The sequence below is a fragment of the Streptomyces sp. NPDC043680 genome (genome assembly GCF_056436685.1).
In genome coordinates this window covers 262,906-318,906 of sequence record NZ_JBWKCE010000006.1, presented here as the reverse complement: position 1 = coordinate 318,906, position 56,001 = coordinate 262,906, and the positions used below count along the sequence as shown (strand labels likewise).

At 71.4% G+C, this 56,001-nt stretch carries 53 protein-coding genes, 1 tRNA gene and 3 pseudogenes (2 of these 57 cut by a window edge); 25 read left to right on the top strand and 32 right to left on the bottom strand.

Annotation, left to right across the window (positions count from 1 at the left end; genetic code table 11):
* The 7 genes in view from AC0666_RS16470 to AC0666_RS16440 are tightly spaced (at most 2 nt apart) and all read right to left on the bottom strand, a layout consistent with a single transcriptional unit that may run on beyond the window.
* On the bottom strand, positions 1-948 hold the 5' portion of the coding sequence (locus AC0666_RS16470) for a glycosyltransferase (protein WP_478707800.1). The gene continues 363 nt to the left of window position 1, outside the view; 948 of the gene's 1,311 nt are visible here — the first part of the coding sequence; its start codon is at positions 946-948; its stop codon lies off the left edge, out of view.
* Complete coding sequence (locus tag AC0666_RS16465) at positions 945-1,724, bottom strand: polysaccharide deacetylase family protein (RefSeq protein WP_468969908.1); 780 nt, start codon at positions 1,722-1,724, stop codon at positions 945-947. The genes AC0666_RS16470 and AC0666_RS16465 overlap by 4 nt, the downstream gene beginning before the upstream one ends.
* Positions 1,714-3,609 carry a murein biosynthesis integral membrane protein MurJ gene (murJ, locus tag AC0666_RS16460; RefSeq protein ID WP_478707799.1) on the bottom strand — a complete coding sequence of 632 codons (1,896 nt, stop codon included), beginning with the start codon at positions 3,607-3,609 and terminating at the stop codon, positions 1,714-1,716. Before murJ ends, AC0666_RS16465 begins: the two co-directional genes overlap by 11 nt.
* Positions 3,606-5,021: an O-antigen ligase family protein gene (locus AC0666_RS16455; protein ID WP_478707798.1), complete on the bottom strand. Its 1,416-nt coding sequence runs from the start codon at positions 5,019-5,021 to the stop codon at positions 3,606-3,608. Before AC0666_RS16455 ends, murJ begins: the two co-directional genes overlap by 4 nt.
* A 2-nt stretch (positions 5,022-5,023) precedes the next feature.
* Positions 5,024-6,535, bottom strand: a complete 1,512-nt coding sequence (locus AC0666_RS16450; protein WP_468969913.1) for an exopolysaccharide biosynthesis polyprenyl glycosylphosphotransferase — start codon at positions 6,533-6,535, stop codon at positions 5,024-5,026.
* Entirely contained in the window at positions 6,532-7,743 is a 1,212-nt protein-coding gene (locus tag AC0666_RS16445; RefSeq protein WP_468969916.1) for a glycosyltransferase, read from the bottom strand. The genes AC0666_RS16450 and AC0666_RS16445 overlap by 4 nt, the downstream gene beginning before the upstream one ends.
* Positions 7,730-8,830, bottom strand: a complete 1,101-nt coding sequence (locus AC0666_RS16440; protein ID WP_468969919.1) for a DUF3344 domain-containing protein — start codon at positions 8,828-8,830, stop codon at positions 7,730-7,732. The genes AC0666_RS16445 and AC0666_RS16440 overlap by 14 nt, the downstream gene beginning before the upstream one ends.
* Before the next feature lie 175 nt (positions 8,831-9,005).
* Here AC0666_RS16440 and AC0666_RS16435 point away from each other — a divergent pair.
* The 5 genes and pseudogenes from AC0666_RS16435 to AC0666_RS16415 all read left to right on the top strand — a co-directional run bounded on the left by AC0666_RS16435 (position 9,006) and on the right by AC0666_RS16415 (position 12,046).
* Positions 9,006-9,259 (top strand): annotated as a pseudogene (locus AC0666_RS16435) (chaplin).
* 130 nt (positions 9,260-9,389) lie between these two features.
* Entirely contained in the window at positions 9,390-9,800 is a 411-nt protein-coding gene (locus AC0666_RS16430) for a rodlin (protein ID WP_468969922.1), read from the top strand.
* 217 nt (positions 9,801-10,017) lie between these two features.
* Positions 10,018-10,251 carry a chaplin gene (locus tag AC0666_RS16425; RefSeq protein ID WP_468969924.1) on the top strand — a complete coding sequence of 78 codons (234 nt, stop codon included), beginning with the start codon at positions 10,018-10,020 and terminating at the stop codon, positions 10,249-10,251.
* A gap of 120 nt (positions 10,252-10,371) precedes the next feature.
* Complete coding sequence (locus tag AC0666_RS16420) at positions 10,372-11,541, top strand: chaplin (protein ID WP_478707797.1); 1,170 nt, start codon at positions 10,372-10,374, stop codon at positions 11,539-11,541.
* 163 nt (positions 11,542-11,704) lie between these two features.
* Positions 11,705-12,046: a hypothetical protein gene (locus tag AC0666_RS16415; protein ID WP_468969930.1), complete on the top strand. Its 342-nt coding sequence runs from the start codon at positions 11,705-11,707 to the stop codon at positions 12,044-12,046.
* 76 nt (positions 12,047-12,122) lie between these two features.
* Here AC0666_RS16415 and AC0666_RS16410 read toward each other — a convergent pair whose 3' ends face one another.
* Entirely contained in the window at positions 12,123-12,365 is a 243-nt protein-coding gene (locus AC0666_RS16410; protein WP_468969933.1) for a chaplin, read from the bottom strand.
* 168 nt (positions 12,366-12,533) lie between these two features.
* Positions 12,534-12,998, bottom strand: coding sequence for a hypothetical protein (locus AC0666_RS16405; RefSeq protein ID WP_468969935.1), 465 nt, complete (start codon positions 12,996-12,998; stop codon positions 12,534-12,536).
* Positions 12,999-13,277: 279 nt separating this feature from the next.
* On the opposite strand from AC0666_RS16405, the gene AC0666_RS16400 reads away from it, so the two are divergent.
* Positions 13,278-13,688, top strand: a complete 411-nt coding sequence (locus AC0666_RS16400) for a rodlin (RefSeq protein WP_468970505.1) — start codon at positions 13,278-13,280, stop codon at positions 13,686-13,688.
* Positions 13,689-13,811: 123 nt separating this feature from the next.
* Here AC0666_RS16400 and AC0666_RS16395 read toward each other — a convergent pair whose 3' ends face one another.
* Entirely contained in the window at positions 13,812-14,453 is a 642-nt protein-coding gene (locus AC0666_RS16395) for a vitamin K epoxide reductase family protein (protein ID WP_468969937.1), read from the bottom strand.
* A 192-nt stretch (positions 14,454-14,645) separates the two neighbouring features.
* On the opposite strand from AC0666_RS16395, the gene AC0666_RS16390 reads away from it, so the two are divergent.
* On the top strand, positions 14,646-15,407 hold the full coding sequence (locus AC0666_RS16390; protein WP_468581854.1) for a DUF6227 family protein: 762 nt from the start codon (positions 14,646-14,648) through the stop codon (positions 15,405-15,407).
* A 67-nt stretch (positions 15,408-15,474) separates the two neighbouring features.
* Here the strand turns inward: AC0666_RS16390 and AC0666_RS16385 are convergent, their stop codons facing one another.
* A complete protein-coding gene (locus AC0666_RS16385; protein ID WP_468969940.1) occupies positions 15,475-17,061 on the bottom strand; it encodes an MFS transporter in 1,587 nt (528 codons plus the stop codon).
* A gap of 61 nt (positions 17,062-17,122) precedes the next feature.
* Here AC0666_RS16385 and AC0666_RS16380 point away from each other — a divergent pair, with 61 nt between their 5' ends.
* Entirely contained in the window at positions 17,123-18,067 is a 945-nt protein-coding gene (locus AC0666_RS16380; RefSeq protein ID WP_478707796.1) for a helix-turn-helix transcriptional regulator, read from the top strand.
* A gap of 132 nt (positions 18,068-18,199) precedes the next feature.
* On the opposite strand, the gene AC0666_RS16375 is transcribed toward AC0666_RS16380, so the two are convergent.
* The 4 genes from AC0666_RS16375 to AC0666_RS16360 form a co-directional block, all read right to left on the bottom strand.
* Positions 18,200-19,177 carry a sigma-70 family RNA polymerase sigma factor gene (locus AC0666_RS16375; protein ID WP_361712996.1) on the bottom strand — a complete coding sequence of 326 codons (978 nt, stop codon included), beginning with the start codon at positions 19,175-19,177 and terminating at the stop codon, positions 18,200-18,202.
* A gap of 328 nt (positions 19,178-19,505) precedes the next feature.
* The gene (locus AC0666_RS16370) at positions 19,506-20,273 is read right to left on the bottom strand and encodes a dioxygenase family protein (RefSeq protein ID WP_468970508.1); all 768 of its coding nucleotides are present in this window, start codon (positions 20,271-20,273) and stop codon (positions 19,506-19,508) included.
* 202 nt (positions 20,274-20,475) lie between these two features.
* Positions 20,476-22,020 carry an MFS transporter gene (locus AC0666_RS16365; RefSeq protein WP_468581851.1) on the bottom strand — a complete coding sequence of 515 codons (1,545 nt, stop codon included), beginning with the start codon at positions 22,018-22,020 and terminating at the stop codon, positions 20,476-20,478.
* An 86-nt stretch (positions 22,021-22,106) separates the two neighbouring features.
* Positions 22,107-22,907, bottom strand: coding sequence for a TetR/AcrR family transcriptional regulator (locus tag AC0666_RS16360; protein ID WP_478707795.1), 801 nt, complete (start codon positions 22,905-22,907; stop codon positions 22,107-22,109).
* Positions 22,908-23,177: 270 nt separating this feature from the next.
* Here AC0666_RS16360 and AC0666_RS16355 point away from each other — a divergent pair, with 270 nt between their 5' ends.
* The gene (locus tag AC0666_RS16355) at positions 23,178-24,455 is read left to right on the top strand and encodes a M6 family metalloprotease domain-containing protein (protein WP_468969950.1); all 1,278 of its coding nucleotides are present in this window, start codon (positions 23,178-23,180) and stop codon (positions 24,453-24,455) included.
* A gap of 54 nt (positions 24,456-24,509) precedes the next feature.
* Positions 24,510-24,989 carry a RidA family protein gene (locus tag AC0666_RS16350; RefSeq protein ID WP_468969953.1) on the top strand — a complete coding sequence of 160 codons (480 nt, stop codon included), beginning with the start codon at positions 24,510-24,512 and terminating at the stop codon, positions 24,987-24,989.
* Here AC0666_RS16350 and AC0666_RS16345 read toward each other — a convergent pair.
* Positions 24,955-25,857 carry an FAD binding domain-containing protein gene (locus AC0666_RS16345; RefSeq protein ID WP_468969956.1) on the bottom strand — a complete coding sequence of 301 codons (903 nt, stop codon included), beginning with the start codon at positions 25,855-25,857 and terminating at the stop codon, positions 24,955-24,957. The two genes, AC0666_RS16350 and AC0666_RS16345, sit on opposite strands and share 35 nt — an antisense overlap.
* A gap of 218 nt (positions 25,858-26,075) precedes the next feature.
* Here AC0666_RS16345 and AC0666_RS16340 point away from each other — a divergent pair.
* A pseudogene (locus AC0666_RS16340) lies at positions 26,076-26,282 on the top strand (NUDIX domain-containing protein); the annotation flags it as partial.
* A gap of 248 nt (positions 26,283-26,530) precedes the next feature.
* Positions 26,531-28,096: a hypothetical protein gene (locus tag AC0666_RS16335; protein ID WP_468969959.1), complete on the top strand. Its 1,566-nt coding sequence runs from the start codon at positions 26,531-26,533 to the stop codon at positions 28,094-28,096.
* Between the two features lie 217 nt (positions 28,097-28,313).
* On the opposite strand, the gene AC0666_RS16330 is transcribed toward AC0666_RS16335, so the two are convergent.
* Genes AC0666_RS16330 through AC0666_RS16320 form a run of 3 tightly spaced genes read right to left on the bottom strand, consistent with a single transcriptional unit; the run spans position 28,314 to position 30,617 of the window.
* Positions 28,314-28,970, bottom strand: a complete 657-nt coding sequence (locus tag AC0666_RS16330; RefSeq protein ID WP_478707794.1) for a contact-dependent growth inhibition system immunity protein — start codon at positions 28,968-28,970, stop codon at positions 28,314-28,316.
* 22 nt (positions 28,971-28,992) lie between these two features.
* Positions 28,993-30,255, bottom strand: a complete 1,263-nt coding sequence (locus tag AC0666_RS16325; protein WP_478707793.1) for an RNase A-like domain-containing protein — start codon at positions 30,253-30,255, stop codon at positions 28,993-28,995.
* Positions 30,252-30,617: a WXG100 family type VII secretion target gene (locus tag AC0666_RS16320; RefSeq protein WP_478707792.1), complete on the bottom strand. Its 366-nt coding sequence runs from the start codon at positions 30,615-30,617 to the stop codon at positions 30,252-30,254. The genes AC0666_RS16325 and AC0666_RS16320 overlap by 4 nt, the downstream gene beginning before the upstream one ends.
* A gap of 114 nt (positions 30,618-30,731) precedes the next feature.
* On the opposite strand from AC0666_RS16320, the gene AC0666_RS16315 reads away from it, so the two are divergent.
* Positions 30,732-31,268, top strand: coding sequence for a hypothetical protein (locus AC0666_RS16315; RefSeq protein ID WP_478707791.1), 537 nt, complete (start codon positions 30,732-30,734; stop codon positions 31,266-31,268).
* Between the two features lie 522 nt (positions 31,269-31,790).
* Positions 31,791-31,863, top strand: a tRNA-Arg gene (locus tag AC0666_RS16310).
* A 106-nt stretch (positions 31,864-31,969) separates the two neighbouring features.
* Here AC0666_RS16310 and AC0666_RS16305 read toward each other — a convergent pair.
* The 3 genes from AC0666_RS16305 to AC0666_RS16295 all read right to left on the bottom strand — a co-directional run bounded on the left by AC0666_RS16305 (position 31,970) and on the right by AC0666_RS16295 (position 37,098).
* On the bottom strand, positions 31,970-32,176 hold the full coding sequence (locus tag AC0666_RS16305; protein ID WP_361712940.1) for a hypothetical protein: 207 nt from the start codon (positions 32,174-32,176) through the stop codon (positions 31,970-31,972).
* Between the two features lie 97 nt (positions 32,177-32,273).
* Positions 32,274-34,151: an MFS transporter gene (locus tag AC0666_RS16300; RefSeq protein WP_468969960.1), complete on the bottom strand. Its 1,878-nt coding sequence runs from the start codon at positions 34,149-34,151 to the stop codon at positions 32,274-32,276.
* 133 nt (positions 34,152-34,284) lie between these two features.
* Positions 34,285-37,098: a D-alanyl-D-alanine carboxypeptidase family protein gene (locus AC0666_RS16295; protein ID WP_478707790.1), complete on the bottom strand. Its 2,814-nt coding sequence runs from the start codon at positions 37,096-37,098 to the stop codon at positions 34,285-34,287.
* Positions 37,099-37,261: 163 nt separating this feature from the next.
* Here AC0666_RS16295 and AC0666_RS16290 point away from each other — a divergent pair, with 163 nt between their 5' ends.
* The 3 genes and pseudogenes from AC0666_RS16290 (at position 37,262) to AC0666_RS16280 (ending at position 39,633) form a co-directional block, all read left to right on the top strand.
* The gene (locus tag AC0666_RS16290; RefSeq protein ID WP_468581835.1) at positions 37,262-37,999 is read left to right on the top strand and encodes a GOLPH3/VPS74 family protein; all 738 of its coding nucleotides are present in this window, start codon (positions 37,262-37,264) and stop codon (positions 37,997-37,999) included.
* A 340-nt stretch (positions 38,000-38,339) separates the two neighbouring features.
* Positions 38,340-39,213 (top strand): annotated as a pseudogene (locus AC0666_RS16285) (helix-turn-helix domain-containing protein).
* A 207-nt stretch (positions 39,214-39,420) separates the two neighbouring features.
* Positions 39,421-39,633 (top strand): DUF397 domain-containing protein, encoded by a 213-nt coding sequence (locus tag AC0666_RS16280; RefSeq protein WP_468969966.1) that lies wholly within the window; start codon positions 39,421-39,423, stop codon positions 39,631-39,633.
* Between the two features lie 196 nt (positions 39,634-39,829).
* Here the strand turns inward: AC0666_RS16280 and AC0666_RS16275 are convergent, their stop codons facing one another.
* A complete protein-coding gene (locus AC0666_RS16275; protein WP_468969967.1) occupies positions 39,830-40,687 on the bottom strand; it encodes a hypothetical protein in 858 nt (285 codons plus the stop codon).
* A 197-nt stretch (positions 40,688-40,884) separates the two neighbouring features.
* On the opposite strand from AC0666_RS16275, the gene AC0666_RS16270 reads away from it, so the two are divergent.
* From AC0666_RS16270 to AC0666_RS16250, 5 genes are all read left to right on the top strand, one after another.
* A complete protein-coding gene (locus AC0666_RS16270) occupies positions 40,885-41,688 on the top strand; it encodes an SDR family oxidoreductase (protein ID WP_468969969.1) in 804 nt (267 codons plus the stop codon).
* A 49-nt stretch (positions 41,689-41,737) separates the two neighbouring features.
* Positions 41,738-44,314 carry a bifunctional FO biosynthesis protein CofGH gene (locus AC0666_RS16265; RefSeq protein ID WP_478707789.1) on the top strand — a complete coding sequence of 859 codons (2,577 nt, stop codon included), beginning with the start codon at positions 41,738-41,740 and terminating at the stop codon, positions 44,312-44,314.
* Positions 44,315-44,748: 434 nt separating this feature from the next.
* The gene (locus AC0666_RS16260) at positions 44,749-45,861 is read left to right on the top strand and encodes an ADP-ribosylglycohydrolase family protein (protein WP_478707826.1); all 1,113 of its coding nucleotides are present in this window, start codon (positions 44,749-44,751) and stop codon (positions 45,859-45,861) included.
* An 87-nt stretch (positions 45,862-45,948) separates the two neighbouring features.
* Positions 45,949-46,809, top strand: coding sequence for an LLM class F420-dependent oxidoreductase (locus tag AC0666_RS16255; RefSeq protein WP_468969974.1), 861 nt, complete (start codon positions 45,949-45,951; stop codon positions 46,807-46,809).
* 63 nt (positions 46,810-46,872) lie between these two features.
* Entirely contained in the window at positions 46,873-47,133 is a 261-nt protein-coding gene (locus AC0666_RS16250; protein WP_468969975.1) for a hypothetical protein, read from the top strand.
* A gap of 13 nt (positions 47,134-47,146) precedes the next feature.
* Here AC0666_RS16250 and AC0666_RS16245 read toward each other — a convergent pair whose 3' ends face one another.
* From AC0666_RS16245 to AC0666_RS16235, 3 genes are read right to left on the bottom strand one after another with little or no spacing between them, the layout of a single operon-like run.
* Entirely contained in the window at positions 47,147-47,551 is a 405-nt protein-coding gene (locus AC0666_RS16245; protein ID WP_468581827.1) for a PIN domain-containing protein, read from the bottom strand.
* Positions 47,548-47,790, bottom strand: a complete 243-nt coding sequence (locus tag AC0666_RS16240; RefSeq protein WP_468969978.1) for a type II toxin-antitoxin system VapB family antitoxin — start codon at positions 47,788-47,790, stop codon at positions 47,548-47,550. The genes AC0666_RS16245 and AC0666_RS16240 overlap by 4 nt, the downstream gene beginning before the upstream one ends.
* A 44-nt stretch (positions 47,791-47,834) precedes the next feature.
* Positions 47,835-48,266, bottom strand: a complete 432-nt coding sequence (locus AC0666_RS16235; protein ID WP_468969981.1) for an ATP-binding protein — start codon at positions 48,264-48,266, stop codon at positions 47,835-47,837.
* Between the two features lie 126 nt (positions 48,267-48,392).
* Between AC0666_RS16235 and AC0666_RS16230 the strand changes: the two genes are divergently transcribed.
* Together AC0666_RS16230 and AC0666_RS16225 are read left to right on the top strand one after the other, a co-directional pair.
* Positions 48,393-49,229 carry a helix-turn-helix domain-containing protein gene (locus tag AC0666_RS16230; protein ID WP_468970514.1) on the top strand — a complete coding sequence of 279 codons (837 nt, stop codon included), beginning with the start codon at positions 48,393-48,395 and terminating at the stop codon, positions 49,227-49,229.
* Complete coding sequence (locus AC0666_RS16225) at positions 49,226-49,471, top strand: DUF397 domain-containing protein (RefSeq protein ID WP_468969982.1); 246 nt, start codon at positions 49,226-49,228, stop codon at positions 49,469-49,471. The genes AC0666_RS16230 and AC0666_RS16225 overlap by 4 nt, the downstream gene beginning before the upstream one ends.
* Before the next feature lie 621 nt (positions 49,472-50,092).
* Here the strand turns inward: AC0666_RS16225 and AC0666_RS16220 are convergent.
* The 5 genes from AC0666_RS16220 to AC0666_RS16200 form a co-directional block, all read right to left on the bottom strand.
* Entirely contained in the window at positions 50,093-50,833 is a 741-nt protein-coding gene (locus AC0666_RS16220) for an ASCH domain-containing protein (RefSeq protein ID WP_478707788.1), read from the bottom strand.
* A gap of 64 nt (positions 50,834-50,897) precedes the next feature.
* Positions 50,898-51,401 carry an FBP domain-containing protein gene (locus AC0666_RS16215; protein WP_468581823.1) on the bottom strand — a complete coding sequence of 168 codons (504 nt, stop codon included), beginning with the start codon at positions 51,399-51,401 and terminating at the stop codon, positions 50,898-50,900.
* 507 nt (positions 51,402-51,908) lie between these two features.
* On the bottom strand, positions 51,909-52,706 hold the full coding sequence (locus tag AC0666_RS16210) for a bestrophin-like domain (protein ID WP_468969986.1): 798 nt from the start codon (positions 52,704-52,706) through the stop codon (positions 51,909-51,911).
* A 208-nt stretch (positions 52,707-52,914) separates the two neighbouring features.
* Positions 52,915-53,247 carry a hypothetical protein gene (locus AC0666_RS16205; RefSeq protein ID WP_478707787.1) on the bottom strand — a complete coding sequence of 111 codons (333 nt, stop codon included), beginning with the start codon at positions 53,245-53,247 and terminating at the stop codon, positions 52,915-52,917.
* Between the two features lie 88 nt (positions 53,248-53,335).
* On the bottom strand, positions 53,336-54,913 hold the full coding sequence (locus AC0666_RS16200; protein ID WP_468969991.1) for an APC family permease: 1,578 nt from the start codon (positions 54,911-54,913) through the stop codon (positions 53,336-53,338).
* A 291-nt stretch (positions 54,914-55,204) separates the two neighbouring features.
* Between AC0666_RS16200 and AC0666_RS16195 the strand changes: the two genes are divergently transcribed.
* Positions 55,205-55,849, top strand: coding sequence for a hypothetical protein (locus AC0666_RS16195; RefSeq protein ID WP_468581819.1), 645 nt, complete (start codon positions 55,205-55,207; stop codon positions 55,847-55,849).
* Between the two features lie 52 nt (positions 55,850-55,901).
* Here AC0666_RS16195 and AC0666_RS16190 read toward each other — a convergent pair whose 3' ends face one another.
* Positions 55,902-56,001 carry the 3' end of an aldehyde dehydrogenase family protein gene (locus AC0666_RS16190; RefSeq protein WP_478707786.1) on the bottom strand. 1,370 nt of this gene lie beyond the right edge of the window, so only the last 100 of its 1,470 coding nucleotides appear in the window; its start codon lies beyond the right edge, outside the window; the stop codon is at positions 55,902-55,904.

The window sequence follows — 56,001 nt, the reverse complement described above, 5'->3', positions numbered from 1 at the left end:
CGCCGGCAGGTCGTCGATCGCCGGACAGGTGACGTGCAACACCGGCAGCCCCGCCGCCAGCGCCTCGACCACCGCCAGCCCGAAGGCCTCCTCCCGCGAGGCGGAGACGAACACGTCCATCGCCGCGAGCAGCGCCGGGATCCCGGGCGTGCGCCCGTCCGCGCTGTCGCCCAGCGGGTCCCGCTCCCCCAGCAGGTGGATCCGGCCCTGCGCGCCCAACTCGGCGGCCAGCCCCCGCAGCGCGGGCCGCTCGGGGCCCTCCCCGGCGAGCAGCAGGTGCGCCCCCGGCAGGGCCGCCACCGCCCGGACCAGCGCGTCGAACCGCTTGCCCGGCACCAGCCGGCCCACTCCACCGACCACGAACGCGCGTGCGGGCAGGCCGGTCCGGGCCCGGGTGGCCCGCCGCACCTCCTCGTCGAAGCGGAAGCGGGCGGCCTCGATCCCGTTCGGTACGACGTGCACCCGCTCGGCGGGCACCCCCCACCCCTCCAGCCGGGCCGCGACGGTGTCCGAGACCGCCACGGTCGCCGCGCCCAGCCGCTCACCGGCCAGGTACAGCGCCCGGACCCCGCGCGACAGCGGCCGTCCCTCGATCTCGCCGTGGCCCAGCGAGTGCTCGGTCGCCACGACCGCGCCCACGCCCGCGATCCGGGCCGCGAGACGCCCGTACAGGCAGGCCCGGTACAGGTGGGTGTGCACAAGGTCGTAGCGCCCGCGCCGGATGAACCGCACCAGCCGCGGCAGTGCCCCCAGGTCGCGGTTGCCCCGCATCCCCAGGTGCGCCACCCGCACCCCGTCGGCGCGCAGCCCCTCGGCGACCGGCCCGGGGTTGGTCAGCGTCAGCACGTCGCACTGCATCGGCATGTGCCGCAGCAGCAGCCGCAGTTGCTGCTCGGCGCCGCCGACGCCCAGGCCGGTGATGACGTGCAGGACCCGTACGTCCTTCACCGGTGCACCGCCCGGCGCCGCAGCTCGTGCGCCTGGTGGCGCAGCTGCTTGATCCGCAGCCGGCCGCCGCCGTCCGCCTGGCTGACGTGCGTGCGCGGCAGGGCGTGCGGGCCCGCGAGGCGCCCGGGGTCGATGGCGCAGGCGTAGCCGTAGCCGGCGGCGCGGGTCGCGGCGACGACCCGGGCGTCGAGGTGCCCGTACGGGTAGCAGAAGCCCTGCGGGAGGGTTCCCGTCAGCTCGCGCAGCAGGTCCCGGCTGCCCCGCAGCTCCTGCTGGAGGACGGAGTCGGCGGCCGCGGTGAGGTCCTGGTGGAGCAGCCCGTGCGAGCCGATCTCCTGTCCGGCGGCGGCGACCTCGCGGATGCCCTCGGCGGTCAGCAGGGCCTTGCGCGGGCCCAGCGGGTCCCACACGTTGTCCACCCCGAGGCGTCCGGGCAGGACGAACAGGGTGGAGGTGAACTCGTGGCGCCGCAGCAGCGGCAGGGCGTTCGCCAGGTAGTCGGTGTAGCCGTCGTCGAAGGTCAGCCCGACCAGCCCGGCTCCGCGCCCGGCGGCCCGGGCCCGCAACAGCTCCCCCACGGACACCCCGCGCAGCCCCCGCGCGCGCAGCCACAGCAGCTGGGCCTCCATCGTCCGCGGGGTGACGGTGATGCCGTACGGGTCCTCGGCGGGATCGGTGAACTCGGTGACCGAGTGGTACATCAGGACCCACGGCGAGGCGGTCCGTCGGGCGGGAGCCCTCACGGCGGCCGGTGCCGCGGCGGTGTCAGCGGGCATTGCGGAACCTCTGGGTCATCTGGGAGAGCTGGGCGGGCAGGGCGGTGATTTCGAGCGCGCGTATGGCCAGGCCGCAGGCCCCGAACATGGCGGGGACCAGCAGGCAGCCGAGCGCGGCGCTGAGCAGGGGGTCGGGGATCTTCGGTGCGGCGATCCAGCCGGTGGCGCAGGCGGCGACGGCGGCGACGGCCAGCCGGCCGATGCTCAGGGCGACGCGGCGGACCTGGATGGCGATGATCCGGGAGCCGAGGCCGGTGAGCAGCAGGGCCGCCGTGGTGGTGATGCCCGCGGCGTTGGCGGCGGCGATGCCGTGGGTGCCCCACCCGCGGACGGCGAAGGCTCCGGCGACGATGTTGACGAGCAGTCCGGCACCCATCGCGAGCGCCGGGAACCAGGTGGGCCGGGCGGTCGAGAAGAAGGGCCGGGACAGTGCGCCGACGAGGCAGTGGCCGAGGAGCCCGAGGCCGTAGATCCGCATGACGGAGGCGGTGGCCAGGGTGTCGCGGTGGGTGAAGGCGCCGCGTTCGAAGAGGACTTGGATGATCTGGGGGGCGTACGCGATGACGAGGGCGCTGCCCATGAGGACGGCGAGGGAGGCGAGGGCCAGGTCCCGTTCGACGCGCCGACGGGCCTTTTCGAGTTCCCCGCCGGCCATGGCCTGGGCGACGACGGGGAAGGTGACGGTGCAGATCATCAGCGACAGCACCATCGGCATCTGCGCGACCTTCTGCGCGTAGTTGAGGTGCGAGATGGCACCGGGCGGCAGCGAGGCGGCCAGGAACCGCTCCACCAGGACCTGGGACTGCCGGCAGACGGCGAACAGGATGACGGGCGCGATCAGGCCGAAGGCGAGCAGGGTGGGCCGGTCCCGGTCCCGCTGGCTGCGCGGGGCGCCCCGGGGGACCGCCGCCCGGTCCGGACCGGACCGCCGGCGCCCGGCGCGGGACGTACCGAAGCCCACGCGCCGTACGTAGGCGGGCAGTTGGACGAGCACCATCAGCAGGCCGCCGACGGCCACCCCGGCGGCGGCGGCCCGTACCCCCCACAGGGCGTGCAGGGCGACCATCGTGCTGATGATCCCGACGTTGTACGAGACGTAGATCGCGGCCGGTGGCACGAAGGAGCGGTGCGCCCGCAGGGCCGCGCTGAAGTACCCCGCCACCCCGAAGGACAGCACGGTCAGGGCGGTCAGCCGGGTGCACTCGACGGCCAGTCCGGGGTCCGGCAGGCCGGGCGCCAGCACGCCGACGACGAGCGGCGCGGCGACGATCAGGAGGGAGGCCACGGCGGCCAGGAACACCACCAGCCGCGGCAGCGTCGCCCCCACGAGCAGCCGCACGGGGTCCTGTGCGCGGGCCTCCTTGCGGGTGAGTCCGGCCCAGGTCGCCGCCCGCCGGGCCAGGGCGTGGCTGAACGCGGGCACCATCAGCAGCGCCATGGCGTCCTCGATCAGCAGGGTCGAGGCCATCTCCGGCACGGTCCAGGCGATCAGAAAGGCATCGCTGTCGTGCCCGGCGCCGAAGAGGTGGGCGATCGTCTGGTCCCGCACCAGCCCGAACACCGCCCCCGCGGCGGTCAGTCCGGCGGTGACGGCGGCGGCCTTGGCCAGGAACCGCCCGAGCGGCGCGGCTGCGCTGCCGCCCCCCGAGCCGCCGGGGTCCTCGCCCCGGGGCCGCGGTGGCGGGGGCCCGCCGGCCGCCCGCAAGCGTACGGGGCCGCCCCGGCCGGGGGCGGCCGCGGGGCCGGACGCGGCCGCCCCGCCGGGCGCCGGTGTCCCCGGGGGTGCGGCGGAACCGGGCTCGGGCAGGCGCGGCGGACGGCCCGCAGCCTCGGCGACTTCGGTCGCCGCGGCCGCGGGCCGCCGCCAGGGCGTCGTATCGGTCACCGGGCCGCCGTACCCGCGGCGCCGGCGAGGCGCCCGGCCGGGACGGCGGAGCCGGTGCGCACCCGCCGCCGACCGCGGCCGTCCGCACCTGCGTCGTCCGGGGCGGGGAGCGCCCACCACGCCGCCAGGCCGATGATCACCCCGGTCAGGACGGTGGACGGCCCCCCGATGTCCGCGTACAGGAAGTCCGTCAGCTGCCACACCAGCAGGCCGACGGCGACCAGCCCGCAGTCCCGGGCGGCACCGGAGCCGACGCACCGCCGCAGCCCCGCCACCAGCAGCGCCGCCCAGCCGCCCGCCAGGGCGGTCAGCCCGATCAGCCCCTGCTCGCTCAGCACCAGCAGGTACATGTTGTGCGGGGAGAGCAGCGGCTGGCGGATGTACGCCTGGCCCGCGCCCGCGGTGTCACTGCCCGAGGACAGCCCCAGCGAGGCGTGACCGTCCCGGTTGGCCGGGAAGCCCTTGAGACCCACCCCCACGGCCGGCCGCTCCCGCCACATCGACTCGGCGGCCGCCCACATCGTGTACCGGTCGGTGACCGACTGGTCGGGGGCGCTGGACACCTGGGTGATCGAGGTCAGCCGCTCGGCGACCATCTCGGAGCCGACCCCGAAGCCGCCCACGAGCACCACGCCCGCCGCGGTCAGGGCCGCCAGCACCTTCAGGGCCCGCCGGATTCCCGACAGCCCCATCACCAGCACCGCGGCGCCCGCGGTCGCGATCCAGGCGCCCCGGCTGAACGACAGGACGAGCGGCAGCACCAGGACCAGTGCCGCGGCGGCCGCCGACCGCCGCAGCCGACGCGGCAGACCCGGCGCCAGCGCCGCCGCGGTGGCCACCACCAGCCCGTACGCGACGACCGTGGCCATGCCCATCACGTCGCCGGGACCGAAGGTCCCCACGGCCCGGATGTCCTCGCCCTGGTACGAGGCCCCGGTGTGCGTCACGTACTGCACGACCCCCACCGCGCCCTGCACCAGCGCCAGCACCACGAAGCACCCGGCGGCCAGCCGGAACTCCCCGGCGTCCCGCACCAGCAGCACGATCGCCGCGGGGACGAGCACGAACACCTGGAGGTAGCGCACGAACCCCGGCAGGGCCGCGAACGGATCCCCGGCGGTCGCGGTCGCCACGGCCAGCCCCAGCGCGGGCACCCCGAGCACCAGTACGGCGAGCGGGCTCAGCTCCCGTACCCGCCCGCGCAGCGCCTGCACCGCGCACACGAACACCAGCAGCAGCGAGGCGGCGTCGGCGGGGCCGACCTTGCCCGAGGTGCTCGCATCGCCCGCCGGTACGGGGGCGAGCAGCATCAGGACGGTCGCGGCGAGCGGCAGCAGCGGCCAGTGCCGCCGCAGCAGGGCCGGCACATCGGGCCCGGGCCGGGCCCGGGTACCGGAAACGGCAAGGCTCATGCTCAGCTGCCTCCCAGCCGGAAGCGGAAGAAGGAGGCCGCGGTGCGGGCCAGGATCCACAGGTCCTGCCACAGCGACCAGGTGTCGATGTAGTGGTTGTCGAAGCGGGCCCGGTCCTCGATGGAGGTGTCGCCGCGCAGACCGTTGATCTGTGCGAGGCCCGTGATGCCGACGGGCATCCGGTGGCGGGCCTCGTAGCCGGGGTGCACGGCGGCGAACTTCGCCACGAAGTAGGGCCGCTCCGGCCGGGGGCCGACGAGGCTCATGTCGCCGCGCACGACGTTCCACAGCTGGGGCAGCTCGTCCAGCGAGGACTTGCGAAGGAAAGAGCCGATCGGGCTCATCCGGTGGTCGCCGGCGACGGTCCACCGGGTCGCGGACTCGTGCGCGTCGGCGCGCAGGGTGCGGAACTTCAGCAGCGTGAAGGGACGCCCGTACAGGCCGACCCGCTCCTGCCGGAAGATCACACCGGGCCCGTCGGAGACCCGTACGGCCAGGGCACACAGGCCCATCACCGGCGCGGCGGCGAGCAGGGCGAGTGCGGCGAGGAACCCGTCGATGACCCGCTTCAGCCCGCGTTCCACCGGCCGGGCGGGCCGCGGCAGCAGCGGCTGCACGGCGTACCCCCACAGCTGGTCGGCGGGTTGGGCGACCCGCATGCCGGTGACCTTGGCGGTTCCGGCCGGGTCGGCGAGCCAGAGCCGGCAGCCGTGGTCGTGGAAGAGCCGGACCAGGGAGGCGGTGCGCTCGTCGGCCTCCGGTGGGCGGGTGAACACCGCGTGCCGCACGGAGTTCTGGATGACCGCGCGCCGGATGTCCTCGTGGGTGGCGAGTACCGGCATCCCGCTGCTGCCCTCCTCGGCGGACCCGGTGTCCGCGAGGCCGACGGGCCGCAGCCCGTACTCGGGACGCCCGTGCAGGGCGGCGGCCACGGCGCTCGCCCCGGCGCCCGGTCCCACGACGAGGGCGGAGGCGGGCCTGCGCCGGGCGGACCGGCGGCGCAGCTGGTTGACGCACCCGCGCGCCGCGCAGGCCAGTACGGCCTGGACGCAGACGGCGGTGAGCAGCACCGGCCAGCCCAGGGCCTGGCGCGGGGCGACGGCGGCGACGACCGCCGCGGTCCCGAGCCACAGGACGGCGGCCCGCCCGGCCAGGACGGGCAGTTCGCGCAGCGCGGAGGGGGCGAGGCGCGGCCGGTAGAGCCCGGCCTGCGCGTGCAGCACGGCCAGCAGCACGGCGATCGGCCCGGCGGCCGCGGCTTGGAGGGCGGGGGCGGGCAGGGCCGCGGTGGTGACCACGGCGGCCAGCGCGTCGGCGGTCAGCAGCTGGAGGACGCCGTCGCGGGGGCGGCCCCGCTGCGGCCGGACGAGCGGCCGGGCCCGGTCGGTGTCGGGTCGGCGTGGGGGGTGGATGGCGGTCACGGACCGTCGGACGGCCGCGGTGCCGGCGCTGCCGCCGGCGGGCCCCGTTCCGCCCTGCCCGGTGTGCCGGGCGGGTGCGCTGTCCATCGTCATCGGCTGATGCGCTCCTGGTTAGAGGGCCGGGGCCTGCCCAGCAGTTCGTGGTACAGACCGGTGACCGCGTCCGAGGTCCGCCGTACGTCGAAGTCGGTCCGGGCGTGCTGCCCGGCCTGCTCCCCGAGTTCGGCGAGCAGCCGCGGTTCGGCGAGCAGCCGTCCCAGGGCCTTGGCCAGGGCCGTCGGGTCCTCCGGCGGCACCAGGCACAGCCGTCCCTGGCCGGGCGGCAGGCTCTCCCGGGCACCGCTGACGTCCGAGACCAGGACCGGTCGGCCACAGGCCATGGCTTCGAGCGGGGCGAGCGCCATGCCTTCCCACCGCGACGGCAGTACAACGAGATCGGCGGCCCGAAGCCACGGTCGGATGTCGGGGGCGGAGCCCGCGAAGAGCACTCCGGGCGGCGCGGCGCGGCGCAGCCGCTCGGTGTCGGGGCCGTCGCCGACCAGCGCCAGTCGGGCGGTGGGCAGGTTGCCGAGGACCTCCCGCCATGCCTGGAGCAGCACGTCCTGGCCCTTCTGCCGGCACAGGCGGCCCACGCAGACGGCGAGCGGCCCGTCCCCCTGCACGGCGGCGGGCCAGGGCAGTTCGGCGCGGGCGCGGGCCCGGTCCTGGTCCGGGTCCGGTCCGCCGGGGCGGAAGTGGTCGAGGTCCACGCCGTTGCGGATGACCGACCAGTGGGCGGTGATCCGCTCTGCGGCGCCCACGCGGCGCTCGGCCTCGCTGACGCAGAGCACCCGGTCGGCCCAACGGGCCCCGAACCGCTCCCAGCGCAGGGCGAGGGCCGCGGTGGCTCCGCCGACGGCGTCGAAGGACCAGGCGTGGGGCTGGAAGACGGTGGGCACGCGGCCGCGGGCGGCGAGCCGCCCGGCGAGCCCGGCCTTGGCGCTGTGGCAGTGCAGGACGTCGGGCCGGACCCGGCGGATCACCCGCCGGGCGCCGAGCACCTCGGCGGGCAGTTCGGGGCCGGGCGCCCGTCCGGCGCGCCAGGTGACCACCTCGGCCCCGGCCGCACGGGCGTCGTCGCCGAGGCGGCCGCCGCGGGGGCAGCCGACGACGGCGCGCAGTCCGGCCGCGGACTGGGCACGGACGAGGTCGACGACGACGCGGGCCACGCCGCCGTCCACGGGTTGGACGAGATGGAGGACGGTCAGGGAGGAATGCTGTGTCGGCACGCGGAGCGGTCTCCTACGTTCAGCGGCGCGCATCTGTCTGAACGAAGAGCACGCCGAGGAATTGACCCTGGCTTTCGCCCGTGAACCTGAAGTTCAGGCTCCGGGCACCACCGGACAGGGCGGGACTCAGGTCGAACACGTCCGCGTCATATCCGAGATTATTCATATGTTCGGGCTGTCGCGCGAACGAGGGACGTCCGAATTCCGTGATCGTGGAATTCATAACATCATTAAAAGGATTTTCAGCATCGCTGACGCTGACTCGGCGACCACTGTCCGCGGTCACCGTGAGTGAGTCCCCGAGGGTCCCGCGGTCCCCGTCGTACGCGACCACGCCGGCCTTCCCGGCCGCCCCGGGCGGAGCGTCCAGGCCGGTGAGCTCGACCGTGTCGCCCGCAGCCCCGGCGGCGCGCTCGGCGAGCCCCTCGAAGCCGTCCCACAGCGAGATCCGGCGGACCGGCTCCTGCGGGTGCTCGTAGGCGACGACCAGCGTCCACCCGCCCCAGGCCCCCACCGCGGAGTGCCCCATGGCGATGTTGAGCTGGGCGACCGTCCACATGCCCGCGCCGCCCTTGCGCACCATCGGGGTCACGTCGGCCGAGGCCTGGTAGGCGTCGCTGTCCGCGTCCGTACGGTGCCCGATGACGGTGTCGGCCAGGACCTCCTTGTAGGCCCCGCCCGGCTCGGCCACCAGCACCCGGCCGTTGTCCTCCGGCGGCTTCTGCTCACCCACCCGCAGATTGCCGCCCCAGTACAGGCGGGCGTACGCCACCTTCGCGCCCTCCGGGACCTTCAGCTCGGCCCGGGTGGAGTTGTAGGTGTCCGGGTCCTTGTCGACCTCGCTGTAGAACATCTCGAAGTCGCTGTTCACCCCGGCCGCACCCTGCTTGACGTCGGCGCACGACTCGACGTCGGGGGACTCCTCCCGCCGGCACGCGATGGACGAGTTGGAGGCCCGCACCAGCCCTCCGTGCAGCACGGCCTGGTAACGCTGGGTGAAAGGGACCTTGGGGGCTTCCCCCAGCCCCGGCGGGGCGGCGCCCGCGACGGGAGCGTTGGCCGAAAGTGTGAGGCAGGACAGCAGACCGAGCGTGCCGAGGATTCTGCGGGAGGAACCCATGACCCCGTCTCCATTTTCGATCAAGGGGACAAAACAGGAGTGAACTTTGGCAGATATCGTGCCGGAAATCACGCCGGACTCGCTCGTACGGCCTTTTGGGCGATGGCACGCACCCTCGTAGGCGGCGAGTCGTTATGCGGATGGACCATTGTTCGAACGGAAAGGAAATGCGGAGATGAAGAAGAGGCTGATGCGCGGCACCGCCACGGCGGCCGCGAGCGCCGCCCTGCTGGTGGGCGGCGCGGGCCTCGCCTCCGCACTCGACGGGGACGGCGCGACCGCGAAGGCGTCGCGGCACAGTCCCCGGGCGTGCTCAGCGGCAACCTGCTCCAGGTTCCGATCGACATCCCGGTGAACGCCTGCGGCAACAGCGTGAACGTGATCGGGCTGCTGAACCCGGCGTTCGGCAACGTCTGCGTCAACCGCTGACCGCCGTACCCACCGTCAACCACGGCGCCCGAAACGTCGGCATCCGGGTGAATCCACGCAACCCCGCTGATGCGCGGCCGTTGATCCGGGTGCTTCAAGTACCGGGCAATCCTGCAAATTAGGGACGACAATGATCAAGAAGATGATGGCCTCGGCAGCGGTTGCGGCCTCGGTCGTGGGCATCGGCGCCGCCATGGCGCCGCAGGCGATGGCCATCGGGAACGACAACGGCGTCAACACCGTCAACGGCAACGGCGCTGCGCAGATCTACGGCAACCAGGCCACGTACGGCACCATGAGCCCGCAGATGGCGCTCATCCAGGGCTCCTTCAACAAGCCCTGCATCGCCCTGCCCGCCAAGGCCAACGTGCAGTCGCTCGTGTCGGCCCTCAACATCGGCCTCCAGGACTTCAACGTCCTGTCGAACCCGCAGAACCAGCAGTGCACCGAGAACTCCACCCAGGCCAAGGGCGACGAGGCTCTCTCGCACATCCTGGACAACATCCCGATCCTGTCCGGCAACGTCTCGTCCGGCAGCTGATCGCGCCCCGCACCCCGCGAGGCCGCCGCGCCCCCGGGCGCGGCGGCCTCGCCGCTTGTCGGCCCACGAATTCCCGATAAATTACTCGGCGAATTTCGGCCGACCGGCCTGTCGGGGTGAATTGGGGAGCCGTCTTGAAATAGGCGGTTTCTTTTCCCGGACCCGCTCGTTGTTATTACTGCAGCGGACAAGCCGCTGCGGGAAGGATTTAAATCAAATGACGTACAAGAAGGCAGTGGTGCTGGCCGCCGGCGCTCTGATGGCTGCCGGTGCCGCCTCCCCCGCCATGGCCGACTCGGTGGCGGAGGGTGCCGCCGTCGGCTCCCCCGGCGTGCTTTCCGGCAACCTGGTCCAGGTGCCGATCCACGTTCCGGTCAACGTCTGCGGCAACACCGTCAACGTGATCGCCCTGCTGAACCCCGCGTTCGGCAACGTCTGCGTCAACGACTGACGAAGCGCCGGTGCCCGCAAGGGCAACCTCCTCGGGGTGGCCTCGGAGTGCACGGCGGTGCACTCCGAGGCCACCTTCGATTCAGCACCGGCGGCAGAGCCGGTAGACAGGGAAGGACCCATGCGACAGGTACTGAGCCGACAGGTACTGGGCAAGGGGGTGCTCACGGCGGCGGCCGCCTCAAGCCTGCTCTCGATCGCGACCGGCGCGGCCTACGCGCACCCGGGGGCGGTGGCCGAGGCCTCGCATTCTCCGGGCGTGCTGTCCGGCAACAGCGTCTCGGTACCGGTCACCTTCTCGCCGAACGTGTGCGGCAACAGCGTCGACGGCGGAGCGGCGCTCAACCCCACGTTCGGAAACACGTGCGCCAACACGACCGGCTCCGACGACCGCCATGACGGCCACGCCTACGAGCACTACCTGAGCCCCGATCAGGCCGAGGCCTTCGAGCACTACCTCCAGGAGCGCGAGGGCCGGCACGCACGGCCGCAGCAGCACACGGAGGAGTCCGGGTACGGGGGCGAGGAGGACGAGGGCGGCCGGCACGAGCAGAGCCGACACGAGGAGAACCGGCCGCAGGAGCCGCGGCACCCGGGACCCCGGCACGCGGCTCCGCGCCACGCCGCCCCCCGGCATGCGGCCCCCCGCCACGAGGAGCCCCCGCACCAGGAGACCCGGCACGAGCAGCCGCGGCACCAGGAGCCCCGCCACGAGCAGCCCCGGCACCAGGCGTCCCGGGACGAGGGCGGTTACGGCGGCTCCGGGCCGCACGAGGAGGAGTGCGACGACCATCCGCACACCCTCCCGGCCCCCGCCCCGCACCCGGCCCCGCAGCCCGCTCCCCCGCCGGCTCCGGTGGAGGAGGCGCCGCCCGTCCACGAGGCACCCGCTCCGCCCCCCGCCCCGGTCGAGGAGGCCCCCCGGCCGCTGCCCGCTCCCGCTCCGGTCGAGGAGGCGCCCCGTCCCCTCCCGGCCCCCGCGCCGGTCGAGGAGCAGCCCGCCCCCGCGCCGCCGCACGGCAGCCAGGTCGTGGAGCACCCGGCACCGGCTGCGCCGACGCCCGAGATCGTCCCGCCCGCCGAACAGCCGCCGGCCGCACCGGCCGCCGACACACCGGTCCGGCTGACCCCCGCGCCCGCGCCCGCCCCGGCTCCCGCCCCGGCCCCGGCGCACGTCACCGCTCCGGCGCTGGCCGAGACCGGCGCCGGTCAACCCGGAGCCGCGGCTGCCCTCGCCGCGGCCCTGGTACTGGGCGGCGCGATTCTCTACCGAAGGTCCCGGAACACCTGACCGGCAATACCGGTAATCAGAAGAAGTATCGGCCGGAGAGTCCCTGGTGGATTCTCCGGCCGTTGCCGTACGCGTTTCCGCAGCCGTGGGGAATCGTTACCAGAGCGAAAGCGGCGCGACGGTCGCCGCTGCGCCTCTGTCCATGAAAGAAGAGGATTTCGATATGAAGCTCTCGAAGGCCGCCGCAGTCGTCGCCGGTTCCGTTGCCGCGCTCGGCGCCTCCGCCCCTGCTTTCGCCGCCGATGCCGCGATGCCCCCCATGAGCGTGACGAGCGGAGCCACGGACGCCATCAACGCCTTCGCTCCCGTGACCGAGTCGCTCCCGCAGACCCTGGGCAACGGGCTCGCCGAGCAGGGTCAGACCGTGGAGAAGGTCCTGGTCACCGCCCAGCAGGTGAACAAGGTCCGCAACAACGCGCCGGGCGAGCTGCTCGGCCTGGCGAACGGCGCCACCCAGGCCTCCCCGCTGCTCGGCGGCGTGAAGCTCAACGGCGGCGCCCACTGACCCGCCTCGCCCCTGACACGCACTGTGGGCGCCACCGGCGAGGCCGGTGGCGCCCACAGTCAGACGTGGCGCAGCGTCAGTCGTTGACGCAGACGTTGCCGAACGCGGGGTTCAGCACCCCGACGAGGACGTTCACGGTGTTGCCGCAGACGTTGACCGGCACGTGGACCGGGACCTGGACCAGGTTGCCGGAGACAACGCCGGGGGAACCCACGGCCGCGCCTTCGGCCGTCGCGTCGGCCAGGGCGGAGCCGGCGGCACCGGCCGCAGCGAGACCAGCGGTGGCCAGGACCAGGGCGGCCTTCTTGGCAGAGTTCATGGGAAGTGCACCTTCTGTTCGACGTTCTGCCCCGATCCGGGGCTCACACCGAGCGAAACGGTTTAGCCTCCCATGGGGACACGGCTCCGCGCGCAATCAGACCTGTTCAGCTCAATAGTCGTAATCACGAGCGGTTTCCGGCCGCCCTCCGCGGCCCTCCGGCCTCCGTCACGGCAGGCGGGGGATCTCCTGCACGATCTTCACCGGCGCCGACACCGGGGCCGCCGGCGCGGGTTGCACCGGCTGGGAGACCGGGATCTCGGGAAGCTCCGGGATCTCCGGGATCGGGAGGTCGGGGATGTCGATGGGCAGTTCGGGGATCGCCGGGATCTCCGGCAGGTCCGGGAGGGTCGGCAGTTGGATCGGTGGCAGCGTCACCCCGGGCAACAGGGTCTGCAGGCTCTTGAGGAGGCCCTCCAGGGTCTTGGAGACGCCCGCCAGGAGGTCGTCGAGCGGACCTGCCGCAGCCGCCTGCCGGTTGATCTCCTGCTGGGCTGCCGCCACTCGTCTGTCGAGGGCTGCGCTGCCGCCACCGTCCGCGGCGCCGGCGGGGGCAGCCGCACCGGTGAGTATGACGGCCGCGAGGACCGACGGGACAAGGACGCGGATACGGGACGGCTTCGTGCGGTGCATGGGGGTTCCTTCGTGGTCGCACAGGAGCGGACCCGAGCGTCCGCCTCCTTACCCACCGTGAGAACACCTTCTACGGAGCGCAACACGATCTTGGACACCGGCGCCGGCGATGGCGGCTGCGTACGGGCTTCGTGCAGGCGTCCGGGGGTGGATCACCCCGGTCGGGGAAAAGCCCGCCACGATCGGGCCGTTTGAGTGAACGAGCGGAACCAACGCCGTGGCAGCCCAGTTGACCAGTGCGCTCCACTAGCGGGCACTCGTGCGACATAAGGACCAATGATGCTCAAGAAGATCATGACTGCTGCCGCGGTCACCGCTGCCGCCGTGGGCGCGAGCGCCGCTGTCGCGGCCCCGGCGATGGCCATCGGCAACGACAACGGGATCAACACCGTCAACGGCAACGGTGCCCAGCAGATCTACGGCAACCAGAAGACCAACGGCGACCTGAGCCCGCAGCTGAGCCTGGTCCAGGGCACCCTGAACAAGCCCTGCCTCGCCCTGCCCGCGAAGGTCAACGTGCAGAACCTCGTGGGGGCCGCCAACGTCGGCCTCCAGGACGTCAACCTCCTGTCCAACCCGCAGAACCAGCAGTGCACCGAGAACTCCACCCAGGCCAAGGGCGACGAGCCGCTCTCGCACATCCTGGACAACATCCCGATCCTGTCCGGCAACCTGTCCCAGGGCAGCTGATCTCCACCCCTTCTTGCGGCCGGGCCACTCGCGCCCGTGGAGCGAAGTGAAGAGGGCCCCGGCAGCCACCAGCTGCCGGGGCCCTCGGCCGTGCCGGCGCCCGCGGGGGCCGGCCGGGCGCCGTCAGCCGGTCCAGAACTCCCACCACCGGGTGAGGACCAGCATCCCGATCGCACCGATGTGCAGGACGGGCGGAGCCCAGCCGAACTCGGTGAAGAAGCCCTGCACGGGCCGGGGCGCCGGCAGCAGGCCGGTGCGGACCGTGTGTGCGGTGACCGCCCAGAACATCAGCAGTGTGGCCACCCAGGCCAGGGAGCACCACAGGCAGAGCGCGTTGATCTCATAGAGCGACTGGATCATGAGCCAGGCGCAGAACCCGGTGCCGAAGAGGGTCCCGGCGTTCAGTCCCAGCCAGAACCAGCCGTGGTAGCGGGCGCCGGCCAGCAGGCCCGCGCCGACGCACACGACGACCCCGTACGCGACCAGCCCCAGCATCGGGTTGGGGAAGCCGAAGGCCGCGGCCTGTTCGCTCTGCATGACGCTGCCGCAGGAGACGACCGGGTTGAGACTGCAGGCGGGCTTGAAGTCCGGGTCCTCCAGCAGCAGGAACTTGTCGAGGGTGATCACCCAGGAGGCCAGCAGCCCGGCGGCGCCGGTGAGGACCAGCAGCCAGGCCAACCGCGCGGGGGCTGCGGCCGGTTCGTCTTCGTGAGGTCTGCGGGGGCGGCTCTGCTGGCGGGGGACGCCCACTGTGTTCGTTGCCATACGGCCCATCGTCCCGCGCTTCACCACAGACCCGGGCGAACCATGCTCCTCCCCTTGCAAGTTGACCTGAAGGGGTGGCGGGAACCGCCGGTACTTCCCGGACGTTTTACCGAACCCCGGACGTGATGTCAGAGCCAGGGGCTACGTTGTGCTTCCGCGAAGTGACAAGCTGCGACGGCCTGGAGACCCACCTTGAGCGATCCGTACGAGACAACCGAGGCGCACCTCGCGCGACTCCTGGGCCGCGCCCTCAACTCCTTCGACCTGCCCGACCGGTTGGTCGAGCGCCTCGGCACGGCGCTCGCCCACAGCTCTTCGCTCTACACCACCCACCACAGCCCGGCGGCGGGACTGTGGCGGGAGACCCACCGGCACACCTACCTGCTGGCCGACGGCGGTTCCGCCTCGCTGTGGGAATTGGTGTACCGGCTGCGGGACGACCGGGCCGTCCGGCACGAGCTCTTCACGAGCAAGGCGGAGGCCTGCCTGGCCGTGTCCCGGCTGTTCGGGGAGGGTGCGGTGGCCGATCCTGCGGCGGCCGCGGGCCAGGAGGAACCGGACGGCGAGGCGCCGGCGCTGAGTGCGCTGTTCGCCGCCTCCACTCCGGCCCACCGGCACCGGGAGTACGCGGTGGAGCAGTCCGCGGACCACGCCCGGCGGGTGCTGCGCCGCGCGGAGAACGCGGACCGCCCCGGCGAGCAGGTGGCCGCGCTGCTGCGCTCGGCGTACGCGCACCAGATCACCCAGGCGTTCGGCACCCGGCAGTGCCTGCCGGACGGGCGGGGCGCCGGATTCAGCCTGTACGAGCACTCGTTCGTGCTGCTGGACGGCAGCGAGGTGAGCCTGTGGGAGGTCGAGCACACGGCGACGCCCGACGGCCGCCACATGTGCGAGGTGTACGAGAGCGAGGCGGCGGCCCGCGGGGCGATGGAGCACCGCACCCGCGTGCAGTGAGGCGAACGGCGACGGGCATGCCCGCCCGGGAGGCGGACATGCCCGTCGGTGCGCACGCGGGCGGAGCCTAGGCGGCCGGGGCCGCGACCGGCTCGGGGGCCGACCCGGCGGGCTGCGTGGCGCCCTCGCGCTGCTCCGGCGGGAGCGCCTTGCGCGGCAGCATGAACATCACCGCGAAGATCACGACGAGGACGGCGACGATCCACCACAGCGCGCCGTGGAAGGCGTCGACGTAGGGCTTGCCGAGGACCATGTCGTCGTCGATCAGGCCGAAGAAGACGACGGAGGTCAGGCCGAGGCCCAGGGCGTTGCCCATCTGGCCGGTGGTGTTGATGAGCCCGGATGCGGATCCCGCGTGCTCACGCGGCACCTCGGACAGCACGGTGTCGGTGAGGGGGGCGACGATCAGGCCCATGCCGATGCCCATGACCACCAGCGGCGCCGCCATCTGCCAGGAGGCGATGTCCATGCCGTAGTGCCCGGACTCCCAGATGTAGAGGAGCAGGCCCGCGGCCATGGTCAGGGCGCCCGCCTGGAGCACCTTGCGGCCGAAGCGGGGTACGAGCTTCTGCACCGAGATGCCCGCGGCGACCGAGACGGCGATGGAGAAGGGGATACCGGTGGTGCCGGCCCGCAGCGCGCTCCAGCCGAGGCCCATCTGCATGTAGAGGGTCCACACCAGGAAGAAGATGCCGGTCGCGATGCCGAAGGTGAGCTGGACGGCGATACCGCCGGCGAAGCTCTTGACCTTGAACAGGGACAGCTCGACCAGCGGGGAGCCGTCCTTGCGGATCTTGTACTTCTCGTAGGCGATGAAGCCCGCGAAGACGAACGGCACGGCGCCCATGCACAGGAAGCCCCACAGCGGCCAGTCGTTCTCCCGGCCGTGGGTCAGCGGGAAGATCAGCATGACCAGGCCGAGGGTGGCGATCACGACGCCGACCAGGTCGAGGCGCAGGGCCTTGGGGGCCTTGGACTCGATGATGTACTTGCGGCCGAGGATCACGCCGGCGATGCCCACGGGCAGGTTGATCAGGAAGATCGGGCGCCATTCGAGGCCGAGGATGTTGCCCTCGCTGAGCAGCGCGCCGAGCATCGGGCCCGAGACGGCGCCGAGCCCGACGATCGCACCGAACATGCCGAACACCTTGCCGCGCTCGTTCGGCGGGAAGGTGACGTGGATGATCGCGAGGACCTGCGGGACCATCATGGCCGCCATGCCGCCCTGGAGGATGCGGGAGGCGACGAGCATGTCGGGGTTGGCGGCGATCCCGCACAGGAGGGAGGCGGCGGTGAAGCCGGAGATGCCGATCAGGAAGAGGCGCTTGCGCCCGTAGATGTCACCGAGACGGCCGCCGGTGATCAGACCTGCGGCGAAGGCGAGGGCGTATCCGGCGGTGATCCACTGGATGGCGCTGGTGGAGGCGTGGAAGTCCGTGCGCATCCGGGGTATCGCGATGTTGACGATCGTGACGTCGACCAGGTCCATGAAGGCCGCGGTCATCACGATCGCGAGAGCGAGCCAGCGGCGGCGGTCGGCCGGCGCCGGGTCGGCTGCTGCGGGTGGGGCGTGGTCGGGCAGGGGGGAGTTCCGCTCTTCTCGTACGGGCCCGTTCTTTCTTTCGGGCGATGTCTGGGACGTCTCGGTGGTCATGAAGAAAACCTAGACGGCATGTAGGTCAGTTGGTGTCCTAATGCGCTGGCAGGCTGGTGACATGACCGACACTCCGGCTCGCCTGCTCACCCTGCTCTCCCTCCTCCAGACCCCGCGCGAGTGGCCGGGGAGCGAGTTGGCGCAGCGGCTGCGGGTCAGTGCCCGGACGATCCGGCGCGATATCGACCGGCTACGGGAGCTCGGCTATCCGGTGGAGGCCACTCTGGGCCCGGAAGGCGGGTACCGGCTGGTGGCGGGGGCCGCGATGCCGCCGCTGCTGCTGGACGACGAGGAGGCGGTGGCCATCGCGGTGGGCCTGCGTGCGGGGGCCGGGCACGCCGTCGAGGGGGTGGACGAGGCGTCCGTACGGGCCCTGGCCAAGCTGGAACAGGTGCTTCCGAGCCGGCTGCGCCACCGGGTGAGCTCGCTCCAGTCGGCCACGGTCGCCCTGGCGCGGGGCGACGGGGCCAGCGTGGATCCTCGGACGCTGACGACGATGGCGTCGGCGGTGGCGGGGCGGGAGCGGCTGCGGTTCGCGTACCGGGCGCGGGACGGGGTGCAGTCGCGGCGGCTGGTGGAGCCGTACCGGCTGGTGAGCACGGGGAGCCGGTGGTACCTGGTGGCGTACGACCTGGAGCGGGAGGACTGGCGGACGTTCCGGGTGGACCGGGTGGCGGAGCCGTTCGCGACGGGCGCCCGGTTCGCGCCGCGGGAGCTGCCGATGGACGCGCAGGAGTTCGTACGGCGGGGGGTGCGGGGCGCGGAGACGTACCGGGTGGAGGTCGTCCTCGCGGCGGAGGCGGAGGCCCTGCCGCCGTGGCTGCGCGATGCGGCGGTGGCGGAGCCGGGGGGTACCAGGGTGTGCTTCGAGAGCGGGGACTCCCCGGAGTGGCTGGTGGCCAGGCTTGCGCTGATCGGCGTGCCGTTCACCGTGCACGCGCCGGAGTTCCTGGCCGTGGCGGCGCGGGAGCTGGCCGCGCGGCTGGCCTCCGCGGCGGGGGCTTAGCCGGAAAGAGGGCGTAGCCGGAGAGGGGGCGTGGTCCGGAGAGGGGGGCGTAGCCCGGGAGACGGAGAGAGCCCCCGGCGCCTGGGGGGGATAGGCACCGGGGGCTCGTACAGGGGGCTCGCGCGGGCCCGGCTAGGCCACTGCGTCGAAGCCCGACGCGCCGGCCATCCGCTTCAGCTCCAGCAGCGCGTGCTTCTCGATCTGGCGGATCCGCTCGCGGGTCAGGCCGTGCTGCTTGCCGACCTCCGTCAGGGTCCGCTCGCGGCCGTCGTCGATGCCGTAGCGCATCTTGATGATCGACGCCGTGCGCTGGTCCAGCTTGCCCAGCAGGTCCTCCAGCTCCTCGCTGCGCAGCAGGGACAGGACGGACTGCTCCGGGGAGATCGCCGACGTGTCCTCCAGGAGGTCGCCGAACTGGGTCTCGCCCTCGTCGTCCACGGACATGTTCAGGCTGACCGGGTCGCGCGCCCAGTCCAGTACGTCGCTCACGCGCTTCTCCGTCGAGTCGAGCTCGGCGGCGATCTCGGCGTGGTCCGGGTCCCGGCCGTTCTCGCGGTTGAACTCGCGCTGGATCCGGCGGATCCGGCCGAGCTCCTCGACGAGGTGGACGGGGAGGCGGATGGTGCGGGACTGGTCGGCGATGGAGCGGGTGATGGCCTGGCGGATCCACCACGTGGCGTACGTGGAGAACTTGAAGCCCTTGGCGTAGTCGAACTTCTCGACGGCGCGCACCAGGCCTGCGTTGCCCTCCTGGATCAGGTCGAGCAGGGGCAGGCCGCTGCGCGGGTAGCGGCGGGCGACGGCCACGACGAGGCGGAGGTTGGAGCGGATGAAGATCTCCTTGGCCCGCTCCCCCTCGGCGGCCAGGGCTTCCAGCTCCGCACGCGAAGGGGAGTCGCCCTCGCGCTCTATCTCGCCGTCGAGGATCTCCTGGGCGTAGACGCCCGCCTCGATGATCTGCGAGAGCTCCACTTCCTTGGCGGCGTCGAGCAGCGGGGTGCGCGCGATCTCGTCCAGGTACATGCCGACCAGGTCGCGGTCGGCGATCTCCCCGCCTGCAGCGCGGGCGCTGCCCGTGGACTGACGGCGGGCGACGGCGCGGGTTGCCATGCGTGCTCCCTTGCAAAAGTTCGGTCGCGGTGCGGCTGCTGGAACGCGGCTGTGCGTTCCCGGACACTCTCCCGAGTGCCCCCTGCCGAAGGAAACAACGACTGGAATCGGGACAGAATTCCCACGCCGGTCCCTCCTTTTCGAGATCTTGCAGTATCCTGCCCCGCCACCCGCTTCCCCGGAGGGGCGCACAGCACCGTGAGAGCTCGAAGAGGTGCAGGTCAGGCGCGGGGTCGAGACCCGGGCGCCGCACCTCGGAACAGCGCCGGCCGTGGCTGCACTCCCGTCCTTGAAGACGGCGCCCGGCGCCGTCCGGTTGCCTGCGCGGTCACCCGAACTGGAGGGAGCGCTTCGAGAGGCCCATCCAGAAGCCGTCCACCGCGTCCGTGCGGCGGCCGAGGTCACCGGTGGCGTCCGCCGCGCCGAGGGTGACGAAGAGCGGGGCGAAGTGTTCCGTGCGGGGGTGGGCCAGCCGGCCCGCCGGGGACTTGGCCTCGAAGTCCAGCAGGGCGTCGATGTCGCAGGCGCCCAGTGCCTCGCGGCCCCACGCGTCGAACTCAGCCGACCAGGACGGCACGCCGGGACCGGAGTGCCGCAGAGCCGCCAGGTTGTGGGTGAAGAAGCCGCTGCCGACGATGAGCACGCCCTCCTCGCGCAGCGGCGCCAGCTTGCGGCCGATGTCCATCAGGCGGCGCGGGTCGAGCGTCGGCATCGACATCTGCAGCACGGGGATGTCGGCCTCCGGGAACATCTCCACCAGCGGGACGTACGCACCGTGGTCGAGGCCGCGGTCCGGGATGTCCTGCACCGGCGTGCCGGGACCCTGGAGCAGCGCCCGTACGGAGGCGGCCAGCGCGGGCGCGCCGGGGGCGTCGTAGCGCACCCGGTAGTAGTGCTCCGGGAAGCCCCAGAAGTCGTAGACCAGGGGGGCCGGCTCCGTCGCGCCGAGGGCGAGCGGGGCCTCCTCCCAGTGCGCGGAGACCATCAGGATCGCCCGGGGGCGGGGCAGGCCCGCGGACCAGGCCGCCAGTTCGCCCGGCCAGACCGGGTCGTCGGCCAGTGGCGGAGCGCCGTGGCTCAGGTACAGCGCGGGCATGCGGGCCGGGGCGGGGTTCCGGTGCTCGGTGGTGGTCACGGGGTGCTCCTTGTACGTCGGCGCGGGCCTGGGGATGCGTCGGCACGGGCCGGCGGTCGCATGCACGGGCGCGGAACGGGCCCCTGACAACAGACTAACCCCGTGTCGTTCAAATTTGAACGACACGGGGTCGTCAGTCATTCCCGGCAGCCCCGGGCCCCCGTCAGTGGGCGATCACCGGCACCTGGAACTCGGCGTCCGCGTCCGCACCCTTCATGCCGCCGGAGGCGACCGGGCCACCCGCGCCCGGACGGCCCGTGGTGATCAGGGTGAGGGCGATGGCCGCGCTGGTGACCAGGATCCCGACCGCCCACCAGATGGCGCTGGAGTAGCCCTCCACCATCGCCTGGGCCTGGATCAGCTTCGCCGCCGGGCCGCCCGCCGCCGCCTGGGCGGCGTGGTCGGTCAGGTACGCGGTCGTCGCCGAGGCGGCGATCGTGTTCAGCAGGGCGGTGCCGATCGCGCCGCCCACCTGCTGCGAGGTGTTGACCATGGCGGAGGCGACACCGGCGTCGGCCGGCTGCACCCCGTGCGTGGCCATCGACATGGCCGGCATGAACGCCGTACCCATGCCGAGGCCCAGCAGCAGCTGCGCGGGCAGGATCAGCGCCAGGTAGGAGGACCCGACCTCCAGCTGCGTCAGCATCAGCATGCCGGTGGCGGCGAGCAGGAAGCCCGGGCCCATCAGGAGCCGCGGCGCGACCCGCGTCATCAGGCGGGCGCCGATCTGGGTGGAACCCGTGATCATGCCCGCGATCATCGGCAGGAAGGCGAAACCGGTCTTGACGGGCGAGTAGCCCTTCACGACCTGGAGGTAGTACGTGAGGAAGAGGAACAGGCCGAACATCGCGATGACGGCGAGGCCCAGCGAGAGGTACACGCCGCCGCGGTTGCGCTCCAGCAGGACGCGCAGCGGCAGGAGCGGGGACTTCACCTTGGACTCGACGAAGACGAAGGCCGCGAGCAGCAGGGCGGAGCCGATGAACATGGCCACCGTCACCTGGTCCGACCAGCCGGCCGACTCGGCGCGGGTGAAGCCGTACACCAGGGCGACGAGGCCGAGGGTGGAGAGGATCACGCCGGGGATGTCGAGCGGTGCGCGGTTGCGTCCGCCGACGGGCTCGCGGATGACCAGCCAGGCGCCCACGGCCGCGACGATCGCGAACGGGATGTTGACGAAGAAGGTCCAGCGCCAGTTGAGGTACTCGGTGAGGAAACCGCCGAGAATCAGGCCGACGGCGCCACCGCCGCCGGCGATCGCACCGTAGATGCCGAAGGCCTTGGCGCGCTCCTTGGCGTCGGTGAACATGACGGCCAGCAGGGACAGGGCGGCCGGCGCCAGCAGTGCGCCGAAGGCACCCTGGAGGGCGCGGGCACCCAGCATCATCGCCTCGCCGTTGGCGGCGCCGCCGAGCGCGGAGGCGAGGGCGAAGCCGGTCAGGCCAACCACGAAGGCGTTCTTGCGCCCCCACTTGTCGGCGATGCGGCCACCGAAGAGCAGCAGGCCGCCGAAGGCCAGCGCGTACGCGGTGATGACCCACTGGCGGTTGCCGTCGGAGATGCCGAGGTCGGTCTGGGCGGACGGGAGGGCGATGTTCACGATCGTCGCGTCGAGCACGACCATCAACTGCGCCAGGGCGATGAAGACCAGGGCCTTCCATCGACTGGGGTCGGCCACCGGTACGGGTGCCGCGGCTGTTTTTGGCATGGGGGTACCCACTTCACTGTGCGGAATGACTGAAAAAGGCGTATTTTGCTCGGGATTTCGACGCTATCGGGCGCGACCCCGGGGCGTCACATGGTTTTCTGCCTCAGGTCCTCAAGGGTGGCCGCCGAACCCGGCAGTACAGAGCGGGCCGGGGCCCTCAACCCGTCGAGGAACAGCTGGAGATGACGGTGGACGAACATGTCCCCGTCCACGCAGGTGATGTCGGGGAGGGGCCGGCTGAGCTGGGACAGGGCGACCATCAGGTCGCCGACCCCGACGTCGGTGCGGATCAGACCGGCCTCCTGGCCCGCCCTCACCAGGGCTTCCACCGCCCCCTCCAAGCCGGCGCGGGCGGCGAGGAGTTCGGGGTGCTCGCGGTCGAAGTCCCCGGCGAGCATGGGGCACAGGGCGCCGATCCGCTCGTCCGCGGCCGCGTGCGTGAAGCGGCACAGCGCGGCGAAGGGGTCGGCCTCGACGGCGAGGGACTCCTCGGCCTCGGCGGCCACCCGGCCCATCACGTAGAGCACGACGTGGTGGACGAGCGCGGCCCGGTCGGGGAAGTGCCGGTACACGGTGGCGTTGCCCACGCCCGCCCGGCGGGCGATCTCGTCGAACGGGGCGCTGCAGCCGGTCTCCACGAACATCTCGCGGGCGGCCACCAGGATCCGCTCCCGGTTGCGCACGGCGTCCGCGCGCGGACGCGGGACCCGCTCGGCGGCCGGAGCCGTCGGGCCCGCGGGCGCTGGAGCCGTCGGGCCCGCGGGCGCCGGAGCCGCGGCGGACAGGTCCACGGGCGCCGCGGGGGCGACCGAGGGCGACGGGGCCGACGCGACGGACAGGGCCGGCGGGGCGGGCACGGCCGCCGGGGCGGTGTCGGAGCGCTTCATTCCGGGGCCTCCCTGGACCTGGGGTGCGTACGGGACCGTCCGGAGGGGTCCGGCGGGCCCCGGTAAACGGGGAGCCGGTCCCCGCTTCGTGGACCCTCGTACAAACGGGGATTGCGTCCCCGGTTATTTCACCCCCACGTGTGACCTGAGTCACCGCCCCGTTCCCGTTCGGCCGCACCCGGCGCGCGGGTGAGCGGCTGTCGACAGAGGGTGATCGCACGGAGAGCAGACCGGGCCCGGCCGGCTGCCGCGGACCCGAAGGCGATCTCCATGACGCAGACCCGCCACCGGATACGCCGACATCACCGCGCCTGCGCCTACATCGGCCTCATCGCGCTGGCCCTGGGGATCACGGCCACCGCGAGCACCGGAATCGCCGGGCACAGCCACTCCGCGGCCGGCCCGGTGGCCGCGAACGCCGAATCGGCACTGGCACCCTGCCGGATCACCGGCGCCATGGGCGTACAGATGTCCGAGGGCCTGCCGACGCCGCCCGGATACTCCCGCTCGACGGGTGAGGTCCGGGCGCTGAACCTGATGATCGACTTCCCCGACGCCAAGGGCGAGGGCACGGCCATGGACCGGATGGCGGAGTTCTTCCCGCGGACCTCCGACTGGTTCCGCACCAGCTCCTACGGCCGCCTCAGCTACCGTCCCGAGGCGCCCATACGGACCTGGCTGCGCATGCCGATGCCCTTCGCCGCGTACGGGATCGGCCGCGGCTCCGCGTACGAGCCCGGCTACCGCCAGCTCGTCGAGCACATCGCGAAGGCCGCCGACTCCGAGGTGGACTTCAGCCGCTACGACCTGATCAACATCCTGGTCACCCCGAACGCCGGGCCCTCCGCCCTGGACACCGTCCTGTCGGTGACCTTCTCGGGAAACGCCGAGGCCCCGACGGCCGACGGGGTCCCGCTCGCGAACACGTCCTTCGTCTACAGCCGGCAGGACGACGGCTCGGGCTCCTACCGGGAGACCGGCTACCGGGTCCTGCCGCACGAGAACGGGCACGTCTTCGGCCTGCCCGACCTCTACACCGCCGACGGCGGCGGCGCGGTCGGGCACTGGGACATCATGAGCGAGGACTGGGGCGCCAACAACGACCTGCTGGGCTGGCACAAGTGGAAGCTGGGCTGGCTGGACAGCTCCCAGATCAGCTGCGCCTCGAAATCGGGCGTCAGCGACCACGTCCTCACCTCCCTGGCGGTGGAGGGCGGAACCAAACTGGCCTTCGTGCCGCTGACGGAGAGCTCCGGATACGCGGTGGAGGTGCGCACCCGCGCCGGGAACGACGAGGCCGTCTGCAAACCCGGCGTCCTCGTCTACAAGGTCGACTCGCAGGTGGACACCGGGCGGGGGCCGGTGACGGTCGCGGACAGCTCGGCTGGGAGCGGCGGCTGCACACGGCGGCCCAATGTGCACGGGGAACTGTCGGACGCCCCGTTCCGGCCGGGTGAGACCTTCACCGACGAGAAGGCCGACATCAGCATCTCCGTGGTGGGCGAACTGCGCGACGGCAGCTTCCAGGTCCGGATCACCCGCCCGTGACGGCCGACGGCCCCCGGGGCCGTTACCGCCCGCCCTACCCCAAGGAGTCCCACCATGACCAGCACCCCGGAGGAACGTCTCGCCGCGGCCGGGTTCACCCTCCCGCCGGCTCCCGCGCCCGTCGCCGTGTACGTACCCGCGGTGCTCAGCGGGCACTACGTCCACACCTCCGGGCAGCTCCCGATGGTCGACGGGGCGCTCCCGCTGACCGGCAAGGTCGGCGACGGGATCACGCAGGAGCAGGGCAAGGAGCTGGCCCGGCAGTGCGCGCTGAACGCGCTCGCCGCGATCTCGTCGGTCGCCGGTGACCTGTCGGCCGTCAAGCGTGTGGTCAAGGTGGTCGGCTTCGTCGCCAGCGCCCCCGGCTTCACGGGCCAGCCGTACGTGGTCAACGGCGCGAGCGAGCTCTTCGGGGCCGCCTTCGGCGACGCGGGCATCCATGCGCGCAGCGCGGTCGGCGTGGCGGTGCTGCCGCTGGACGCGCCCGTGGAGGTGGAGGTCACGGTCGAACTGCACGTCCCGATGGGGCTGTAGGGCCGCGGCCGCGGTACTCGTCCCAGGTCCACACGAGCTGGCGGCGGGCCAGGACGCCGACCGCATGGCGGCGGTAGCGGGCCGTGCCGCGGACATCGTCGATCGGGTTGCAGGCGGCGGCCGCGAGGTCCCCGAACTGCCGCGCCACCGAGGGGGCGATGGCCCCGCCGGACTCCCAGAGGCCGCCCTCGTCGAGCGCCGCGGCAAGGAACTCCTCGGCGGTCACGGCCCGGACCGGGGTCGGCGCCGCCGAGCCGATGCCCGTACGCACGGTGCGTGTCGCGGGGTGCAGGGCCAGGCCGAAGGCGCAGACGGCGATGACCATGGCGTTGCGGGTGCCGACCTTGGAGAACTGCTGGGGGCCGTCCGCGGTGGCGATGTGGACGGTCTTGATGAGCTCGTCGCCGGCGAGGGCGTTGCGCTTGACGCCGGTGTAGAACGCGTCGATCGGGATCAGCCGGGAGCCCCGTACCGACTCCACCTCCACCTGCGCTCCCGCGGCGAGCAGCGCGGGGTGCGCGTCACCGGCCGGGGAGGCCGTGCCGAGGTTCCCGCCGACGCTGCCGCGGTTGCGGATCTGCGGGGAGGCGACGGTGTGCGAGGCGAGCGCGAGCCCCGGCAGCTCCCCGCGCAGGTTCTCGATGATCTCCGTGTACGTCACGCCCGCCCCGAGCCGGACGGCGTCCTCGCCGACCTCCCACTCCCGCAGGCTCCGGATGCGGTTCAGGTCCATCAGGTACTCGGGACGGCGCTGGTCGAAGTTGATCTCCACCATGACGTCGGTGCCGCCCGCGATCGGTACGGCCGTGGGGTACTCGGCCTTGGCGGCCAGCGCCTCCTCCCAGGTGGCAGGGCGCAGGAAGTCCATGCGGGGCTCTCCTTCGTCGTCCGGCGGTCACGGGTCCCATCGACCGGGCCCGCCGCCGTCAAACCGAATCCCGCGGAATTGCGCTGATCGCGCGGCCCGGCGGCGGCCGGCTGATCGTGAGGGGGCGGCCTCCGGCGGCCCGGCGCGGCCGCTCCGGGAGCCGGGCCGGGGAGCGCGGCGGGGTTCGAGGACGGCCACCCGCCCGGCCCTCGCCTAGCATGCAGACCAACGACCGCTCCTGCGAAGGGACTTCAGTGACCCGGCCGACCGACGACGACCGCCCCCGGGCCCTGGAGCCGGCGCTCGCGTCGATGACCCTGCTGGTGGCCGCCGTCATCGTCCACGACAGGGCCGCCCGCCGCGTCGTCCTGCTCCAGCGCGGCGAGAACACCAAGTTCGCCCCCGGCAAGTGGGACCTGCCCGTATGAGGCTGGCCCCGGTAAGGGCTGTGTACGCTGATCGCACATGATCGTTGAACAAGTTCAACGCATAAGTTCAACGCATAAGTGCAACAACCCGGGGGGGTCCGGTGCATCGTCACCGCATCATGCTTTCTGCTGCCGTCGTTGCGGCAGCCATTGGTCTCGTGCCGGCCACGGCCCAGGCGGCCGGCCCGTCCGCGGGCCGTGCTCACGGCGCGTCCGCCAATGCCGCTTCGGCAAAGGCGGGTTCGGTGAACGATGCAGCCGTGAAGGAGGCAGCCGCCAAGTCCGCCACCTTCCGCAGCCCTGCCGAGCGTTCCGTCCGCAAGGCCGTCTCCGCCCCGTCCGGCAAGGGGAGCGCGGCGAACGCCGCTCCGCAGTCCGCGAGCGTGCGGGACAACCCGGGGCTCGCGGTCGGCCTGAGCGCCTCCGGCACCAGCGCACACGGCATCGAGCTCACGTCCTACGTCAGCACCAGCTTCGTCACCGCGATCCGCATCGAGATCAACTGGGGTGACGGCGAGACCGAAACCGACTACACCACCGACAACAAGACGCTGGACACGAAGCACACCTACGCCGAGGTCGGCGCCCACACGGTCACGGTCACCCTGACCGACCTGAACAACAACGTGACCGCCACCAACAGCATGGACATCACGGTGGCCGGTTCGGAGTTCATCCCGCACGCCCCGACCCGGCTGCTGGACACCCGGGACGGCACCGGTGCGGCCGGCGCCCAGGCCGTCGCCCCGAACGGCACCACCCGGGTGAAGGTCGGCGGCAACGGCGGCATTCCGGCCGGTGTGACAGCCGTGGCCCTCAACCTCACCGTCACCAACGCCGCCACCGACGGGCACATCTCGGCCTACCCGTCGGGCACCGAGCGGCCGAACGCGTCGAACGTCAACTTCGTGACAGGGCAGACCGTTCCGAACCTGGCGATCGTGCCGGTCGGCGAGGACGGTTACGTCGAGCTGGCCAACCGCAGCTGGGGCACGGTGGACCTGATCGCGGACGTCACGGGGTACTTCACCCGCTCCGCCGCCAGCGGCTACACCTCGCTGGACCCGACCCGCGTCGTCGACAGCCGGGAAGGACTGGGCACCGCCAGGGGCCAGGTCGCCGGACAGGGCACCTTCGCCGTCCAGATCGCCGGCCAGGCCGGCGTGCCGGGCACGGGCGTCACGGCCGTGGCCCTCAACGTCACCGTCACCGGCCCCAAGAGCTCCGGCCACCTGACCGTCTTCCCGGGCGGCCGGCAGGCGCCCTCCACGTCGAACCTCAACTTCACCGCCGGCCGGACGGTCGCCAACTCGGTGATCGTGCCGGTCGGCCCGGACGGGAAGATCAACTTCCGTAACGGCTCCTGGAGCCCGACCGACGTGATCGTGGACGTCGTCGGCTACTACAGCGGCGACAGCAAGGCCGCGTACCTGCCGGTGGCACCGACCCGGCTGTACGACTCCCGGGACTGGCTCGCCCCGCTCCCCGGGCAGGACTACATCCACCTGCCGCTGGCCGACGACCGCCCCTCGGTCAAGGGCTACGTCCTCAACACGACGGTCACCGACACACAGGGCGACGGCCACCTCACCGTCTCCCCCGACCCGAACACCAGCGGCCAGTACGACAACGACACCGCGGTCATGCCGACTCCGCCGAACTCCTCCAACCTGAACTGGACGAAGGGCGCGACCGTCCCGAACCTGGTCCAGGCGAGCACCGGCAAGAACGGCATCATCGACTTCTGGAACCGGGGCTGGCAGCCCGCCCACCTGGTGATCGACATGTTCGGCCTGTACGACAACCGCTGATCCACCGACAGCCACACCACGCCCATGCCCCGGAAGCAGCCACCCGGCCGCTCCGGGGCACGCCCCCGCCCGAGCCAAGATCACCCGCACGCCCGCGGCCCGCGCCGGCATGCCCGGTACGCGAAACGCGCCTCGGGCCTGCGGGTGTTGCCGGCAAGGCAGGGCCGGGCAGGGCGAGCCAGGTATCGACCGCCAAGCCGTGCCGACTACCCGCCATTCATCCCTGCGTTTGGTGGAGAACGATCTCCCGCACATCCGCCAGCCATTGGCGCAGCCGCACGCCCTTCGGCGGGAGGATACTGAGCCCCAGTGTCGCCGCCGACTTCTTGAGCAGTTGATCTGATTCATTGAGGCTCAGGAATTCACGGATCTCGTCCGACAACTGTCGGAGGTCACTCTCCGAAGTATCTGAAGTGTAGTCGTCCAGAGCCTCCCTGTGCGAGGAGTACTCCAGCGAGAAATCTTGGTGGAAGTACGCTCCAAGCAGGTGCGAGAGTTCAGGAAAACGTTCTTTCCATTCCCATGCGGTCTGAGGAGGCGTCTGGGAGGGAGCCGCCGGCTCCGCGAGGAACTGCCGGAGGTGCCCGCCGATCACGGCAAGACAGCCCTCCACCGTCTTCCCATGGGGAGGGTGGATGTGGGGCAGGAGGTCGACGTCATCCGCGATCTCTTCGCTGAACAGACCGGTTTGGAGGAGGTCGTCGATTTCGGCTGCCGCCTCGGCTGCGCGCGCGGGGTCGATCGCTGCTTGCCTGAGGTAGGCGCTGAGCGCAGCTCCGCTGCGGTCGTCCGTGTCATCGAAGACGTAGCCGGTCACTTCATAGGAGCGCAACAGCTGGCGCAGCTCACGGAAACGATCGTTCGACGGTGTCACCTGTTCATGCCTTACTCTCGCGCTATGGAATGGGATATGAAGTGAGGACTCGGTAGCCGCTCGCAGCGGATGGATCACGCTTCAGGACCACTTGCACTCCGTTCACCCATTGTGCGGCGGTTCCGCGTTTGAAGTTTTCCCGGGTCAGGCTCATCCCGGTTGCCTCGTCGAAGTGCTCAGAGAAGTCCATCTTCTTCCTCTTGGGGTTAGCGAGCCATTCGCCGATCTCCTTCTGGTGTTTGAGCATCGCGGCATCAGTGAATCTCTGAGCAGAGGTCTCGTCTATGTATCGGGATGCCGCACCCATTCCGGGGTTGCTTCGCAGACGTGCACGCAGGTCGCGTGTCGTCATCGTCACGTGCCGCTCGATGGTATGCGAGCCGTTGTTTCCTTCGTCTCCCGCTATATCCGCACGGTACTTGGGATTGACTGGCCCCTTGCGCTTGCTTCGAGGCCAGGCGTTCGGCTCTCCGTCGCGGAGGAGCATGCCGAGATCGCCCGCCTCGACCGCGAGCCCGCTGGGCAGCGCGAACTCCGGGGTGTAGCCCGGCAGACGGACACCTCCCAGGAGACTGGTCCATCCACCACCCTCCCTCGCGAGCTGGAACGCCTTCCCCGCTCCGCCGAAGGCTCCGCCCGTAAGGCCTCCGTAGACTCCGGCATCCTGTGCCTCGTCGAGGTTGAAGCCGGTCTGCAGCCCCGCGGCTATCTTGAGCGGTTGTGCAACGGCGAGGTCGACGGTGACAGATTCGATGCCCGCGATGGCCGCGGTCGCGAAGACGGTGCCGGCGATGGTGGCGACCTCGGTCGTGAGAGCCACGCCCACCGTTGCCGCCAACTCGACAATGGTGGCGGTGGCCGCCGCCGCGGCGACCTCGGTCGCGCCGAGGGTGAAGAACGCCAGGGCCGTGCCGGCGACGATGACCGCGCCCGCAATCTCCAGTTCGCGGTCGAGCTTCTTCTTCGCGTCAGCCACGGCATCGGCGTACTGGTCGATCCCGGCCGCCAAGGAACGAGGCCCGTCGACGAGGTCCTGGAGCCACCCCTTCTTGTCGTGGTAATAGCGGGCCCAGAAGGGGTCGGCGAACGCCGAGATGGCCTCACCGGTGTTGTTGTGAATCAGCGTCTGAGCGGCTTTGTTGGCGGCTGCCGCGACGTCTTCCATGTCGTCGGCGAACGTCCGCCAGGCGTTCGCGATAGCACGCAGCTTGCCGACGTCAGCGGCGGGCCACTCGATTCCGGTGACGTCGGTGACGATCTCCCGGACCTTGTCACCAGTACTCACCGCTGGTGCCCCGGGCCGTCCGATCCCCCGTGAGGTGCAGGGGCAACCTTGCGGAACATGGCCCCGACCAGGGCATCGTTTTCTATGTGCCCGTCAGCCATGTCGGTCATCGCCATGTGGATGCTCGCCAGGCCCTCCTTGAGGATGTCCGCAGACTCCTCGATCCGAGCAACAATCGGCCCATACTTGGCGTGGAACTCCTTGCCCGGACCGTCGTCTCCCCAGGCAGCCCCCGCTTTTGCCAGCGACGCACGAAGCGCGCCCAGGGCGGTGCCGAGAGCCTCGCTCTGCTCGTGGAACACCGGCGCTGTCGCCTTCAGATCCGCCGTCTTGATGTCAAGGATCTTGCCCTCGTCGCCCACCGCGTCCCCTCCCGTTGCGCTCGCAGCCATACGACCCTAACCGCGACCGATCGTTTGCAACTGCGGACAACTCAAAGAACAAGCAAAGACGCCATCGCGGTCAGGCAGTTCCGCATGCTGAAGAAGGCGCTGCCCCGCTGCATGGGCGTCGTCTACGACGGTGCCTTCCGCGGCGTCCACCGCGATGCCCTCGCGCGGAACGGGCTGCTGGCCATAAACAAGCAGCACGGATCCGTCGCCCCGGTCTTCTACGAACGCATCAACCCCTGCAGGAGCGGCCACGAGCTCTGGTGCGACCAAGGCCGCATCGATGACGGCACCCGCATCCTCGAACCCGTCCCGATCATCAGACTTGAGCACCGGGCCGGAGCCACCAAGAACCGCTGGTACCACGTCCTCAAGACTCCTTGCCGGCACGGAGATCGCGACTACCGCGTCCCCGTGGGCATCACCACCACCCCCGCCGACCGGGCCCTCCGCTCCACCGACACCGGCCCGCGCCTCAAGAGCGACACCGAGCGCGGCTTCCACCGAGCCGAATACCTACAGCAGATCCCTCAGGCCAGCCCCACCAATCAACTCCTCTGCCCCTACCGCGCCGACTCGGAGTGCACAACCAGTTCGACCTCAGCCTCTGGAATCACCGCGTGATCGCCTACGGCGTCGAGCGTCAGAAGATCTTCGTCCTGGGCTTCGCCCTCTCGCAGAACGCCACCAGCCACCGGATTCACCTCGAGGCCCGCAGCAACGCCCACAGGGGCTCCTCGGCTCCTGACATACACCTCAACCCGACGACGGCCGCACCCACCCGAGGGTGCGGCCGTCGCCCCATTTACGCCCCCGCAGGGGGCAACCAGACAGAACGGACGCCGCAGCCGTCCCTCTGCGCCCTCACCGCGCACCCAGCCTCCGCGCGCACGCCCCCTGGCCTTCAGAACTGCCAGGTCACGGCCATGCCCTCGCCTCAGACCCGCTCCTGCAGCAATCCATGCGCCCACTCCCAGCACGATCCGCTAGGCTGTCAGCGGTCAGTCGACTACCAGGCGTATGCCGGGAAAAGGTGTCCGCAAGGGCATCTCCACCCGGGCAAACGCACGTCATCTGACCAGCACGCTTGTCGAAGCAGCCGGGCGATCCCTCTGGGGTTTCCGGCAACGTTTCCGACAAGCCCCTGCCTTCGTAGCTCAGGGGATAGAGCACCGCTCTCCTAAAGCGGGTGTCGCAGGTTCGAATCCTGCCGGGGGCACCGTCTCCGAGGCCTCCAGCCGTTTCGGCTGGGGGCCTTTGGCGTGTGCGGCGTGCGAGAGCCCTCCCGGGTGGGCCGGAAGGGCCGGGTCACGGGGATGCGGGGATCAGCTCAGGCCTCTGCTGCGCTCGCCGATGCGGTCGCCCTGCGGGGTGCCGGCCCGCTTGAGGTCCGCCTTCGTGTGCGCTCCGCCCTTGACCTTGCTCCGCAGCGGGCCTTCAAAGCCGTGGCCTGCCGGGTGGGGCGGGCGGTCCGCTTCGTGGGCCTGGGGCTGGAGGGCCGCCTTGACGTCCTGCTTCTGCGCTCTGCTCATCCCGTCGTCAACTCCTCGGGAAGCACCCAATCGGACTATTGGGATGGTATGCAGATATGCGGACCATCGCACCCGGACCGGACGTAAAAACTGCCGATCAAGGACCCGGCACCCCGCGGACCAGCTCCTCCGGGCACGGCGTTCCGCGCGGCAGCTGGTACTTCGCCGCCACCCGGTACTGGCCCGGCGCCGGGGCCAGCAGCTCCGTCCAGACGTCCCCCGACTCGTCGGGAGCCGCCTTGAACAGGCAGCCGGCCGTGTTCGCGTACTCCTTCGGCAGCGTCCCGCCACGCCCGCTGCGCGCCTTCGAGGCGAAGGTCTCCTGCGGCGGCGCCACCGGCCTGCCCGCCGCGTCCAGCAGCCCCAGCCAGGGCGAATGGGGGATCCGCACCAGTACGCGCCCGGCCGCGCGCACGTCGATGACCAGCTGGTCCGCGCCCGCCCGGACCACCTCCGCCTGCCCGGACACCAGCTCCGTCGGGGCGTCCACCTTGAACAGCTGCCAGTTCGCGTCGCCCCACACCAGCTGGAGGTACGGGAGCCCCTCGCGCACCAGCTTCGCCTCGTCCTCACCGCCCGAGTCGGGTTTGTCGGCGGGCAGCACCACATAGCGCACGGCCCAGCGCTCCAGCCAGGTCCGGTAGCTCTCGGCGGTGAGGGTGTCGTCGTAGAAGAGCGGATTGCGTTCGAGGTCCGCCTGCCGGTTCCAGCCGCGGGCGAGGTTCACGTACGAGGGGAAGGCCGAGGACTCGCGGTGGCTGCTGGCCGGGACCACCTCGACGCGCCCGCGCTCGGCGCCCGCCTTCTGCAGCTGGTCCACCAGCGGGGCCAGCTCGCGGTTCCAGGCGGCCACCGGGGTGGTGCGCACGATGTCCGTGATGCTGTTGGCGGTGATCCACCCGGCCAGGCCCACACAGGCGACCACCAGCGCGTACCGGTGCCGCGAGCGCGGGACCGCGTACGGCAGGGCCGCGCACAGCACCGCCCCGCCGAACAGCATGACCAGACGGGTGACGTTCGAGCCGACCTGTGAATCGATCGCCCAGGTCAGGAGCACGCCGAGGGTGTAGACCGCCGCGGCGATGCGGACGGTTTTCCACCGCTTCGGCACGAGGACGAAGATCAGGATCCCGAACAGGAACGGCGGCGCCGCCGAACCCAGCTTCATCGGCTGGGTCCCGGAGAACGGGAACAGCCAGGCCGACAGCCCGACCACCGCCACCGGGGCCAGACCCAGCGCGTACGCCCCCGGCCGCCGCCCGCTCAGGAACAGCGCGGCCGCGATCACCCCGAGGAACAACCCGGCGACCGGGCTGGCCGCGGTGGCCAGCCCCGCGAGCGGGGCCGCGACGGCGGCCTTGGCCCAGCGCCGCTCGGCCCATTTGCGGGGCCAGCAGAAGACCGCGGCGACCGCGCCGAGCGCGAACATCGCGCCGAGCCCGAAGGTGACGCGGCCGGACAGCGCGTTGCAGAGCAGCCCGTACACACCGGCCAGCGCCGGCCAGAGCGGCTCGCGGACGGCGCCGCGGCACCGGGTGAGGATCAGCGCGAGCAGCCCGGCCGAGACGGTGCCCGCGACCATCATCGTGGTCCGTACACCGATCATGTACATCACGTACGGGGAGACCACGCTGTACGAGACGGGGTGCATGCCGCCGTACCAGGCAAGGTTGTACGCCGAGTCCGGATGGCGGCCCACGAACTCCGCCCAGGCGTCCTGCGCGGCGAGGTCCCCGCCGCTGTTGGCGAAGCAGAAGAACCAGACGACGTGCAGGACGGCGGCCAGCACGGTGGCGACCGCCACCGGATGCCGACGGGCCCACCCCGCGGCCCCGGCCCGCGCCCCCGCCTGCGCCCCGGCCGGGGCCCCGGCCGAAGCGGCCGCCGCCCCGGGCACCCCGAGCACCCCGGGCACGCCGGAGCCACCGGCCTCGGCGGCCGGCACGCCCTGGCTCTCTTGCTCGGCGGTCGTCACTGCGCTACTCCGGTGCTCCCCGGCACAGGCACATGGCCATGCGTCATCAACACGTCAACACCTGCGTCCCGGTCCCAAGACGCGCTGCGGCGCCCCGGGGTTGCCCGGGGCGCCGGAACCACGCGGTCAGCGATCAGCCGACACGGGTCAGTTTGCTGCCGATACCGGGAGCGGCGAGATCACTCTGCAGCGCCACCGGCACCTTCACCTGGCTGGCCCCCTCGCCGACGGTCAGCATGCCGATCTCGGTGCCGGACTTGGCGGTCTGGGGCAGCTTCCCGTCGCCGCCGACGAGCTTGACGTCGATGTGGAGCGACGGCCATCCGACCGCCTCGACGTCGGCGGTGGCCACGACCGGGGTGTGGCCGCCGAGGCCGTCGTCCACGTACCCGACGACGTCGCCCTTCTTCAGGACGGGGGCGCTCGTGAGCATCTTCTGCGTGGCGAGCATGACGTTCTTGCTCGCGGTGATGGCGGTGCCGAGGATCGGCACGCCGTGCTGGCCGAGGACCGCGCCGACGATCAGCTGGTTGGTCTTGCCGACCTTCTTCTCGGCGGCGAAGAGCAGGTTGCCGCCGGCCTTGGTGGTGGAACCGGTCTTGATGCCGACGGCCCCGTTGTACGGGACGAGGTCGTTCCAGTTGCGCCAGGGCTTGCCCGAGGGGTCGGTCCAGCTCGGCAGCTTGGTGATGGCCATCAGCTCGGACATCTCGACCACCTTCAGGCCCAGCTTGACCTGGTCCTCGGCGGTGCTGACGGTGGTCGCGTCCAGACCCGAGGGGTCGGTGTAGGTGGTGTTGGCCATGCCGAGGTCCTTGGCGGCCTCGTTCATCTTCTTGACGAAGGCCTCCTGGTCGCCGCCGGTGTCCCAGCGGGCCAGGAGCCGCGCGACGTTGTTCGCCGACGGGATCATGATCGCGGCGAGGGCGTCGTACTCGGAGATCTTGTCGCCCTCCTTCAGCGTGTTGACCGTCGACTCGCCGTCGGAGTCCTTCTTGCCGTCGTCGACCGCCGTCTTGTCGATGTCGATCATCGGACCCTTTTCCCCCTTCTTGAGGGGGTGGTTCTTCAGGATCACGTAGGCCGTCATCGTCTTGGCGACGCTGCCGATGGCGATGGGCTTCTGCTCGCCGAAGGTGCCGACGGTGCCGAGGCCGGCCGCGGCCATGTGGCCCTGGCCTTCCTTGGGCCAGGGCAGGGACGGGTTCCCGCCGTCGAAGGTGTACGAGTTCTGCGCGGTCATCTTGAGCTTCGGCTCGGGCAGCGGGCGGACCAGCTGAACGACGGCGATGATGATCGCGAGGAGCACGACGAGCGGGGCGTAGATCTTGAACCGCCGGATGACGGTACGCAGCGGGCTCGGCGGCGGGGGCGGGTTGTTGGTGAGGTCCGCGAGCAGATCGAGCGGCGGCATGGGCGGCAGCGGCTGCTGCGTGGTCCGCTCGGTCCGGTCGAGGGCCGGGGCGGTGTCCTTCGGCGGAGCCTGGACCGACGGGGCCAGGGTCTGGGCCGAGGGCTGGGCCGGGGCCGGGGCCGGGGCCGGGGTGGCAGCGGCGGGCTTCGCGGAGCCTTCGCCGTCCTTGCGCAGCGGGACGAAAGTGCTCGCCCGCTCCCCGCCGCCGGCCTTCGGCGGCACGGGCCGGGAAGCGGCGGGCTTGTCCGCCGCCGGAGCGGAGCCGGGCTTCACGGCGCGGAACACGGCGGTGCGCTCGCTGTCGGCGGGCTCGTCGGAGGCCGCCTCCTTCGCTTCCGGGGAAGCCGAAGCGGAACCTGGCTTCACCGCCCGGAAGACGGCCGTACGCTCACTGTCCGCGGCCTTGTCGGCAGCCGGAGCCGCGGGCTTCGACCCGGGCTTCGGAGCCCGGAAAACGGCGGTCCGCTCGCTGTCGGCCGGCTCGTCGGCAGCCGCCGGGGCCTCCGGCTTCGTCTCCGGCTTCACCGCCCGGAACACCGCAGTCCGCTCGCTGTCGGCAGGCTTGTCCTCGGCAGCCGCCGGAGCCCCGGGCTTCGGCGCACGGAAGACGGCGGTGCGCTCGCTGTCGGCAGGCTCGTCGGCAGCCGGGACCTCCGGCTTGGACTCCGGCTTCGGCGCACGGAAGACGGCGGTGCGCTCGCTGTCGGCCGGTTCGGCAGCCTCCGGCTTCGGCGCGCGCGCAGCCTCGTCGGACGCGGCCGCAGCGGGCTTCGCCCCGTCCGCCTCCGACACGGAACCGGAACCCGTAGCGGAACCCGAAGCGGAACCGGCGTCCGGCTCCGAACCCGACCCCGCCGAGGACTCGGAAGCCCCAGAAGCACCGGAGGCCTTGGAGGCACCGGAAGCGCCGGAAGCTTCCGCCGACTCGGGGGCTTCGGACGCTTCCTCCGACTCCGGGGCTTCGACCGCTTCGGATGCACCGGAAGCTTCGGCCGGCTCGGGGGCTTCGGCTACCCGGGAGCCCTCGGAGGCACCGGAAGAGTCGGCCGACTCGGGGGCTTCGGAGGCACGGGAAGGGTCGGCCGACTCGGGCGCTTCGGCCAGCTCGGAGGCTTCGGCCGACTCGGGCGCTTGGGCCAGCTCGGAGGCTTCGGCCGACTCGGGCGCTTGGGCCAGCTCGGAGGCTTCGGCCGACTCGGAGGCTCCGGCCACCTCGGAGGCTTCGGAAGCGTCGGCCGCGTCGGCCGCGTCGGCCGCCTCGGGCGCACCGGCCGAGGGCTTCGAAGCCTCGGCCTCGGCCTCGGCCTCCTCCCCCGAACCGCCGGAGGCCCCGGCGCCGGCCACCCACGCCGCCACCGCCGCCCGCAGCGGATCCGGCTCCGCCTTCTCGGCGGAGGACTCGGCCTCCCGCGGCCGGAACACCGACAACCTCGGGTCACGCTCCGCGGAGGACCGCGCCTCGCCCGACGTTCCTTCATCTACCGACTTGTCGGGGGACTCGCCCGCCACCAGTTCCTCCTCGATCGCCACCACGTCCGGCTGTCCGAATGTCTAACAGTGTCCCGTCTAGGGGGCATCGCCCCCGTGCCAGACGAGAACGACATAGCTGCCGGTTCCCCCATAAAGCGACCAGGCGCTCTCGACAGATGAATGTGAGAGGCGTCACCCTGTCACTCATCCACGCGGGGAGGCATGGATGGGCAGGAGCCGCAGAACAATTCCGGAGGAGCTTCTGCTGCTCGCTTTGGACCCGACCACGGGTACCACGGCGCAGCCGCAGTCGCTCGACCTCGGCCTGGCCGGGGCACAGCTAGTGGAGCTGGCTCTGGCAGGACGGATAGCCCCTGACGGGGATCGTATCGCCGTGGTGATGCCACGGCCGACAGGAGATCCGACTCTGGACTCCGCACTGGAACTGCTGCGCAGGCGCGGCAGCCCGGTACGGGCCGTCCACTGGATCGGCGGACCCCGGCTGGGGCTCCGCCAGATTTACCTCGCGCACCTGGAGCGTTGCGGCATGGTCCATGCCGTGGCGGGACAGATGTGCGGGGTGCTGCCGACGACTCGCTACCAGGCGACCGACACGGCGATCAGCCGGGAGATCCGTACCCGGCTCGACAATGCGATCCGCACCGGTGTACCGCCGGACCCGCGGACCGCGGCGCTCGCCGCACTGGCCCATGCGGTCGGACTCGGCAAGCACCTGTACCCCGGTAACGAGGGGCGGTCGTCCAGGTCCCGGCTGCGGGACCTGATCCGGCACGACCCCATGGGCGGTCTCGTGGCGCATGCCGTCATGGACGTCCAGAACGGTGTGGCGGCGCAGCCACGCCGTGACCGCGCCCCGGCACCGCCGGCCGCCCGGGCCACGGCGAGCGGCGTTCCGCTGCAGCCGCGCCGGACGGGTGCGATGGCCCGGGTGGCCGCGCACTGATCCGACCGACCGCCGCACACCCGAACGACCCCGAACCACCCTGAACCACCCCGTACGACCCCGTACGACCCCGAACGACCCTCGTACGACCCCCGAACGACCGCTGCACCCCCTGCACGACACAGCACCACGCGCAGATCCACCGCTCCACCGCAACGCCATCGCCGCAACCGGCGTCCCCGGCGCGCGGGGTGGCGGGGCCGGTCCACCGGTCCCGTCCCCCGCGCGTCCGTATTTCCGGGCCGTTCTCCGGCGCCGCCGCGCCCTTCGGTGGCAGTCTGCTCACCATCAGACACGCAGAGAGACAGAACCAGAAGAAGAAGGCGGAGGTGCCGTTCACGTGGCGTCCAATGTCAATCCCACCGTCCGACGCCGCCGACTGGGCATGGAGTTGCGCAAGCTCCGCGAGGACAAGGGCATGACGGCCGAGCAGGTGGCCGAGCGCCTCCTCGTCTCCCAGTCCAAGATCAGCAGGTTGGAGAACGGCCGCCGTTCCATCAGCCAGCGCGACGTCCGCGACCTGTGCGACGTGTACGAGGTAGAGGACCGCCGGCTCGTCGACTCGCTGATGCAGATGGCGAAGGACTCCCGGCAGCAGGGCTGGTGGCACGCCTTCGGCGACATTCCGTACAGCGTCTACAACGGACGCCACCAGTCTGCGCACGTACGAACCGCAGATGGTCCCGGGCCTGCTCCAGACCCCGGAGTACGCCCATGCCCTCATCCGCGGCGCGCTGCCGGAGACCGCCCCGGCGGACGTGGAGAAGCGCGTCAACGTGCGGATGCACCGGCAGAAGCGGCTCTCCGAGACCGACAACAACAACCCGGAGGTCGGCCCGCTGCGCCTGTGGGCCGTCATCGACGAGGCCGCGCTGCGCCGCCACGTGGGCGACGCCCAGCTGATGATCAGACAGCTGGAGTACCTGATAGAGCAGTCGGAGCAGCCGTACATCACCGTGCAGGTGATGCCCTTCTCGATGGGCGCCCATCCGGGGGTGAACGGGCAGTACGCCATCCTGGAGTTCCCGGACGCGTCCGACTCCACCGTCGTCTACATCGAGGGCGTGACGAGCGACCTGTACCTGGAGAAGGCCAATGACGTGCAGAAGTACAGCGTGATGTACGAGCACTTGCGCGCCCAGGCGCTCAACGTCGAACAGACACGGCAGTTCATCTCCGAGATCATCGACCAATATGCGGGCAAGGCCAAGTAAAAGCGGAGGAAACCGGGCAGGTGGCGAGGGGGGCGCGCACGGTACACCGTGACTCCCCGGCCGCAGAAGGCCTGAATGGAATATGCCACTCGGTCGGGTGAATGACCCCTTCACCCCTCGGAAGGTGCCGGTAGCGTCGATCACGTCGGCCGGGAAAGCGAATTGGCCGACATCCCACTGGCACTGCTCGCTGAACCGGAGAACACCATGGCTATTCGTCAGGGCGCCACCGACCACTGGACCAAGTCCTCCTACTCCGGCGGGAACGGCGCGTGCGTCGAGGTCAAGTCCCCCGTCACGGAAACCATCGCGGTCCGCGACTCGAAGGTGCAGGACGGCCCGTCGCTGACCTTCGCCCCGGACTCCTGGACCTCGTTCGTCGCCGATGTCACCGAGGGCCGGCTGGGGCGCCTCGTCTGAACGTCAGGCGTACGCCCCGACCGTCCCACCGGCAACACAAGCAGCATCGGCAACACAAGCAGCACACGCAGTACCGGCACCACAGGCAGCACCAGCACCAGCACCACACGCAGCACCTGCACCACCTGACTGAAGCCCTCTCGACTGGCCCGCCGTCCCGGCCGAGGGGGCTCGGCCATGTCCGCCTCCTGCACTCCTAGCGCCGGAGCCGGTCCACGTACCGGTCGGTCCCCGGCACGGTCGGGATGAAGGGCGCCACCAGTTCCACCCGCCCCAGACCCGCCTCCGCGACCTCCGTGTCCAGCCCCTGGAAGCGGTCCCAGCAGGTCCGCGGATCGGCCTCCAGGAACCACAGCAGCGTCAGCCGGGTGTCGACCCCCTCGACCTGCTTGACGTACGTCATCCGGTCGCCGGGCAGCGGCGTCGGCCGGAAGACCGTCACCATGGCGGCCGGTGAACCCGCGAGGCGCCTCGGCAGGGCGTGCGAGCGCAGCCACTCCAGCAGCTCCGCCCGCCGCTCGGGCCCCTCGGCGTCCACGACCTGGAGGACGAGCCCGGCGTAGGGGTGGTCGAGCGCGTGGAAGTCCCGCGGCCCGGCGGGGCCGTCGCGGTAGACGGTCGCCTCGTGGTCCTGGAAGGCCGTGAAGACATGGGTGCGGTCCTGGTAGACGCGGCCGTCGCGGTTCAGCCGCTTGTTGATGCCGACCGTCCACTTCATGTGCTCGTCGTAGCGGCCCTCGGTCACCCAGTACGTCGATATGTAGCATCCGGCGGTGACCGGCTGGGCGACGGCCGACTTCTCCGGGTAGCGCAGCTCCTGCAGCTCCCGGGTGGCCACCCAGCGGCGGCCGGCGTACATCCAGGGCATGGCCATGGCACCGGCGTAGTAGTGGTCGTCCTCGTACCAGCGGTTGTACGCGTACTCGTGCCCCGGGTGCGGTTCGACCATGGTGATCAGCGCATGGCCGGGCCGGACGCCGTACGGCCCGACGGCCGCGAGTGCGGCGTAGTCGTCGGTGCGGGTGTCTTCGCGGTTCTCCGGGTGGGGTGTCATGGGAACGGTCTATCTGACAATACGTCACATGAGGAGAGGTGCGACGGGTTCCGCACTTCCCCCGCGCGCTCCCCGCCCTCACCGCCGGCCCGCCCGCCCCCATCCGCACCCCTTCCCTCCCCCCGCCCGGCCCTCTACCCTGACGGACCGTCAGATCTCGTCCGTCCTCCCCGCTCCGCCCCTCCAGGAGGCCCCGCATGCCCACACCGCCCGCGCTGTTGCTGCAAGGCAAGACCGTCATCGTCTCCGGCGTCGGGGCCGGGCTCGGGCACCAGGTGGCTGCCGTCGTCGTGCGCGACGGGGGCAATGCGGTGCTCGGGGCGCGCACCGAGGCCCATCTCGCCAAGACCGCCGCCGAGATCGACCCCGACGGCGCGCACACCGCGTACCTGCCGACCGACATCACCGACGAGCGCCAGTGCTCCGCCCTCGCCGAACTGGCCCGGGAGCGCTTCGGCGGGATCGACGCCGTCGTGCACGTCGCCGCCTGGGACTCGTACTTCGGCGGGCTGGAGGACGCCGACTTCGGGACCTGGCAGCAGATCCTCGACGTGAACCTGCTCGGCACGCTGCGCATGACCCGGGCCTGCCTGCCCGCCCTCAAGGCGGGTGGCGGCGGGGCCGTCGTCATCATCGGCACCCAGTCGGCCGTCGCCGCCCCCAACGAGGTGCAGCAGGCCGCCTACGCCGCCTCCAAGGGCGCGCTGACCTCCGCCATGTACTCCATGGCCCGGGAGCTCGGGCCGCACCGGATCCGGGTCAACACCGTGCTGCCCGGCTGGATGTGGGGCCCTCCCGTGCAGGCCTTCGTCACCTTCACCGCGCATTCCGAGGGCATCCCCGAGGCCGAGGTCCGGGCCCGCCTCGCCGAGCGGATGGCGCTGCCCGACCTCGCCACGGACGGGGACGTCGCCGATGCCGTCGCGTTCCTCGCCTCCGACCGGGCACGGGCGATAACCGGCCAGTCGTTGCTGGTCAACGCCGGTGAACTGATGCGATGAGGCTGATCGGCGCCCTCGCCCCCGCATCCTCGGATCGTATGCTCACGGCATGACCACTCCGAGTGACGCTCCGACCGACAACGCGATGCGCCGCGCGCTGCGGCGGGCCCGCGACGGCGTCGCGCTCGACGCGACCGAGGCGGCCGTACTCCTCCAGGCGCGGGGCGCGGACCTGGAGGACCTCGCCGCCTCCGCCGCCCGGGTGCGCGACGCGGGCCTGGCGGCCGCCGGGCGCCCCGGCGTCATCACCTACTCGAAGAGCGTGTTCATCCCCCTCACCCGCCTGTGTCGCGACAAGTGCCACTACTGCACCTTCGCCACCGTCCCCGGCAAGCTGCGCCGGGCCGGCCACGGCATGTTCATGTCCCCCGACGAGGTGCTCGACATCGCCCGCCGCGGCGCCGCGCTGGGCTGCAAGGAAGCGCTCATCACCCTCGGCGACAAGCCCGAGGACCGCTGGCCCGAGGCGCGCGAGTGGCTGGAGGCGCACGGCTACGACGACACCATTTCCTACGTGCGCGCCATCTCGATCCTCATCCTGGAGGAGACGGGCCTCCTCCCGCACCTCAACCCGGGTGTGATGTCCTGGGCCGACTTCCAGCGCCTCAAGCCGGTCGCCCCCTCCATGGGCATGATGCTGGAGACCACGGCGACGCGCCTGTGGTCCGAGCCCGGCGGCCCGCACTTCGGCTCCCCGGACAAGGAGCCGGCGGTGCGCCTGCGCGTGCTGGAGGACGCGGGGCGTTCCTCGGTCCCCTTCACCAGCGGGCTGCTCATCGGCATCGGCGAGACGTACCAGGAGCGCGCCGAGTCGCTGTTCGCGCTGCGCCGCATATCGCGCTCCTACCACGGCATCCAGGAGCTGATCATCCAGAACTTCCGCGCCAAGCCGGACACGGCGATGCGCGGGATGCCGGACGCCGAGCTGGACGACTTGGTCGCCACGGTCGCGGTCGCCCGGCACATCATGGGCCCGTCGGGCTGCCTCCAGGCCCCGCCGAACCTGGTCGACGGGGAGTACGCCCGGCTGATCGGCGCCGGTATCGACGACTGGGGCGGTGTCTCGCCGCTGACACCCGACCACGTGAACCCGGAGCGTCCCTGGCCGCAGATCGACGTGCTGGCCGCCCAGTCCGCGGCAGCCGGTTTCGAGCTGCGGGAACGCCTCTGCGTGTACCCGGAGTTCGTGCAGCGCGGTGAGCCGTGGCTGGATCCGCGGCTGCTGCCGCACGTACGGGCGCTCGCGGATGCGCAGACCGGCCTCGCCCTCCCGGACGCCGAGGTCACGGGCCGTCCGTGGCAGGAGCCGGAAGAGGTGTTCACGGCGACGGGGCGCACCGACCTGCACGCCGCCATCGACACCGAGGGCCGTACGGGCGACCGCCGCGAGGACTTCGACCTCGTCTACGGCGACTGGGACGCGCTGCGCGAGGCGGCCGCCCCGGGCATGGTGGCGGAGCGCATCGACACCGACGTACGGGCCGCGCTCGTCCGGGCGGCCGACGATCCGACGAAGCTCACCGACGAGCAGGCGCTGGCCCTGCTGCACGCGGACGGCCCGGCGCTCGACGCGCTGTGCCGGATCGCGGACGACCTGCGCAGGTCGGTGGTGGGCGACGAGGTGACGTACATCGTCACGCGGAACATCAACTTCACGAACGTCTGCTACACCGGCTGCCGATTCTGCGCCTTCGCGCAGCGCCGCACCGACGCCGACGCGTACACGCTGTCGCTGGAGCAGGTCGCCGACCGGGCCGCACAGGCCTGGGAGGTGGGCGCGGTCGAGGTGTGCATGCAGGGCGGCATCCACCCGGACCTGCCCGGAACGGCGTACTTCGACATCGCGCGCGCGGTCAAGAAGCGGGTGCCCGGCATGCACGTGCACGCCTTCTCCCCGATGGAGGTCGTCAACGGCGCCACGCGGACGGGCATGTCCGTACGGGACTGGCTGACGGCGGCCAAGGAGGCCGGGCTGGACACGATCCCGGGGACGGCGGCGGAGATCCTCGACGACGAGGTCCGCTGGGTGCTGACCAAGGGCAAGCTGCCGACGGCGGACTGGATCGACGTGGTCACCACCGCCCACGAGCTCGGCATCCGGTCCTCGTCGACGATGATGTACGGGCACGTGGACCAGCCGCGGCACTGGCTCGGGCACCTGCGCACGCTGGCGCGCATCCAGCAGCAGACCGGCGGTTTCACCGAGTTCGTGACGCTGCCGTTCATCCACACCAACGCGCCGGTGTACCTGGCGGGCATCGCCCGGCCCGGCCCGACGGTCCGCGACAACCGGGCGGTGACGGCGATGGCCCGGCTCCTGCTGCACCCGCACATCACCAACATCCAGACGAGCTGGGTGAAGCTGGGTGCGGAGGGTGCGGCGCAGATGCTGCGGTCCGGGGCGAACGACCTGGGCGGGACGCTCATGGAGGAGACGATCTCCCGGATGGCGGGGTCGAGTTACGGCTCGTACAAGTCGGTGCAGGACCTGATCGCCGTGGCGGAGGCCGCCGGGCGGCCCGCGAAGCCCCGGACGACGCTGTACGGGGAGGTGCCGCAGGAGCGGCAGGACGCGGCGCGCGCCTCGGACGGGCACCTGCCGGAACTGTTGCCCGTGCTGGACTAGGCCGAGCCCCCGGCCGGGCGCGGGCCCGGCCGGGGGCACGGCGCCGGCAGGGGGCACGGCGCCGGCAGGGGGCACGGCGCCGGCAGGGTGCACGGCGCCGGCAGGGTGCACGCCGCCGGCCGTCAGCCGTACGACCCGCGGCCGTCACCGCCGCCACGCTCGTTGGTGGCGGTGGGCGGCCGGGGAACCCCACCTGAACGAGACATGGCCGAAACCGGCTCACCCGAAGGCGAACGGCAAAACGTGCCACCCCTTGCGGTTTCCCCTCACGGATTCCGGCCTTTCTCTGCTCGGGCTTTCGAATTCGACCGAGCCGGTCCACTACAGTGCGCGCCAGAGCAAGGGGGATCGCGATGGACACGGACACAGCGGCGGCCACACCCACGAGCAGGCCGAAGGCCGGCGCGCAGCACACCCTCGCCGGCCGCGCGGCCGTGACCACCGGCCTGTGGGGCCGCGCCGAACAGCAGGACTTCCGCAGCCGCGTCCGCGGAACCCTCCTCGGCTCCGCGATCGGCGACGCCCTCGGCGCGCCCCTGGCCACCCTGTCCCTGGACGCCATCCGCGCGACCCACGGCCCCGAGGGGCTGACCGCGCCCGCCCCCGCCCACGGCCGGAGCGGCAGCATCACCGCCGCCACGCAGCTCACCCTGTTCACCGTCGACGGGCTCATACGGGCGCACGTACGCCGTGACACCGGCGCCTGGCACCCGCCCACCGACCTCCACCGCGCCTACCGGCGCTGGGCCGCCACCCAGCACGACTGGGGCCCCGACGAACGCCGCAAGGACAACGGCTGGCTCGCCCAGGAGGAATGGCTCTACGCCCGCCGCAGCCCGGACCGCGCCTGCCTGACCGGCTTCGCCGACGAGGCCCTCGCCACCCTCGCCCAGCCGAAGAACCCCACCGACCAGGGCGCCGCCGCGGCCACCCGCTCGGCCCCCTTCGGGCTGCTGGTCGGCTGGGAACCCGCCCTGGTCCTCCAGCTCACCGTCGAATGCGCCGCCCAGAGCCACGGCCACCCCAGCGCGTACCTCTCCGCCGGAGCCTTCGCCGTCATCGTCCACGGCCTGACCCGCGGCGCATCCCTCGACTCCGCCCTCCAGCAGGCCCTCGGCCTGCTCGGCTCCCGACCGGGCCGGCAGCCCGTCACCGACGCCCTCCAGCGGGCGGTCGCCGCCGTACCCGAGGGCGCCCCCTCCGCGGAGATCGTCGAATCCCTCGCCACCGGAGACGGCCGGAGCGCCGAGGGCGCCCTCGCCGTCGCCGTCTACTGCGCCCTGGTCGCCGAGGACGTCCCGCACGGGCTGCGCCTCGCCGTCAACCACGGCGGCGACTCCACCGCCACCGGCGCTCTGTGCGGGGCCCTGCTCGGCGCCCTGCACGGCGAGACCGCCCTCCCGGGCGCCTGGCTCGCGGACCTTGAAGGCCGCGCCACGCTGCTGGAGCTCGCCGACGACTTCGCCCTGGAGATGACCCAGGGTCCCACCCTGCACGGCCCGGCGGCGGACTCCCCGGTCTGGTCGGCCCGCTATCCCGTCGGCTGACACCCCCTCAACAATCCGTTCACGAGCCCGTACCGTGAGGTCTCGCCAGCCCAGGAGCCCCGGAGCGCCACGGAGGTGCCCTCACCCATGCGGATCGCCACGACCATCTTCCTGACCGACCAGTCCGTCTCCCCCGTCCGCCTCGCCCGCAGCCTGGAGGAACGCGGCTTCGCCGGCCTCTACCTGCCCGAGCACACGCACATCCCGGTCAGCCGCGACACCGACGCGCCGATGGGCGGGGAGCTCCCGCAGATGTACGGGCGCACCCTCGACCCCTTCGTGGCCCTCGCCCAGGCCGCCGCCGTGACCGAGCGCCTCCACCTCGGCACCGGCATCACCCTGGTCGCCCAGCACGACCCGATCGACCTCGCGAAGCAGATCGCGACGCTGGACCACCTGTCCGCCGGTCGCTTCACCCTCGGCGTCGGGTACGGCTGGAACGTCGAGGAGGCCGCCGACCACGGCGTCGAGTGGCGCACCCGCCGTGAGCTGGTCCGCGACCGGATGGCCCTGATGCGGGCCCTGTGGGCGCCCGAACCGACCGCGTACGTCGGCCAGTTCTGCTCGGTCAGGGCCAGCGCGGCCCACCCCAAGCCGGTCCAGCCGCCCCGCGAACTCGCCCCGGGCGAGCCACTCCACGGCCCCCGCACCCTGATCGGCGGCCAGGCCGGCCCCAAGCTCTTCGCGGCCATCGCGGACCACGCCGACGGCTGGCTCCCGATCGGCGGCGGCGGCCTCTCGGAGTCCCTGCCCGCCCTGCGCCAGGTCTGGGAGGCTGCGGGCCGCGACCCCAAAACCCTCCAGGTGGTCCCGTACGCGGTCCAGCCCAACCCGGGCAAACTGGCCCACTACGCCGACCTGGGCATCGAGGAAGTCGTCCTCCAACTCCCCTCGACCCCGGAACCGGAAGTCCTCCGCGTCCTGGACGACTTCGCCCAATACCTCTGACGTCGCACCGCCGGCGCCGCTCGGGTTTGTTGTGGGCGACGTTACCGGCTGATCGGCAAGACGGTGCGGGACGGGGACACGGTCCACGACTGGTTCGTCCGGCTGTTGGCCATCACCACCGACCCTCCGGGGGAGCACCCCCTGGCCACGATCTACCGGGGCGCCGCCGTCCGCGTCCTCGCGGACGGCGACCACGGATCCGCCCACCCCTGTGCCGCCGTCGCCCTCCGGTCGGGCGAGGCGCTCGCCGATCACCTCGGCGTGCCGTTCCACTTCGCCGGCCCCGACACCTCGGACGACGAAGCTCCCCGCTGGCGCCCCTGACGACACCGCACGGTCAGTCGGCGATGCGCCGTACGGGTTGGCCCGTGATGCGGGCGATGGCTTCGAAGTCCGCGTCCTGGTGGAGGACGGTCAACTTGTGGTGCTGCGCGGTGACGGCGACCAGCAGGTCGACCGGGCTCGCACCCTGGTGGCAGCCCGCGTCGGCCAAGCTCTGCTGGAGCCCTGCGGTCTCCTCCCAGACGGAGTCGCGTGCCACGTAGTACGGGAAGGTCTCCCGGAGCAGGCCGTCGGCCTCGTAATAGGCCGGGCGGCCGCCGACGGCCCGCAGGAACTCTTGGCGAACCGGCTCGCACAGCCCTACGACACCCGAGGTGACCAGCTCGTCCCAGGCGGGAGCGGCCTGCCGACGGTAGAAGCGGATGAGTGCGCTCGTATCGATGAGGAAGTTCTCGGTCACGCGACCGTTCGTCCTCCCGGCTCCTGCGCGCCGTGGGCAGGGTCGCCCTCGATCGCGGAGAAGTCGATCTCACCATCGGCCACCATCTGGCGCATGCGCTCCACCGCCACTGCTCTGCGACGGCGATCGGCAATCTCCCGCAGCGCGGCGTTCACGGTGTCCCGCTTGGTCGTGGTGCCGAGGTGCCGGGCGGCCTCCGCGAGGGCCTCATCGTCCAGGTCGATCACCGTTCGGGACATCACGGCCTCCAGGCTCCCCGTATATACGATTCCCAAAAAAGATATCACCGCTGACACAGCTCGGCCCAGACCGTCTTGCCGATCAGCCGGTCCGTGACGCCCCAGCCGGTGGCCACGGCGTCCACGATGCGCAGGCCGTACCCCTCCTCCGCCTGGTACGCGTGCGGCCGTACCGCAGGCCGGCGGTCGCCGCGGGCGTCGGAGACCTCGATGCGCAGGGTGTCGGCCTCGGGAAACAGCGTCATCCGCAGCTCGAAGTCCCTCCCGGGCACCCGCCCGTGGGACACCGCATTGGCGGCGAGCTCGGCGACGACGAGTCCGGCGTGGTCCGACAGGACGGTGCGCTCGGGAACACCCCAGCCGTGCAGCTCGACCAGCGCCAACTGCCGCGCGAGGCGGGCGCCGCGGGGGGTGCTGCTGAAACGCTGCGTGAACATGTGTACGGGGGTCGGGGTGGGGGTTACGGGTGCGGTCATGGGTCCAACGTGCCGTGCGGCCCTGCGCGTTCCCCAGAAAGCCGACCGCTACTTTTCATCTGTACGAGTTCACGCTCTGGACAGTGGCGGTCACGGCTCGTGACGATGGTCCGGGAGGTGACCGCGATGGTGAGCCAGGACGACAGCGGTGACGGTGAGGTGGAGCCGGACAGCGACCTGCGGAACTTCGGCGAGACCGTGAAGGCGTTTCGCAAGCGGGCCGAGCTGACCCAGGAGCAAGTGGCCGATGTGGTGCGGTACTCGGTGCAGTACGTAGGCTCGGTCGAGCAGGGCCGCCGGCAGCCGTCCGCCAAGTTCGTGAGCCGGGCGGAAGAGGCACTGGACGCCTTCGGCGTCATCCGTATCGCGGCAAGGCAGTTGCAGCGCCGACGGGGGCTCGCGTCGTGGTTCAGGCGCTGGGCCGAGCTGGAGGACATCGCCGTCGCGCTCAATACGTACGAGTGCCGCTCGATCCCCGGCCTGTTACAGACGGAGGCGTACGCCCGCGCCCAGATCGACAACGTCCCGCCCCTGGCCGCGCCGGGGGAGGTCGAGGCGCGCATCGCGGCCCGCACCGAACGCCAGAAGCTGCTCCACCGAACCCCCTACATCGCCTTCAGCTTCATCATCGAGCAGTCGGTGATCGAACGGCAGACCGGCGGGGTGGAGGTCACCCGCGAGCTGATCGACCACCTGCTGGAGTGCGCGAAGCTGCCCAACGTGGACATCCAGATCATGCCGACGATCCAACCGCTTCACGCGGGCACGGACGGCCCCTTCCGCCTTCTCGAAACCGAGGACAACGAGTGGCTGGGCTACAGCGAGGGGCAGCAGTCGGGCCTCGTCATCTCGGACCCGAAAGACATCAGCATCCTTCACCAGCGGTATGCCAAACTTCGCATCCAGGCCCTCAATCCCGCAGACAGCGTGGGCCTGTTGATGCGAATGCGAGGATCCCTGTGAACAGCTCCCAGTTGCGGTGGTTCAAGAGCAGCTACAGCGGAAGCCAGGGCGATAGCTGCGTCGAGGTCGCCCTCTCCTGGCACAAGTCGACTTACAGCGGAAGCCAGGGCGACGACTGCGTCGAGGTGGCGCAGTGCGCCGAAGCCGTGCACATCCGGGACTCGAAGCTCGCGGCGAGCCCGGAACTGGCCGTGCACCCTGCGACCTGGACGGCATTCCTCAGCGGGGTCACTGGGGCCTGAGCTCCGGCGCGACGGGGTCGGAGGAGGGCCGGGGGCTGCCCGCCAGTCTCACTGTCCTTCCGCGTCGGCCCGCTCCCTCAAGGGCGCTCCTTCGTCGCGTCGCTTCGCGATGGCCTTCGGCCACCCTTGACCGACCGGCCCGCCACGGAAAGACAAAGACTGTCGGGAAGCCCCCGAAGGAACGGCATGGGGGACAGATCGACACACGGGCACGTCAGCGATGCCCGGGCAGGCTGACGGGCGCGTCAGATCGCTACGCGCTCCTCTGGTCCCGGCGGCCGCCGGCCGTCCGGGGCCGGACATAGGCCGCCCACGCACCGCACATGGGCAGCCTGTCGGGCGTCTGCGACGAGGACGTGGTCGGGACGGCACGAGGGAAGGACGGGATGGTCGGACGAAAAGCGCGAGGCGTGGGTCATCTGGGGCGACGGGACCGTCTTCCTGAGGCCTGCCCACTTCGGCATGTTGATGAGCGGTCCCGCGTTGGATCCCGGCTGGACACCGCCGCCGCCCTCCGAATCCTGGGCCAACCGGCTCACTTCGGGCCGCTGGGGCGGCAGACCCCTGCAAGGAGCGGCATGAGCAAGGCTGATCGCCTCGCTCGCTCGATGGCGGAGGCAGTCAACGCGCTAGACGGAAGTGAACGACGGTGACGGCATCGGTTGACTTGATGTCGGGATAGTGGAACCGCAGCCTGTCTTGCAGCTCGGCGAGATCACGAAACCCGTCGGCGACAGCGTCCGCCTCGGTCAACTCGGCAACGCTCTTGGAAGTGATCTGAGTGACCACACCGGGCAGCACTACCTCGTCATCCAACTCGAACACCATGTTCACCGGGCCCGTCTCCACTGGGTCGCGGAACCGCACCGTGGTCGTCTTCCGCCCAGTGCGTACAGCATCGAGATAGGTGCGATGGAAATGCAGGGCCTGGATCGCGGCCGAGCACAGCGCTCCGTCGGACGCTGCGGACTGCTCCCCCCGGACATAGGCATGAGGCAGGAGGTCGGTGATCGCGACACTCCGAATGCCACCAGCTGCCGGCACGAGGACGCGGATACCTGGGTGATAGTCCAGCAGGACCTGCCGGTCCCGGCCACACGGCGCGAGCACGCCGCGCCCCGTGTCACCGACGGCAACAATCGCCGTTGGTTCACGTGCTCCCGCAGCACGCGCATGCCCGAGCGCCACCAACTCCGCGCAAGGTCCGCCAGTGAAGTGATAGAGGTTGATACCACCGAACATCCGGCCCTGTGCGTCTCGCACGGCTGCCCCGACGGTATGCACCTCACCGTCACCGTTGGTCTCAACAACGCGCTGGGCGAACTCGACCAGCTCCAGATCTTCTTGCGTCGGCAGATTCATCGTGCTGTCCTCCAACAGACACTACTCATACACGTCCCCACGGTGAACGTTCGCGGTCAGAGCACTAGCCGGTGATCCTGGCGGTGAAGGAGTCGAGATTCCCCAGCGAGCGCGCGATCTTCTCGTCCACGTCCACGGTCTCCTCGTGGCGCCCTCCCCGCAGCTTCGGCTGGCGCTTGCCACGGATGTAGAGGGAGCAGGCGAGGTCGGCACAGACGTAGATGCCGACGGTGTTCCCCTCACGACCCCGGGCGCCCGCGAGGGGCGCGACGAGCAGGGAGACACCCGAGGCCGCGTGGGCGGTCAGACAGATCTGGCAGACGCTCGACTTGATGGCGCTCGTGCGGCTCACACTCGGCACGCGGAGCGTGATGCCGATGGGCCCGCCATCGGCCCGCGGCCGCACGATGTGGGCGCGAAGGGGCGCGCCCGGGTCCACCCAGCCGAGGAAGTCGAGGTCCTCCCAAGGGAGCTGGTCGAACTCCTGCGGCAGCTTCATGCGCGCCGCCTCGCCCTTCGTGCAGTTCACGAAGGAAGAACGGATCTGTTTGTCGGTGAGCGGCTCCATGAAAAGGGACGGTACGCGGCGATAGATGCCCCAGTCATCTTGTTTTCCCGCCGCCGAGCAACCCCAGACGGCCGTCGGACGCCATGCCGGGAGGAGCGCGTAGCGATGTGAGGCGATGGTGGCCCCTTCCGGTCCCGGCTGCCCATCTGATGGGCGTCGTCTGCGGCTTGACCCGACCTGGGCTCGGGAAGAGGGGACGGTCGGCCCCGGATGGGGAACTGGCGGCGGGAAACGGCCCGCCCCTCACCGACGGGCCCGCTCCTGGACTCTCACCCCCCGGCCATCCTTCGGGGGCTTCCCGGCAGTCTGTTGTCTTTCCGGGGCGGGCCGGGCAGTCAAGGGTGGCCGAAGGCCATCGCGAAGCGACGCGACGACGAGGAACGAGGAGGAGCGCCCTTGACGGCCCGGACCGACACGGAAGGACAGTCGACTGACGGGACGCCCCCGGACCCCCTCCGACCCCGCGTGCGGGCATCCCGACCCCCCAAGCCCCCACCCGCCACCGCCCTACGCCGCCCCCTCCCAGAACTGCGACAGCGCACCCTCCCTGTACGGAGCCGAGCTCACGCTCAGTTCGCCCGCGAAGGGGCGGTCCAGGACCATCACCAGCAGCAGGCTGAAGCCGATCAGCGCCGCCACCGCCGAGACGAACAGCAGCTGCATCTTCAGGCTGCGCAGGCCGAACAGGAACGTGAGCGGGAGGATCACCAGCGCGCCCCCGTACACCAGCACCTGGAGGAGCACCGGCAGGGACGTCTCGGCCATCGTCACGCGCGCCCGGCGCTGCGCCGCGACGTCGTTGATGCGTTCGGCGGCTTCGCCGTAGAAGGTCTCGTTGCGCGCGCCGGCGGGTTCGTACGCCTGGAGCGCCTTGTACAGCGCGTGCGTCTGCTCGGCAGTGGCCTCGTAGCTCGGGTGGCCCGCACGCATCAGCGGCCACTGGATGTCGACGACGGCGTGTACGTAGTCCCCCACCGCGCGGTCCACACGGGCGCGGTCGGCAGCCGGGAAGGCCTCGGCGCTGCGGACGACCAGGGCGAGGTCGGTGGCTTCGGTGGCGACGGTGGTCTGGGTGTTCTCCAGCTGGGTCCACAGGGTGACGACGACGAAGGCGAGGATGATGCCGTAGATCGCGCCGAACATGCCGAGGGCGACGCCGACCATCTCGTTGTGCTCGCCGCCCGCCAGGTGCGGGAAGCGGCGGCGGGCGGCGAGGCTGCCGATGACGGCGAGGGCGACGAAGCCGCCGACGAGGAGCACGCCGAGGGTGAAAGTGCTGAGGGTGTTGAGCAACCAAAGGATCATGCGCTGATCAACGACCAGCCCGGCGCGAGGTCCCCGGTCACGAAGCGCGCGAGGTCCCCGGTCACCGAACCGCGCGAGGTCCCCGGTCACGAACCGCGCGAGGTCCCCGACAGCGAACCGCGCGAGGTCCCCGACAGCGAACCGCGCAAGATCCCCGGCAGCGAACCGTACGAGGTCCCCGTCGGCGACCCTGGCAGGGTCCCCCGTTTCAGCGGACCTTCGGAGCCCTGGGCAGGTTGCCCTGCAGGGAGTTTCCTACGCCCGTGAGGGAGGAGTCGGTGGCCTTGGTGGCGGTGCCGGCGGCGGAGGCGGTGACGCCGACGGCCGTCTTGGCGTCGTTGACGGCCGACCCGGGATGGTCCGCGATCTCGCCGATGCGGTGGGCGAGCGGCGTGAGGGCGGTGTGGTCGTCGGCGTGGGCGGCGACGGGAGTCAGGACGAGGGCGGCGCCACCGGAGAGCACGAGGGCGGCAAGGCTGCGCTTCAAGGCGTTCTTGGCGTTCTTGGCGTTCTTGGCGTTCTTGGCGTTCTTGGCGTTCATGCCGTGCAGAACGACCCGCCCGACCCCCGGTCACCGCGCGCCCCCACTTTGGGGTGACTCCGGGGGACGGCCGGACGGCCGGACGGGATCAGTCCTCGACCACCAGGGCCGGGGTGGCCTTGGTCAGGATCTCGCCGCGGAAGAAGGCTGGGCTGCGGCGGGCGGTGGCGAGCATGATCACCAGGCCGAGGACGAGCAGGCCGACGCCGATGACGAAGACGCTGCCGACGCCGAGTCCGGGGATGGTGGAACCGGATCCGTAGGCCGGGTCCCAGGCGTCGTAGAGGGTTTTACCGAAGACCGCGGCGAGCAGGAGGCCGCCCAGCACCGGGAAGACGCCCTTGAACAGCAGGTCCCGGGCGGAGCGGCGCAGGTCTGCGCGGAAGTACCAGGCGCAGGCAAAGGCCGTCAGCGAGTAGTAGAAGCAGATCATCAGGCCGAGCGCGAAGATCGTGTCGGTCAGGACGTTCTCGCTGACCAGCGTCATCACCGTGTAGAAGAGACCGGTGGCGACGCCCGCCATGACCGTGGCGCGGCCGGGGGTCTTGAAGCGCGGGTGGACCTTGGCGTAGGAGGCCGGCAGGGCCTCGTACGTGGCCATGGCCAGCACCGTACGGGCGACCGGGATGAAGGTGGTCTGCAGGGAGGCGGCCGCCGAGGCGAGGACCGCGACGAAGAGCAGGATGCCGAGCGCGGGGCCCATGACCGGGCCGGCGAGGGCGGCGAAGACGTTGCCGGAGGTCTCCGGGTTGCCGAGGCCGAGGCCCTTGTCGCCGGAGCCGACGGCCATCTGCGCGGCGACGCCGGTGGCCAGGTACGAGCCGACCAGCACCACCATCGCGATGAGCGAGGCGCGGCCCGGGGTCTTGGCCGAGCCGATGGTCTCCTCGTTGGCGGTGAGGCAGGTGTCCCAGCCCCAGTACATGAAGATCGAGAGGGAGAGCCCGGCGGTGAAGGCCGCCATGGACCCGACCGCGAAGGGGTTCATCCACTGCCAGGAGAAGTCCAGGCCGGTGCCGAAGGTGCCGGCGGAGGCCTTCTGGACGGCCATCGCCACGAAGACGGCCAGGACGGCGAGCTGGAGGCCGACCAGGGTGTACTGGACCCCCTTGGTGGCCGTCATGCCGCGGTAGCTGATGGCGGTGGCGACGGCGATCAGGGTCAGGCAGGTGGCGATGTGGACGAGCTTGTTGTCGTCCAGGGCGGCGACCGACGGATTGCCCGTGATCTCGCCGGCCAGCAGCCAGAAGTAGGAGGTCGCGACGCCGGCCAGGTTGGACAGCACGATGATCGTGGCGATCACCAGGCCCCAGCCGCACATCCAGCCGATCCGCGGGCCGAAGGCCTTGACGGTCCAGGTGAAGGAGGTGCCGCAGTCGGGCATCGCCTTGTTGAGTTCGCGGTAGGCGAAGGCGACGAGCAGCATCGGCAGGAAGCCCGCGAGGAAGACCGCCGGCATCTGGATGCCGACCTCGCCGGCGGTGGAGCCGAGGGTGGAGGTCAGGCAGTACACGGGGGCGACGGTGGAGATGCCGATGACGGCACTTCCGACCAGTCCCACGGATCCCTTGCCGAGGCCCTTGCCGCGTACACCGCTCTCGGCGCCGCCCTCGGGGGCGCCGCTCATCGTGTCCGAGGCCTCGGGCCGCACGTCCAGCTGTGTCATGGATAAGGACGGTAGAGGGTGCGTTTTCCATATCCGGAGGACTTGACTCCGCAAGTCGGCCCGCCGGAAGCTCTTCAAATCAACCGGCAATCCGCCACTTTCGGCATGCAATACAAGGCTTCCCGGGTCAACTGCCCCCAGCATGACAGGACGCGAACATGGCGTTCCGGAATGCGGAAACCGCAGCCATGTCCGTTTTGAGCGTTTTCAAAGTTTCCTGTGTGACTTTCGCGAGCCCCGCCTCTAGAGTCACCGGCGATCAAGGTCATTTACCGGGGGGACGCCGAACCCATGCGCATCACGCCTTCGCTCGCCACCGCCACGGCCGTCACGGCCCTTTTCGCACTCACGGCCTGCGGAAGCGGCGACGGCTCCAACAGTGAGGCCGCCGCCATCGTGGGCGGCGGCGTCGGCGGCGTCGGTGCCGGCGGCGCGGGCGGCGACGGCAGCGGCGTCGCGCCGAAGGACGGAACCCGCCTCCAGCAGCTGCCCAAGGCGGGCAGCATGGCCGCGGCCGCCCGCTTCGTCGGCGGATACACGCGCTGCTCCTCGATCTCGGTCGGCCCCGACAACTACGAGTACTTCGAAGAGGACCAGAAGTACGACGCCTCGTGGTCGGTCACCGAACGCGGCTCCTGCGGCAAGGGCACCCGCATCTTCAAGTTCAAGGACGCCAAGACCTTCCAGGCCGCGTACAAGGCCCAGCTCGACCGGGAACTCAAGGAGAGCCCGAACCGCGGCCTGAAGGGCGGCTTCCTCGTCGGCCAGGACTTCGCCGTCATCGCCACCAGCAGCTCGGCCGTCTCCGCCCTGGCCAAGCCGGGCGGGCTCCTCATCCTGAACTGCCATCCCAAGTTCACCGCGCCCAGCGGATACGTGAAGGAGCTCGCCCAGGTGAAGGGATGCGTCCTCACCGACTACGTGAACGACAACTGATCGTCACCTGGTCACCGGGTCCACCTGGTCGCCTCACTCACCTCACCTCACCTCAGCCCGCCCACACGATCGACTGGATCTCGCTGTACGCGTGCAGCGCGTACGAGCCCACGTCCCGGCCGACCCCCGACCGCTTGAAGCCCCCGAACGGC

Coding starts and splice junctions, on each gene's coding strand:
- AC0666_RS16465 (WP_468969908.1), bottom strand. CDS start 1,724: ATGCCCGCTGACACCGCCGCGGCACCGGCCGCCGTGAGGGCTCCCGCC.
- AC0666_RS16455 (WP_478707798.1), bottom strand. CDS start 5,021: ATGAGCCTTGCCGTTTCCGGTACCCGGGCCCGGCCCGGGCCCGATGTG.
- AC0666_RS16450 (WP_468969913.1), bottom strand. CDS start 6,535: ATGACGATGGACAGCGCACCCGCCCGGCACACCGGGCAGGGCGGAACG.
- AC0666_RS16445 (WP_468969916.1), bottom strand. CDS start 7,743: ATGCGCGCCGCTGAACGTAGGAGACCGCTCCGCGTGCCGACACAGCAT.
- AC0666_RS16440 (WP_468969919.1), bottom strand. CDS start 8,830: ATGGGTTCCTCCCGCAGAATCCTCGGCACGCTCGGTCTGCTGTCCTGC.
- AC0666_RS16430 (WP_468969922.1), top strand. CDS start 9,390: ATGATCAAGAAGATGATGGCCTCGGCAGCGGTTGCGGCCTCGGTCGTG.
- AC0666_RS16425 (WP_468969924.1), top strand. CDS start 10,018: ATGACGTACAAGAAGGCAGTGGTGCTGGCCGCCGGCGCTCTGATGGCT.
- AC0666_RS16420 (WP_478707797.1), top strand. CDS start 10,372: ATGCGACAGGTACTGAGCCGACAGGTACTGGGCAAGGGGGTGCTCACG.
- AC0666_RS16415 (WP_468969930.1), top strand. CDS start 11,705: ATGAAGCTCTCGAAGGCCGCCGCAGTCGTCGCCGGTTCCGTTGCCGCG.
- AC0666_RS16410 (WP_468969933.1), bottom strand. CDS start 12,365: ATGAACTCTGCCAAGAAGGCCGCCCTGGTCCTGGCCACCGCTGGTCTC.
- AC0666_RS16405 (WP_468969935.1), bottom strand. CDS start 12,998: ATGCACCGCACGAAGCCGTCCCGTATCCGCGTCCTTGTCCCGTCGGTC.
- AC0666_RS16400 (WP_468970505.1), top strand. CDS start 13,278: ATGCTCAAGAAGATCATGACTGCTGCCGCGGTCACCGCTGCCGCCGTG.
- AC0666_RS16395 (WP_468969937.1), bottom strand. CDS start 14,453: ATGGCAACGAACACAGTGGGCGTCCCCCGCCAGCAGAGCCGCCCCCGC.
- AC0666_RS16385 (WP_468969940.1), bottom strand. CDS start 17,061: ATGACCACCGAGACGTCCCAGACATCGCCCGAAAGAAAGAACGGGCCC.
- AC0666_RS16380 (WP_478707796.1), top strand. CDS start 17,123: ATGACCGACACTCCGGCTCGCCTGCTCACCCTGCTCTCCCTCCTCCAG.
- AC0666_RS16375 (WP_361712996.1), bottom strand. CDS start 19,177: ATGGCAACCCGCGCCGTCGCCCGCCGTCAGTCCACGGGCAGCGCCCGC.
- AC0666_RS16370 (WP_468970508.1), bottom strand. CDS start 20,273: ATGCCCGCGCTGTACCTGAGCCACGGCGCTCCGCCACTGGCCGACGAC.
- AC0666_RS16365 (WP_468581851.1), bottom strand. CDS start 22,020: ATGCCAAAAACAGCCGCGGCACCCGTACCGGTGGCCGACCCCAGTCGA.
- AC0666_RS16360 (WP_478707795.1), bottom strand. CDS start 22,907: ATGAAGCGCTCCGACACCGCCCCGGCGGCCGTGCCCGCCCCGCCGGCC.
- AC0666_RS16355 (WP_468969950.1), top strand. CDS start 23,178: ATGACGCAGACCCGCCACCGGATACGCCGACATCACCGCGCCTGCGCC.
- AC0666_RS16350 (WP_468969953.1), top strand. CDS start 24,510: ATGACCAGCACCCCGGAGGAACGTCTCGCCGCGGCCGGGTTCACCCTC.
- AC0666_RS16345 (WP_468969956.1), bottom strand. CDS start 25,857: ATGGACTTCCTGCGCCCTGCCACCTGGGAGGAGGCGCTGGCCGCCAAG.
- AC0666_RS16315 (WP_478707791.1), top strand. CDS start 30,732: ATGCTGAAGAAGGCGCTGCCCCGCTGCATGGGCGTCGTCTACGACGGT.
- AC0666_RS16305 (WP_361712940.1), bottom strand. CDS start 32,176: ATGAGCAGAGCGCAGAAGCAGGACGTCAAGGCGGCCCTCCAGCCCCAG.
- AC0666_RS16290 (WP_468581835.1), top strand. CDS start 37,262: ATGGGCAGGAGCCGCAGAACAATTCCGGAGGAGCTTCTGCTGCTCGCT.
- AC0666_RS16280 (WP_468969966.1), top strand. CDS start 39,421: ATGGCTATTCGTCAGGGCGCCACCGACCACTGGACCAAGTCCTCCTAC.
- AC0666_RS16275 (WP_468969967.1), bottom strand. CDS start 40,687: ATGACACCCCACCCGGAGAACCGCGAAGACACCCGCACCGACGACTAC.
- AC0666_RS16270 (WP_468969969.1), top strand. CDS start 40,885: ATGCCCACACCGCCCGCGCTGTTGCTGCAAGGCAAGACCGTCATCGTC.
- AC0666_RS16265 (WP_478707789.1), top strand. CDS start 41,738: ATGACCACTCCGAGTGACGCTCCGACCGACAACGCGATGCGCCGCGCG.
- AC0666_RS16255 (WP_468969974.1), top strand. CDS start 45,949: ATGCGGATCGCCACGACCATCTTCCTGACCGACCAGTCCGTCTCCCCC.
- AC0666_RS16240 (WP_468969978.1), bottom strand. CDS start 47,790: ATGTCCCGAACGGTGATCGACCTGGACGATGAGGCCCTCGCGGAGGCC.
- AC0666_RS16235 (WP_468969981.1), bottom strand. CDS start 48,266: ATGACCGCACCCGTAACCCCCACCCCGACCCCCGTACACATGTTCACG.
- AC0666_RS16230 (WP_468970514.1), top strand. CDS start 48,393: ATGGTGAGCCAGGACGACAGCGGTGACGGTGAGGTGGAGCCGGACAGC.
- AC0666_RS16220 (WP_478707788.1), bottom strand. CDS start 50,833: ATGAATCTGCCGACGCAAGAAGATCTGGAGCTGGTCGAGTTCGCCCAG.
- AC0666_RS16215 (WP_468581823.1), bottom strand. CDS start 51,401: ATGGAGCCGCTCACCGACAAACAGATCCGTTCTTCCTTCGTGAACTGC.
- AC0666_RS16210 (WP_468969986.1), bottom strand. CDS start 52,706: ATGATCCTTTGGTTGCTCAACACCCTCAGCACTTTCACCCTCGGCGTG.
- AC0666_RS16205 (WP_478707787.1), bottom strand. CDS start 53,247: ATGAACGCCAAGAACGCCAAGAACGCCAAGAACGCCAAGAACGCCAAG.
- AC0666_RS16200 (WP_468969991.1), bottom strand. CDS start 54,913: ATGACACAGCTGGACGTGCGGCCCGAGGCCTCGGACACGATGAGCGGC.
- AC0666_RS16195 (WP_468581819.1), top strand. CDS start 55,205: ATGCGCATCACGCCTTCGCTCGCCACCGCCACGGCCGTCACGGCCCTT.